The organism is Pseudomonas sp. BIC9C (assembly GCF_034541995.1).
GTDB lineage: Bacteria > Pseudomonadota > Gammaproteobacteria > Pseudomonadales > Pseudomonadaceae > Aquipseudomonas > Aquipseudomonas fluorescens_CC.
In genome coordinates, this window is sequence record NZ_JAWDGM010000007.1 from 57,672 (window position 1) to 115,342 (window position 57,671).

Here is a 57,671-nt window from a genome sequence, read left to right on the forward strand (position 1 = left end):
CGGTGAACTGACCCATCAGGATGTGGGGCAGATGGACATGTACGTGCGCATGTACGACGACCTGAAGCGCGGCGTGGAAGACGGCCCCACTGTCGGCATCATTCTCTGTGCGCAAAAGGATGAATCCGTGGTGCGTTACTCGGTGCTTGAAGGAAACGAACAACTGTTCGCCAGCAAGTACAAGCTTGTCCTGCCGACTGAGGAGGAATTCCGTAACGAGCTGGATCGGGAACGGGCGGCACTTGAAGAGCGGCTGCTCAATCAACCACTGCGTTGAGGCCAATGGATTGTTCATCAACGGCATCAAGACTATCGTTGGCAGCTACCCGCAAAGGTCTGACGACAATGAATTTGCAGGACACGCCTTCACTGGCCCCCACTCCCGTCGAGTTGCCGCGGCCGGCTACCACGCCCGGCAAACCGTTCAAGGAAACCGCCTCGGACGGTTTCATCCTCGGCGGCTTCACCTGGCGACACCCTGCTCAGGACGCCGCTCGTCCGGTCGTTATCATCAACGCCGCCACCTCGGTCCGTTGTCGCCATTACTCGCGCTTTGCCGACTACCTGTTCGCCCACGGCTTCGATGTCATCACCTATGACTACCGCGGCATCGGCGAGTCGCGGCCAGCATCGCTCAAGGGGCTTCAGGCCTCGTGGTCCGATTGGGGCGCGCTGGATTTCGAGGCGATGCTCAAGCGCGCTCAGCGCGAATTCCCCGAGCAGCCGATCAATGTGGTCGGCCACAGCTTTGGCGGCTGTGCAGCGGGCCTGGGAGCCTCCGGACAACTCATCCGGCGCCTGGTGACGGTAGGCGCACAATTCGCTTACTGGCGCGACTATGCGCCCGCTCATCGCTGGCGGATGTTCGGCAAGTGGCATGTGGTGATGCCGCTGGTGACGATGCTGTGCGGCTACTTTCCCGGCAAACGACTCGGCTGGCTGGAAGACACACCTGCCGGTGTAGTTCACGACTGGAGCACGCCCACCGCTCGCTACGAGAGGCGCCCCAGCGGCCAGGACATCCATATCAGAAACTTCGCCGCCGTCACCGCAAAAGCCCTGGCCATCAGCATCAGCGACGATCCCTATGGCACGATCCCGGCGATCGAACGCCTGCTCGCCTACTTCACCGGCAGCACAAACACCCACTTGCGCATAGCCCCGAAGACATCGGCGAAAAAGAAGTTGGGCATTTCGCCTTTTTCGCAGCGCATACCAAGCCACACTATGGCCCATTGCATTGTCCTGGCTGCAAAACGGCGAACTGGCCCCCGACACACCGGGACGGACAGTGCCACGCAACTGAGCCACTGCCCTTTCAACGAATTACGGAACGACGCCCATGGCCTCCGCCAACAAGCAGCACAAACGCGCTTCCCGCGCCAAGGCCAAGGCCAAGCAGAACCGCACCCAACGGGCTGCCGCGCCGGTCGAACTGGACCCGAACGATGATCGCATCGACTTCGAATCGGTGGACCTGACCGATATGTTCAAAGAAATGATCGACGCGCAGAAGATCAGCCAACAGGACATGTGCAAGGCGTTTCTGGAGCATCCGCTGCTAGCATTGGTGCTGGAGCAGGAAGGCGAAGAAACAGCGACGGACTTCATAATCGGCGCGCTGATCGAGTATCGCCAATGGTCCACTGAAACCGACGAAGCCGGTGCGATGGCGTGGATCGAATCCCCGGAATTCCAGGCGGACTACGTGGCTGCATCCAAAGTCATCCAAGACCAAAACCAACAGAAACCGAACTGAGTTCCCATGGCCTCCCTGAACAAGCAACAGAAACGCGCCAAACGCGCAAAAGCCAAAGCCAAGCAAATCCGCATGGTCGGTCGTAAATCCCTGGCACTGGACAGCGACCTGGATCTCCCGGAGCCGATCCCGGAATACACCCTGGCGATGTTCAGCAAAATGCGTGACGCGGAAGCCGTCAGCCGCAGCGAAATGCTCTCGGTGCTGCTGACGAATCTCGCCTTCATCATCATCGACCATCCAGAACTGCTGGACATGGAAAACGCCGAAGACGAAGGCATGGCCGCCACCCACCTGGCCGCCGACATGCTGATCGACTACCGCATGTGGGCCGACGGCATGGACCGCGACGCCGCCCAGGCATGGCTGAGCGAGCCGCAGTTCATTGCCGACTTCGGCGACGCACTGGACGTCTATCGCCAGTCGCTGGACGCGCCGGAAGAAAAAGCCGAGTAGGGGTTACGGCTCAAACAAAAACGGCCGCTTGTCATCACTGACAGCGGCCGTTTTGCGTTACGCGGTATGAATCAGTTCAACACCACCGCGCCACTTTTTTCCAGCTTGCGACGGCGAGCAACCAGCAAACCGGCGGTAACCACCAGCACGCTGAGCAAACCGGTCGCGAGGATTTCCACACGATGGGCTTCCTGGAACAGCATGATGGTCAGGGCACCGACGATGAATGCGATCACCGCGTAGGTCAGGCCCGGGAACAGCCACATGCTGAAGACGATTTTCTCGCCACGAGCCATACGCTGTTTGCGCATGCGCAGTTGCGAAATCGCGATCACCAGGTACACCAGCAGCGCGATGGCGCCGGAGCTGGCCAGCAGGAACTCGAACACCGCCGCCGGGGCCACGTAGTTGGCGAAGGTCGCCAGGAACGCTGCGCCAGTGGACAGCATCACCGCCCAGTATGGCGTGCCACTTTTGTTGGTGCGGGTGGACATCGCCGGCGCATCGCCGCGCTTGCCCAGGGAGAACAACATCCGCGACGAGGTGTAGAGCGCCGAGTTCAGGCAGCTGGTCACGGCGACCAGTACCACGATGTCGACGATCATCTTGGCGTTAGGGATGCCCATGCGCTCAAGCACAGTCTGGTAGGAACCCAGGCTTGCCAGTACCGGGTCGTTCCAAGGCACCAGGGCCACGACGATGAAGATCGATACGAGGTAGAACAAGCCGATCCGCCAGATCACCGAGTTGGTGGCCTTGGAGATTTGCTTGCCAGGGTTCTTCGATTCCGCGGCCGCGATGGTCACGATCTCGGTGCCCATGAAGGAGAACATGGTAGTCAGGATGGCACCCAACACCGCGCCCATGCCGTTTGGCAGGAAGCCCTGGGTGTCGAACAGATGGGAAACGCCGCTGACCTGGCTGCCCGGCAGGAAGCCGAAGATCGCCATGAGGCCCAGAACAATGAAACCGATGATGGCCAACACTTTGATCAGGGCGAACCAGAACTCGAATTCACCGTAGTTCTTCACGCTGAACAGGTTGGTCACGGTCAGCAGCATGGTGATGACCAGGGCGAAGGCCCAGATGTCCACGCCAGGGAACCAGGCATGCAGGATGGTCGCGGCGGCATTGGCCTCCAACGGGATCACCAGAACCCAGAACCACCAGTAGAGCCAGCCGATGGTGAAACCGGCCCAGTGACCGATCGCGCGATCGGCATAAGTCGAGAACGAGCCGGTGTCCGGAGAGGCAACCGCCATTTCACCGAGCATGCGCATCACCAACACCACCAGCATGCCGGCGGCAGCGTAGGCCAACAGCACAGCCGGGCCTGCGGCCGCGATGGCGTGACCCGAGCCGACGAACAGGCCGGCACCGATAACCCCGGCAATCGACAGCATGGTCACATGACGCGGTTTGAGCCCCTGTTCGAGGCCGTTAGAGCTTTGGGTACTGCTCATTGAAACTACCTTTGTAAGGAAAAGCGAATGCGTGCATCCCGTTTGGATGTCCTTTCTGTAAAAAGAAACCAACGGGCTGTTCCGGAATCTGCACGCAATAATTGCGCCAAAATGTTTCAAAAGCGTCTACCCCGGCGATTTCGACTCGACCGGACAGTCATCGCAAGCCATTGAAATCAATGGCACTTTGCCAGAACGTTACCCTGCGACCCACTTTGAGAACGAAATTGCGCACCGGAAACACATCTAAAAACGACACGGCGCACGATAAAAGTGTGGATCTGCCACGTTCGGCCGGATAGCGCTTCCAACCCCCCGCCAAAGCTGGCAACATCGCGCCCTTTTTTGCGACAGCCACCGCGCTTTTTATCGACAGGCAAGGTTCAAACGGCTGTTCGGTTGTTGATGGGGCGACAGTCTGCTGCGCCGATGCGACAACCTGCCACACGCCAGCCGTTTACCGTCCGTAGCGCTGTTGGCTGCCATTGAAACGCTATGCTAGGTTGGCCGCCTCGCCAGGAAGGCCGCCAACAGCAGGAGCGCAACATATATGAGGAACGCACATGGCTGAGGCCACGCCCGCGCTTGAAATCCGCAACTTGCACAAACGCTACGGTTCGCTGGAGGTGCTCAAGGGTATCTCGCTGACCGCCCGCGACGGCGACGTGATCTCGATCCTGGGTTCTTCCGGCTCCGGCAAGTCCACGTTCCTGCGTTGCATCAACCTGCTGGAAAACCCGCACCAGGGCCAGATCCTGGTCGCCGGCGAAGAACTCAAACTCAAGGCCGCGAAGAACGGTGAACTGGTGGCCGCCGACGGCAAACAGATCAATCGCCTGCGCAGCGAAATCGGTTTTGTGTTTCAAAACTTTAACCTGTGGCCGCACATGAGCGTGCTCGACAACATCATCGAAGCCCCGCGCCGCGTGCTCGGCCAGAGCAAGGCCGAAGCCATTGAAGTTGCCGAAGCCCTGCTGGCCAAGGTCGGCATCGCCGACAAGCGCCACGCCTACCCCGCGCAACTGTCCGGTGGTCAGCAACAACGGGCGGCGATTGCCCGCACCCTGGCCATGCAGCCCAAAGTCATCCTGTTCGATGAGCCGACCTCCGCGCTTGACCCGGAAATGGTCCAGGAAGTACTTAATGTCATCCGCGCGCTGGCCGAAGAAGGCCGCACCATGCTGCTCGTGACCCACGAGATGGGCTTTGCCCGCCAGGTTTCCAGCGAAGTGGTGTTCCTCCACCAGGGCCTGGTAGAAGAGCAAGGATCGCCACAGCAGGTGTTTGAAAACCCGCTTTCGGCGCGCTGCAAACAATTCATGTCCAGCAACCGCTAACGGAGCTATCCACATGCAGAAGTACAAAAAGGTCTTCCTGGCTGCCGCCGTCACCCTGGCGTTCAGCGCCGGTGCCATGGCCGAAACCCTGAAGATGGGCATCGAAGCGGCTTACCCGCCGTTCAACAATAAAGATGCCAGTGGCAATGTCGTCGGCTTCGACAAAGAGATCGGCGACGCCCTGTGCGCCAAGATGAAAGTCGAGTGCACCGTGGTCACCTCCGACTGGGACGGCATCATCCCGGCCCTGAACGCCAAGAAGTTCGACTTCCTGATCTCCTCGATGTCGATCACCGACGAGCGCAAGCAAGCGGTGGACTTCACCGACCCGTACTACTCCAACAAGCTGCAGTTCATCGCCAAGAAAGACGTCGACTTCAAGACCGACAAGGATGCGCTGAAGGGCAAAGTGATCGGCGCCCAGCGCGCGACCCTGGCCGGCACCTGGCTGGAAGACAACATGCCGGGCGTTGAAACCAAACTCTATGACACCCAGGAAAACGCTTACCTCGACCTGACCTCGGGACGTCTGGACGGCATCCTGGCCGACAAGTACGTCAACTACGAGTGGCTGAAAAGCGACGCAGGCCGTGGCTACGAGTTCAAGGGCGATCCGGTGGAAGAAAGCGACAAGATCGGTATTGCCGTGCGCAAGAAGGACCCGATCCGCGAGAAGCTGAACGCCGCGCTCAAAGAAATCGTCGCTGACGGCACCTACAAGAAAATCAACGACAAGTACTTCCCGTTCAGCATCTATTGATTCTGACCTGCCGGACCGACGCCGCCGTTTGACGGCGCTGGTCCCCGGCCTTGCCTGCCGCGATTTGAAAAGAAATCCATGATTATCGACCTCTACGGATTCGGCCCGGCGCTCGCCGCTGGCGCGCTGATGACTGTGAAACTGGCGCTCTCGGCCCTGTGCCTGGGGCTGGTGCTCGGTCTGCTCGGCGCCTTGGCCAAGACTTCCCCGTACAAGCCGCTGCAATGGCTTGGCGGCACCTACTCGACCCTGGTTCGCGGCATCCCGGAATTGCTCTGGGTGCTGTTGATCTACTTCGGCACGGTCAATCTGATGCGTGCCCTGGGCGAGTTCTTCGGCAACCCCGACCTTGAGCTCAATGCCTTTGCCGCCGGCGTGATTGCGCTGGGCCTGTGCTTTGGCGCCTACGCCACGGAAGTGTTTCGGGGGGCGATCCTCGCCATCCCCAAAGGTCACCGTGAAGCAGGCGTGGCGTTGGGCTTGTCGAAATTGCGCATCTTCACCCGGCTGATCATGCCGCAGATGTGGCGCATCGCCCTGCCCGGCCTGGGCAACCTGTTCATGATCCTGATGAAAGACACGGCGCTGGTGTCGGTGATCGGCCTGGAAGAAATCATGCGTCACGCGCAAATCGGCGTGACTGTGTCCAAGCAACCGTTCACCTTTTATATGGTGGCCGCGTTCATGTACCTGGGCCTGACGATTCTTGCCATGACCGGCATGCACTTCATGGAAAAACGCGCCGCTCGCGGCTTCGCGAGGAGCGCCCAATGAACTGGGAAGTCATCATCAAGTGGCTGCCGAAGCTGGCCCAGGGCGCAACGCTGACCCTGGAACTGGTGGCCATCGCCGTGATCGCCGGTTTGCTGCTGGCCATTCCGCTGGGCATCGCCCGTTCGTCGCGCCTGTGGTGGGTGCGGGCATTTCCCTACGGCTACATCTTCTTTTTCCGGGGCACGCCGCTGCTGGTTCAACTGTTCCTGGTCTACTACGGCCTGGCGCAGTTCGATGTGATCCGTAACAGCTCGATGTGGCCGTACCTGCGCGATCCGTTCTGGTGCGCCACGGCAACCATGACCCTGCACACTGCGGCCTACATTGCGGAAATCCTGCGCGGCGCCATTCAGGCGATTCCACCGGGCGAGATCGAAGCGGCACGGGCGCTGGGCATGTCCAGACCCAAAGCGCTGTTCTACATCATGCTGCCGCGCGCCGCACGCATCGGCCTGCCGGCCTACAGCAACGAAGTGATCCTGATGCTCAAGGCCAGTGCCCTGGCCAGCACCGTGACCTTGCTGGAACTGACCGGCATGGCCCGCACCATCATTGCCCGGACCTACCTGCCGGTGGAGATCTTCTTCGCCGCGGGCATGTTCTACCTGTTGATGGCCTATGTGCTGGTGCGTGGCTTCAAGTTGCTGGAGCGCTGGTTGCGCGTCGATGCCTGCCAAGGGCGTTGATAGCTGCGTGTTGACGGGCGAGGCGCTACTCGCCCGCTTCACTGCGCTGGATGCTTTTCTCACAGAGCATCAGGCGTTGTGGAAACCTCGCCCGTTCACTTATCTGCAACTACCCTGGGAAGCGTCCTACCCGGCGTTAGCCTCATGGCTACGCGGGCGAACACTGGAAGACGCGGAAAACGCTCACAACCAGCCGGCTCTTCTGCACGCCCCTGAACCTTTTGTATCGCTGGCATCGATGTCCGTTGTTTTGAGTGCAGTGGATGAGTTGCCCACCCGCGTTCTCGAAACGGCAGGCCATCGACTGAACGTCGATGTGCCGGGGCGCAAATGGCAACAGATCGAAGCGTTCGCCAGCCGGTTGCAGTTTTCCGAGGCACCGCAGCATTGGCTGGACTGGTGCTCGGGCAAGGGACACCTGGGGCGCCGCCTGCTGCAACCAGGACAGCAACTGACATGCCTGGAATACGACCCGGCCCTGGTAACCAGCGGCCAGGCACTCAGCCAACGTCATCACCTGCACGCGCTGCATATAGAACAGGATGTGCTCGCGGCAAACGCAGCTTCCTTACTGGGTGCGTATCACACCCCCGTCGCGCTTCACGCCTGCGGTGATTTGCATGTGCGGCTGATTCAACTCGCCAGCGCGAAAGGCTGCAAACAACTCGCCATTGCGCCGTGCTGCTACAACCGGACCAGTCTTGTCGAATACTCGCCGATTTCCTCGGCTGCCCAAGGCTCCGGCTTACGGCTTTCCCTCGACGACCTCGCGTTGCCCATGAGCGAAACCGTTACCGCCGGTGCCCGCGTGCGACGTCAACGCGACACCTCCATGGCCCGGCGCCTGGGCTTCGACTTGCTGCAACGGCAACTGCGCGGCATTGACGAGTATCTGCCAACCCCTTCCCTGCCCAGTGCCTGGCTGGACAAACCCTTCGCCGATTACTGCCATCACCTGGCCGCACTCAAAGAGTTATCCACAATCGGCCCGCAAGATTGGCCAGCCCTCGAAGCCGCTGGTTGGCAGCGACTGGCCGAGGTCCGCAACCTTGAGCTACTACGCGGGCTTTTCCGACGTCCGCTGGAGCTTTGGCTGGTCCTTGACCGGGCACTTTTCCTCGTCGAACAGGGCTACAGCGTCCGCGTCGGCACCTTCTGCAAAACCCCGCTCACGCCGCGTAATTTTCTGCTCCTGGCCGAACGTGCTTAAACACGCCCAGCCTGTGGATAACTCTGTTGATGGAATTTTCGTGGATCCAAGATTCATGCCAGTTTCAGGGTAAAAACAATACTGTTCATTTTTTGTACACACGTATAAAAAATCGAAAAAACAGGTATTTGCAGACAAATGAGAACGGATCCACAAATTCGGCCTAAACCCAGTGCGCTTCCAACGGCATTGTGCATAAGCATTTAATGAAAACGACATAAACGCCTAATCCCGGACCGCGGACAGGGGAATTTGCACCCTTTCATGACTCTTGTTATACACACACGCAAGGGCGCCAGCAGCGCGGCCACGAACAAGAACATTCTTCCGACAGGATGCGCCAGTGACCTTCATTTCCTACGCACAGAATTTCGAAGACATACGCCTGTGGCGCGCCCTCAAAACCGTCGAGAACGGCTTCTACATCGACGTCGGGGCAAACGACCCCACCCATGACTCGGTCACCAAGGCGTTCTATGACCATGGCTGGACCGGCATCAACGTCGAACCGATGCCCAACTACTACGAAGCCCTGTGCCAGCAACGACCCAAAGACACCAACCTGCAATGCGTGGCCGGCGAAAGCGCCGACAGCCTGACCTTCTACGGCATCGCCGGCACCGGCCTCTCGACCGCCGACCCGGCCATGGCGCAGATGCACAAAGACGCCGGCATGGACGTGCGCAGCCAGACCGTCCAATCCCGCACCCTGACCTCCATCTGCGAAGAACACGCCCGGGGCCGTGACATTCACTTCCTGAAGATCGACGTAGAAGGCCACGAAGAGACCGTCCTGCGCGGCATGGACTTCACCCGGTGGCGGCCGTGGGTCATCCTCATCGAAACCCCGTGGGAGCGCGACCAGACCTGGGAAACCCTCGTCACCGGCGCCGGCTACCAGTCCATCCTGTTCGACGGCATCAACACCTACTACCTCGCCGAAGAACACCTGAACCTCAAACCCGCCTTCGACATCCCGCCGTGCAACCTGGACGAGTTCCAGTTCTGCAAAGGCCACAACTTCAGTCACCCCGTCGGCGACACCGAACACCAACTCGCCGCCGCCCTGCAACGCGCCGAACAGGCCGAAGCACAGCTGCGCGCAATGCAAAACAGTCGAGCCTGGAAAGCCATTCAGAAACTCAAGAAAACCCTGCTGCGCGCCTGACCTGAAGCCCGCGCAAAAATAGTCAAAATTCAGGGGTTTACAGAAGCCAGCCAATCGCTATAATCGTCGCCCTGACACGCCGGTATAGCTCAGATGGTAGAGCAACTGACTTGTAATCAGTAGGTCCCGGGTTCGATTCCTGGTGCCGGCACCATACAAGGTTCCAGAGAAGGCTTTCAAAATCTCTGGAACCCCCGAAAAACCCGCCTTCTGGCGGGTTTTTTCGTTTTGGCGTTCCGTCAGGTTACGTCAAAATCTGGTGGATTCCAGCCGTTTTAGGGGTAATGTTAGGGGTAAGGTAATTCGATAAAGGGGGAGTACCCTTATGTCGCGAACCACCGCTCCACTCTCCGATTCGGCTTGCCGCTCAGCCAAGCCCACCGACCGCGCCTACAAGCTTTTCGACGGCGATGGCCTCTACCTTCTAGTCCAACCCAATGGCCGTAAAGGCTGGCGTCTCAGGTATGTAAAACCTGATGGCCGCGAAGGACTGACCTCGTTCGGCAGCTACCCCGTGGTCGGCCTCGCCGATGCGCGCAACAAGCGCCTGGAGGTCAAGCGGATGCTGGCGAAAGGCATCGACCCCATAGAGACCAAACACCAAACCAAGACGCAGGCCGCAATCAAAGGCCGAACCTTTGAAAGCGCTGCACTGGAATGGCACAAAGCGATGTCTGCCAAATGGGCGCCGGGCCATGCAAAGACGGTTCTGAGCCGCCTCAAAACCCATGTCTTCCCGCTGATCGGCGCTCGCTCTATTGTCGATCTGGACACCCATGACCTGATGCAACCTCTGGAAGCGATCCAGAAGCGTGGCACGATTGACGTCGCTTTAAGGGTACAAAACTACCTGCAAAGCATCATGCGCGAGGCGAAGCGTTCTCGGCAGATCACGGCAAACCCTGCCTCCGACCTTGAAGGTTTGATCAAAGCCCCGAGGGTGATTCACCGCCCTGCTTTACCCTTATCGCATCTGCCTGAATTGCAGGAGCGTATCGACACCTACAGAGGCCGCGCACTTACCCGGCTGACGGTCATGCTCTCGCTGCATGTGTTCGTCCGCTCCAGCGAACTTCGCTTCGCCCGCTGGAGCGAGTTCGACCTCAAGCGCGGCACTTGGGAGATACCGGACACTCGACCCGCACTGGACGGCGTCCCCTTTTCAACAAGGGGTACGAAGATGGCCGGGGATATCCACCTTGTACCCTTATCGCCGCAAGCCGTGACCCTGCTTGAACAGATCCACGCCCTCACCGGCAAATTCGACCTGGTGTTTGCAGGCGACGCCAAGCCCTGGAAACCCATGTCTGAAAACACGGTGAACAGCGCACTCAGAAAAATGGGCTATGACACCAAAACCGAAATCTGCGGGCATGGGTTTCGTTCGATGGCCTGTAGCGCGCTGATTGAATCAGGACTGTGGTCCGAGACCGCCATTGAAAGGCAGATGAGCCACAAAGAGCGGAACAACGTCCGCGCCGCTTACATCCACAAGGCCGAGTTCATCGAGGAGCGCAGGCTGATCATGAACTGGTGGAGCCGGTACCTGGAGGCCAACCGGCAGGAGCATGTCACTCCACACGAATTCGCGAACCAAGCAGGTACAAACGTCACTCGAATAAAAGCGAAACTCGGAGTGGGCGAGTAAACCTACGGCTCAATCGAACAGTTAAGGAGTATCCATGGCTAAGAAAGCAAGGCAGGTAGGCATCCAGCAGCGTAAACAGCAGCTGGAAAAAGATCTAAAAAAGGCAGAGAAACGCCGAGAGCTTGAAAAAGAGCGTTCAGCCGCCAGACGTAAGAAGATGATCCAGTACCTCCGCAGCGAAGGAGCAGTAAAAAAGGTTAAGCAAAAGAAAAGCTCGGTCAACCTAGCTGCCACCTTTCCTAGCCCAGAAAAAATAAGACGGGAGGATGTGGTCATCGACAAACACACCGACTCTCGTAAAGCGCCTCAGCATTATCGCCTTGAAGGCGATAATGGCTGGGTTTGATGTAATTACATTCGATCTGATCGGCTGCATTAGACTTGGCGAGTCCGTGCTCTCACTGGCGCCTGACTAATTTGAGACAGGCAAGCTAGCTCACCGACGATTGAGAACCTCATCGATCGAGATCAACCCTGTGCCAGAAACCCCGCCCCAAATAGAACTTGATGATGAACCGGCCTCGGCTATCGTTTGGCAAAGGCGTCACGAGCGAATCCAAGCTGTGATTGCACCTGCTGAGTCAGACGAGGCGGATGATCCAGAAGTCGCGCTTGTTAAGGTGATCGCAGCGTCAGATGCTGGAAAAATTGAATACCATCGCGGCATGGAATGGTTGGAACGCAGCCCTGCTTTGGCGCATCGGCACTTGTACAACGCTTTCACATGGTTATACACGCCTGCAATATTTGAGCTGGACCGACTTTTCAGAAGCACCAACGCTAAGGAACTGTTCCTATCGCCACCGGAATTCGCTCGACAGGCTGAAAGTTGGGCAACTCAAGCCAGTCAACTCGCTTGGCTGGAGATTGAACAAGCACTTTTAACCGGCACGCGTCCGGTTTGCTTTCAGAAATCATACGGTACGCCTGACTGGGAAAATCCTCGCTGGGGTGGGGGGTCCCTATTTTTTGTTCAGCATGGAGCGCACCAGTTCGCTGTCACCGCCAAGCATGTGATCGACAATCTTGATGCTAATCCTGACCACTTTCGGTTGCTCCTGCCTGCGCAGCAGACATTGCCGATCGTGGACGGCCACTCGCCTCCCCAAAGCGCCGAACACTACGATCACGAAACGGACATTTTTGCATGGGAGATTGACCAGAAAGCGGAGCTTACTGAAGACACCGAGTGGTGGACCTGGAGAATGGATGAGTTGGTCAAGCCGGCAACTGACTTGGTTAGTGGCCAGCGACTTTACGCCGTTGGCTTTCCTGAACTCGAAGAGAGCTACGATCACGTAAATTTCGACATCAATGAGCATCCATTCATTGCATCAGGTCGGCTAGTCGACAACCAATCGGTGGAAGGGTTTTTCACGATTGACTGCGATGAGGATCTCCCCGATGTTGATTTCAATGGCATGAGCGGTGGACCTGTATTCGCGAGATTCGATGACATATTCCACTACGTCGGAATGATCGTTATGGGTTGTGGACGAGTTAAAAAACTGCACTTCATCGACTCCCGCTACGTCCTTGATTTGTTCGATCAGATCGTTCGTAGAACACCAACCCAAGGGGATAAGGCTGCCGCTTGTTCAGCTTGTAATGGTCAATAGATGCAAATACACATCACACGGCTAAAGATAAAAAGTGGCATCAAAGTGAGCGTGCATTCGCGAAATCTCAGCGATCCGCTTGTCCACGCGGGTCCATCCAAACAGGGCTGCAAAGCCGCCCTGCTAGGATGGACCTCACATAAAAAATCTAAAGCCCACACAACTGTCTGTGGAAAACCACTGATTTCCACCGGTGGATAATTTCATCCACAGCCGCAGAACTCCCGAAAATTGGAGTCTTGACCCGAATTATCCACAGGCGTAGAAAAGATCGGGCAAAGCGCTGTCGTCGACAGCAACCCAGGTAGCCAGAACCTTTAAGGCTACGCCACACGGTGGTGGTTCTCCCAAAGTGCGATTAGCGTCCGGCGGCTCGCACGGTCACAGCGATGTGATGGATGCCTACTTTTACCAGTGTGCCCACTGCGGCAACTCATCCCCTTTCATAGCTGCCCTGCAGCAACCTATCCACTTGGCCATTCCCGTGCGCCAACCTGCGCCCGTCTCTTTCTCCCGGAAAGAGACGGGCGCTCCTACCGCTGCTGCAGCCCAACTCGTACAAGGCTTTGCGGCATTCCCCCTCGTGACAATCGGCGTGACAAACACCGAAGTCACCAGCAACAGCGATGCAGATGATGGTGCCGCAGCCCAAGGAATGGACTGCACCTGACTGACAGTCTGGCATGTCCCGGTCATCGCATTATTGCCTTCACCCGACTCAGGATCTCGCGGTGCTGGTCTCGTCAGCTAGCGCAGCCTCCACCCGCCCACTTCTGCGGAAGTGTTCAGGAGGCCAGATCATGAGATGCCCAAACTCCCGGTCGTAAGGAGCCGCCAGTCCTGCGTTAGTGGACAACCCTCACAGGTCGCAGGGGCCTTGATCCCTGATAACACTCAACATTCGTGGCGGGATGACGTGGGGAAAGACTTCAAACGGTTTGGCTTCGAGAGGAGTTTGATCATGGCGTTGGTCGGTAGACGGGATGGGCGCAATTTTGGCTATGGTCGGCAGCTGAGCTATGCCGGGCCGCAAGCGCTAAAAGATCTGTTTGGCGGCGGGCATTACGGCACAGTCAAAGCGCACAGTGATCGTTGGCAGGTTTTTGTGCGCTGGTGTCGGTCGGAGGATGGCCCGGGGTTTAACGATGCGCGGCAGATTGATCGGCAGACCTTGCTGGACTACGCCGAGCATCTGCGTCAGCAAGTTGAACAAGGTGCCATAGGCATCGCTACTGCGCAAAACCGGTTATCCAGTGTGAGTCGGACCATGGCCGCGCTTCGCGGTGATTCGTATGTGAAAGTGCCGAGTCCGAGCAAGGCGTTGGGAATGCAGCGCACCAGTGTTCGTTGCTCGGTTCCGCAAGGCCAAGACCGCGAACAGGTGAAGCGAATCGTCGACGCGCTCTGCGAACAGCATCCCCGTGCCGCCGCCATCGCACAATTGGCACGCGTCACTGGCATGCGATTGCGCGAGGCGATTCTGGCCGACCTACCGCGACTCAAGCGAGAAGCCGAACACTACGACAAGATCAACATCCAGGACGGCACCAAAGGTGGCCGCGGCGGCGCAACCGCACCTCGTTGGATCACAGTGGATGACCATATTCGCGAAGCGCTCAGGTACGCCGAACAGGTCTCTCCCGACGGTAGCCGCAACCTGCTGGCGCCGAACGAGAGCTACCTCGATTTCCAACGGGAAATCGTCCGCCCCGCCCGCGATATCCTCCATACGCACAACCTCATAGGCTTCCACGAACTGCGCGCGGCTTATGCGTGCGAACGCTATGAGCAGATCACCCATCACCTAGCACCCATCAACGGTGGCAGGTGCAGGCGCCTCGATCCACGCCTTGATCGAGAGGCACGCTTACAAATCAGCTATGAGCTGGGACACGGTCGTATCGGCGTAGTATCGGCGTACATCGGTGGTCGGGTATGAATAAACAATTCGATATGGAGATCTTCTTGGCTGGCGTGCTGACTGGAGCACATGCCACACGCGAACGTCACATCCGCCAGGCCAAGACTATTCAAGCAGCCATTTCTGAACGCTGGAGCCGAGAGAGTCCATGGACATGGCAAAGAAAACATCTTGCCTGGTTTTTTGACCATCACCTATCCAAGCATAGTAAAGCAAGCCGCTACTACTATTGGTTGACTGGGTTGCTCGTCATCTCTCGCCTTAAAAAGCCTTGGTCGTTGCCGGAACCTTAAGCAACTGTACTCACCATGGGCCGCGCAAACGTCCCTGGACATTCGCTACATTGAAAAAACTCAGCCTCCTAAACTAATTGCTAAGCTCACTCAAGCATAGCAATATCCAGAGAAATAGGCGGCGTTTTGCCATGCACGAGACAAGACCTAGGGAAGGGACATGCCAGATATCAAATATCGTCACTTAAATGTGTTCATGATGAAACCAGATGCTTTGATCAATGGTTTCTCAGATCTGCTAGCTTTGGAGAGAGATGTAGTAGCATATGAACTCGATGAAAACTTTGGCCTGGAAGGAGTTCTCTATGTAAAGCGCACAGTTGAAAAAAGACCGAGCTGGAGTGAGTTGGTTGACACAATAACCGGAACTAACGTAATCCAGATCGGAAACAAATCAAGCTCTGCAGTATTATTTATAAAAACAAATACCGACATCTTCGCGATAACCTTCGGTTATGGCAGACATCTAGTAAATCTTGCACACTTCACCCAAGATTTCGGGCTAAAAACCGCCTTAAACACTCTTAACCATGAAAGTTTAAGAAGTGTAGACATTCACACATTAGAAGACCAACCGGTTCAAAAAAGATCACAGGCCGCACGTGACTCAGAAATAAGTGTATTTGGCATCGATATATCTAGAGACATATTGAGAGCTGTGACTGGAACACCTAAGCCAGGGATAGACTTCAAAAACATTTCTGGTGGTGACGCGATGTTTTCATTTGGGATTGAAATGGAAATCGGCGACTTAGCAACAATAACTGAAAATTTAAAAATCCAATATCTGAAAGATGATTATAAAACAGACTTTCTATGGGTAGATAATGTCAGAAAAATTAAGGAAAAATCGCACATAGACCAGTTAGATCAAGTTCTAGTTGACGCAATCAAGAACCGTGATCCGAGCATAGTTATAACACTACCTGAAATAGAAAAATGGGACTCGATAACCGGCTTCAGCTTTACTCGAGCCAAAAGTGATCGATCACCTACTGTATCATCGGAAAAATACCTATCTACGATTGACAATACAAAACTATCAATCGAGTCAGTCAAAAGAGATCATTTGTATGTTTTCGACATACATGAAAACGAATTCGACCATTCAATATACAAGTGTATATATTATGAAATAATCAACGCAAACAAAACGAACATAATATTTGGAGGAACCTGGTATGAAATTGACAACTCATTCATAGGGAGAATAAATGCTAGCTTAGCGAATATAGGTGTTTCTGAACTTCAATTTCCAGGGGTTTACGTGTGGCAAGAAGGTGAGAAGGCAAAGATAGAGGCTGAAGGTGATTACAATATTAGGGCCTCTCAGGAGCACGGATATCACCTATTAGACAAGAGACTGATCAAAAGTAACAAATCGACCAGCTCTATTGAACTGTGCGATTTGCTTTCAACTGAGAAGCAATTTATACACGTGAAACATCGCAAAGGGGGATCTGCTGGACTAAGCCATCTTTTCGCACAAGGAAGCGTCGCCGCAGAGATATTGCTCGGAGACCGCGAGTTTAGAAAGTCGGCCAGAAAGGTATTGGGTACTTTCAGTAACGTTGCACGCGAAATCATTCCACTCGACAACTTTCGAAGCGCAGAATATGAAGTGGTTTTTCTGATATTGGGCGATGATGCCTCAAACGTGAAAAGCAATCTTCCCTTCTTCAGTAAAGTAAACCTTGTTAGGGCATACGATAGTCTTTCCCAGCGAGGCTACTCCGTAAAAATATCAGCCGCAGCCAAAGTAGAAAGACCATGAAACGCTTTACGGAGATTGAACAATAATGCCCGCGCGGCTCACTGACGCTTTCTTAAAAGATTCAATATGGTTTTCATCCCATATTTCTTACCTAAACGTGATAAAAACAACGGCTCTACATCAGCAGCGAAACCGAGCAACCCCTGAAGCCTAAACACGTCTTTTTGCTCAAGCAGTCCCAGACCATACTTATGAACAAGAGCGCTAATTTCTCGCTTTCTATCGCGCCCAAGAGAAACTTTATCATCGTTTGTGATTACTAATCCGGTAACCCTGCGGCTCCCTCGCTTAGACAAATGTATTGTCTTATCGACATTCAAATTTAAGCGCGGGTATTTCAAGCTAGACAAAAAGTCTTTTATTACAGGGACGACTGAGTCAGAGGCGTGAGGTAACGCCGTGGAAAATGTTAAATCGTCAGCATAGCGAGTATAAACAAATTTGTTTTGAGATGCCCAATCAGCTACTACACTATCAAACTCATACATGATGGAATTCGACAGTATTGGCGAAGCTGGAGAGCCTATACTCAGAGCACCGCCATTCCCTTTATTAATACATGACAGTCTTGCAATATATCGAATTTCTAGTGCATCAAGGAAAGGCAAGCTTTGCTGAAAGTGCGTTATCAGGTCATCAATTTTAATAGACGGGAAGAAGTCTTTAAAATCCAGCTTAACCATGTACTCGTTTGTTCTGTGCGCCTCGGCATTCTTTTTAATGCTCGCGCCTTTTACATATGCTGACGCGGCCTCATGAATTGGCAATAGGTGAAAAACGTTCTGAATCAACCAATGTTGAACATACTTTGTTTCCCTGGCAGGTTGCGAGACTATCCGCAGACCGCCATTCTTTTTGGGAATACTATAAGTTTTATAAGAGTAAGGAGCCCTCGAAACCACACGCAATAATTGCTCGCTTGATAATGACAAGTCAGCTAACATTTTCTCCAACGTTTTATGGGCGATCACTTCCCACCCCCAAACAGCCGACGAATCACTCTAAGCCGATGATTATCTTTCCCCGAAGCATTATAGAACTCTTTACATTCTGTAGAAATACGTAACTTATCTATCGGCACAGAAGAGTTCGCAGAAAAATTGACTCTGTGGAACTCAGAGTTTCTAGCGACGTAAAACTGGGAGTCGCTATAAACCTCAAGGCTGATGAGCCTGAATCGCTGAAGCAGAAAAAGCTTACCCCTTAGTTGATCCCTGCCAGCGTCAACCCCTAGCTTGGAAAGGTAATCCAATAGCTCGCTCTCTTTAACGGCAACAAATAGTTTTATAAGCTCATACAAGAGAACAAAAACATGGGAGTTATTGGATGTTTTAAGAAGCTGCGATTTCGGCAGCTCGTCCAATTCACGCTGAACATCAGCCACAACATCCTCAATGATTTCAGCAGTTATAGTAAGTGGAAATCCAACTTCAAATGGATAACTTTTTACTGCAGTTCGCTTATCGTTTGAGATATGTCGAAAAATACCTAACTTTATGAATGAGTCATTCTGAAAGTGATCTTCCGAGCAAACAGCAACAATTTTGTCGTTGAATTCCTTCAACTGAGAAAACGCGCCAAGCTCAGCTATTGCTCCGGGACTCTCTAGTATGATAACCACCAAAGAGCACATTGCAGCCAACTCCACCTCGAGATCAATGAGATTTCTAAAGATAGCGTCAACTTGCCAATTAGTGACATCCTCAGGCTTGAAAAACTCAATTCTATTATTGAGATCTGTCTCAAGCGCGTGACGTAGCGACTGTACCGAAGGGGTGGGATCGTCCGGATGTCCCTTTTCAGGCGACCGGCCACCACACAGAAGGACGATGTGAGACTTACAATACTCGACCCTTGATGACTCTATTTTTATCGATGATAGAGCAGCAAGTCGAGGATCTGTCATTTAGAAGAAGTTCTTTACCAAGAAACAGCCGCAGAGAATATCTGTGGACCGTAATGAGCCCGCGATTGGAGGGCCGCAGATATTCTCTGCGGAATAAATCCAAGCAATTTTCTAGAGTCTGGCTAATCGCCCGACTAAGCATCGGCACTGAGACCGAGCTTGTACGCGTAAAGAACGGATCGAATATCCCAAACGGCATTGACACTGTCAATATGACATGCGCGAAATTTACTAATTTTTAGCTCATTCCTCTTTCAGATCACGAATAATCGCTCATATCAATAACGAACACCTCCATTGTTTGATCCGAGATCAGGGTATAAATAGAGGTAGCGCCTCAAAGGCCATTATGTTAAATCATTGATTTTTAAAAAAATAATAATGCGATTCGACTCTTGGTGCCACCATATAGAACAACGAATTAGGCTCACCGAAAGGTGGGCCTTTTTTGTTTCTGGGGTTTCATACCCGATTTGGTCATAGTTTCTCAGTTGATTGGAGCTGGCGGCAGCCTTTTTGACTGACACCTCGCTGCACTGCTGGGCGGGCTCCCGCGCTTGTTTTACGCCGATAGGACTCCCCCATCTGGCGCAATGAAGCCGAAACTCGCTTCAGACTCACCAGCCAACCTCCTGCTACCCTTTCCTCTTCGTGGAGGAAACACCATGCCAAACTCAGATCTGCCCCCTCCCTGCTGTTCAAACTGAACGAAAACCAACTGGCCCTCGAAGCCGCCATCATGGAGCTTTCGAACTGGGTCGAACAGCGCGGTTCGGCCGAGGTCGCCGACAACGTGCGCGGCGCCCTGGAAGCCGTCGACAAGAATGAGGAATTCATCAAGATGACGCTTGCGGTACTGATGACGCCGGAGTGACTGCAATTGGCTTTGGATTGCGGCCACTCGGGACCGGTTGAATCCACAGCTAGGTTCACGGGGTGATTTTCAAGTCACGACGTCCATTTTGGTATCGGCCAACGCCGGCGCGTATTGTGACTGGTGATCCAGGATCGAATGACCGTTTTAATGCTGTTAGGGCTATGCGCCATATTTCGTGGTGGCAGCAAGATGATCTTGCTTCGGCGGGGGGATGTTTCAAACGTCAGCACGGGGGGACTGATTGGGGGCGGCCCGTTCAGCAGCCTGCTTACCTAGTCGAGGTGGCTTGGTCCACCGATGTTTGAACTCTTGGGCGATCGAACTATGTAGAGATTTGTGTAGTCCCCCCCATATTTCTACCCGGCAGACCTGGAAAGCGCTCGCTTTCGGTGGATACGATTGTGATTTGATCTACCTGAAATGGCCACTCGTGGCACAAATTCAGCAGGAAGTCGGTCGTATCGCTGGCCTGTCCTTCAGTCAAACGATGCACCAACATGCCCGAGGCGGTTTCCCACGGGACAAGCACGCACGCTGGCGGAGTGCTTGGCCTTCTTGGGCTACAAAGAACGCGCCGAGCCGAAAGCTGCTGCGATAAAACTCGGACTCGGGATCGTGCCGAACTCCGGCAAGAGTGCTTGTCGAATCAGCGACACAGTTCGTCCCGCAAGACTTCCACCACACGTTCCTGCTGCTCGACCGACATACCTATCCACAGCGGCAGTCGCAGCAAGCGTTCCGAGAGGCTCACCGTGTTGTCCATGGCGCCATGGACACGGCCGTAACGCTGGCCAGCCGGCGAGGAGTGCAGGGGCACGTAATGGAAGACCGAATTGATTCCCTCTCGCTTGAGACCATCGAGCACCGGTTGTCGCGGCACGTCTGCGGGCAGCAGCACGTAGTACATGTGCGCGTTGTGCTGGCAGTCGGCCGGCACGATAGGGCGGCGCAATGCCCCGCTGGTTTCCAGCGGCGCCAGCAATTCGTGATACCGCTGCCAGATGGCAAGCCGCGCCTGCGTGATGTGTTCGGCCTCTTCCAACTGCGCCCAGAGAAACGCGGCAGTCACGTCCCCTGGAAGGAATGACGACCCGACTTCCTGCCAAGTGTATTTGTCGACCTCGCCGCGGAAGAAACGGCTACGGTCAGTGCCTTTTTCGCGGATGATTTCTGCGCGCAACACATACGCAGGATCATTGACGAGCAATGCGCCGCCCTCGCCCGAAATGACGTTCTTGGTCTCATGAAAGCTGAAGGCGCCGAAGTCCCCGATACTGCCCAGAGCCCGGCCCTTGTAAGCGGCCATGACCCCCTGCGCCGCATCCTCGACCACCTTCAGGTTGTGACGCCGGGCGATCTCCATGATCGTATCCATCTCGCAACTCACGCCCGCATAATGAACCGGCACGATTGCCTTGGTGCGCGGCGTGATGGCCGCCTCGATCAGCGTCTCATCCAGGTTCAGGGTATCCGGACGGATATCGACGAACACGGGAACGCCGCCGCGCAAAACGAAGGCATTGGCCGTGGAAACGAACGTGAACGAGGGCATGATGACCTCGTCGCCCGACTGGATGTCCAACAACAACGCGGACATTTCCAGCGCCGCCGTGCACGAGTGGGTCAGCAAGGCCTTGCTCGAACCGGTACGTTCGGTCATCCACTCATGGCACCGCTTGGTGAACGGGCCATCGCCGGCGAGGATGTTGCCGAACTTGGCCTCAGCGATGTAATAAAGTTCTTTCCCGTCATGTAGGGGCGATTGAACTGGATCGTTTTGTCTTCCATCATTTGAGCCTTCGCACGCAAATTATAATCGGGTCGAACTAGACTCACGTCGTCATGCAAAGTGGGGGGGCATCAACTCTTTTTCCGGGCGACAAGCAGCCTGGAAGCACCGACCGGAAAACCCACTCCCACCTTGATGAGCAAACACTCCAGCCACATCACGAAACCAAACAGCACATTGAGCGCCTTGGGTACCGCTAATTCGGCGGTCTCGCTCGTATCGCCCCGCTGTTGCTTCTTGGCACCGCGTGAAATCATCATCGCCGGCAGCAGTAACGAGACGAACGATGTGCTGCGCACGACGCAAAACCCCGCCTCTTCCACCTTGCGATGCAGGTCGGCGGCATCGTAGCGCCGCACGTGGCAGGAATATTCATCCACCTGACTCCACAGCCACTGATGCTGGGGCACGGTCAACAGCATGATTCCCCCGGGCTTCAGGGCACGGTGCATCTGCTGGAGCACTACGGTATCCGCCTCGATGTGCTCGATGACATCGAACGCGCCAATCGCTTCGAACTCGTCGATGTAAGGGATAGCGCGCGCATCCATCTGCACGAACTCCGCACCGGGCAAGCGAGAGGAGGCAAACTTCAGCCCGGTCGAGAACATCTCGCTGCCAAGCAACCTGGCCTTCGGAAACGCCGCGGCGACCCGACTTAGAATGAAGCCGGTACCGCACCCGATTTCCAAAAATGAACGCATGCGCGGCGCATATTTCGTCAGCGCCCATGTAATCAACCTGCCACGCGCCCGGAACCAGAAATGGTCGCTTTCAAGATGCGCATAGGTCTCGTAGAAGTCGGCCTTGAAACCCTCCTGCTTGTCCTCGAGTTCTGGCGCAAACGCGGCAAAACCGTTCTTTCGAGCCACCTGATGTCCACACTGGACGCATGCCCATTGCTCCGAGGCGTACGGCGTCTCGCATTCAGAACAGATCTTCACGCCTGGTTCCCATGCGGTTGGTCATGACGAAAGACGAATAGCTTGAAGAGGACGAACAAGAAACCTCCTACAACGAAAATGGCAGCGGCCTGGACCCACTGATGAGGATATCCCAGCTTGTCGACCAACACAGTCAGCAAGGCCAGGTTGAGCAAATAGCCGGCTGCGTGCGCCAGACCGAAGCGCCACGCCGTCCCCACGACGTTGCCGCGATGCTCGAACGCCCAGTTGCGGTTGCCCAGGAAGCTGATGCAGATGCCAAGCACGTACAGAAAGCTCATGGCCAGCTTGAATGGGATGCCCAGCCACGTCAATGCCAGGTAGGCCGTATAACCGATGGCATTGCAGGCGACGCCGACGACTGCGTAACGGAGAATGGGCCTGATCACGGGCCGCCAGCGCTGCATTAGAATCACTCATCTCCCCAGACGGCAATCCCGAAACCCGTCTTGCCATAGCCGTTGCCGTTATAAAGCATGTAGCGCCGACCGGCATGATCGAAGACGAACGGGTAACAGATCATCTCCGAGTCCCAACCCGATTCCGATACGTCGATTCCCACCTGCTCATCGTGTCGCGTCCATTGCACGCCATCGGACGAGGTCGCGTAGCGGATCCGGTAGGTGGGGCAGTCCTTCGTGGCCCTGGAGCAGAACCACATCCGGTACATGTCCGCATCCTTGAGCACGCGCGGCACACCCAGGGCGTACTCGTGTTCGTCACGGAACCCGATGGCAACGGTGCCGTTGCGCTCCCACTTGATCCCGTCGGCGGACTCAGCATACTCGAGATGATAGAAGTGCTTCGCTTCCGACGGGCCTTGCTCCCATCGCACACAGGAGGTGAACCAGGCCCTGAATCGTCCGGCCTCGAACTGCACCTCGGGAGTTGCGACGAAGTGAGGAAGATCGCGGGTGCGGTCGATGACGGGGCCGCGGAACAGCCTCTCGAAGCGCTGGGTGGCCTCGTTCCATTCGGCCAGGCCGATGGAATTGCGGATCTTCACCGTCACGCCCAGGTTGATCCCGGTGTAGTACAGCAGCTTGCGGCCACCAACGTTGACGATCGAATTGGGCAAGGCGCCACTGTCGTCGAAACATCCGAGGTCGCCCGGTTCGAGGACCGGATCCGGATGGACGCGCAAGACCTTGGTCGGGTCCCGCATGTCGATCTCGAGGAAGCCGCCGTGTCCGCGATTAGTCTTGTCACGCGATGAGAAATAGATGCGATACAGGTCGCCGTTCACCTGCTCGGCAATAGGAATCATCGCGTGAGAATACAACCAATCGCTCTGCCCTTCTGCGCAGAATATCTTTCCTAGTTTTTTCCACATGGGATTTCTTCAGGCCAATTATGAGGTTCTTCAGATGTTCCTGACGCGGGTACTCGGCACGCGCGACCGTTCGGTGGCTTGTCCGACGTACACGCCTTCGGCAGCAGCATCTCCAAGAATCAGGGCGCCGGCGCCGATGATGCATTTCTCGCCGATGGTGACGTGATCGCGAAGGGTCGCGTTGACGCCGAGAAAACAGCTTTCCCCGATCGTCACACGGCCGGATACGACGATGTGCGAGGCCAGGAAACAGTGGTCCTCGATACGCGAATGATGTCCGACATGATTGCCGCTCCACATGGTCACGTTGTTGCCGATGCGCACGAAGGGCTGAACGGTATTGTCTTCCAGGATGAAGCAGTTCTCGCCGATGTCCTCTGTCAGCACCGAGGCTCGCGAACTGATGTAGCTGACCATTTCGTAGCCCAGCGCCTTGACCGCAAGATATTTTTCCTTGCGGATCTGGTTGAGCTTGGAATAGCCGAGCGCGACGAAAAAGACATACCGGTCTGGTGGGTAGATCTGGGTGACTTCATCGAATGCCACCACCGGAAATCCCTTGAAGCTCTTGTTGGCCGGCATGTAGGCGGGATCGACGGCAAACGCCTCGACCTGATAGTCGGAGTCGTTGGAAAAATAATAAAGTGCGAGCTCGGCGGCGTCGGTGAGACCAAAAATAATGAGTTTTTTCATTCGATGCTCCGCGCCTCAGCCTGACGGTAGACGTTCCGGACGATAGTGTAGGGCCTCTGTTTGACTTCGGAGTAGATCTTGGCGAGATAAATCCCGACCACGCCGACGAATGCGATGATCAGGCCGCCGAGCAGCCAGATCGAAGCCATCAGCGACGTATAGCCGCTGGGTGGGTTCGCCAGGAGCAGCCAGTTGACGACGAGAAAGCTCGTGTAGGCGGCCGACAGCAGGAAGATCGCGCAGCCCACGCCGAAGATTCCCACCAGCGGTGCACTGCTGAAGGCAGTAATCGAATTGACCAGTTGCGCCACTTTCTTTCCCAGCGTGTAAGTCGTCTCGTCACGACTGCGCTTGACGATGGCCTGCGCACGCTGATCGAAGCCGGTGATGACCCACAGACCCGCCATGAACAACTCGCGTTCGTCGTGCTGAATCAGCGCGTCCACATAGCGGCGCGACATCAGCCTGGCGACGACGATATTGTCGGGCATATCCAGCCCGCTGAGGAAACGGAAGAGTTTGTAGAACACCTGCCCGGTCCAGCGCTCGAAGTGCTTGCCTTTTCGCTGCTGCTGGACACCGTAGACCACATCGGCCTTTTCGCGCTCCATCTGCTCGCTGAACGAGAGCAACCATGCCGGATCTTCCTCCAGGTCGCTATCGAGCAGGAAGACACGTTCACCGCAGGCATGTCGCAGGCCCGTCATCATGGCCTTGTGGTGGCCGAAGTTGCGCGAGAGATCGACGACCACCACGTGGTGATCGGCTTCGCTCAACTGGACGGCCAGTTCCAGGCTTGAATCCGGTGAGCCGTCGTTGACCAGTACGATCTCGTAATCGTCTCCGACCAGTTGTTGTGCCGCCTGGCTTGCACGGAGATGGAACTCCTCGACGAACTTGGCCGAGCGGAAAAGCGTGGCGACAATGGACAGCTTCATGCTTTGACATGCCTCATGTAACGGTGCGCGTCTTTGCCGCAATTGAACAGCAGATCCAGGACGGTGACGCCATGGGTGAATTCCCCCCAGAGTTGCGGATACTCGGGGAAGCCGGCGTAATCGAACCATTGCAGCGCAATGCCAGCGGCGTCGAACAGCGGCGCCTCGATGTAGTCCTTTGCCGCCGGCCCCGACAGGTAATGCGTCGCACCGGCCTGCTGACAAAGGTCCACCAGGCGGGCAGTCCGGGTTTTGTCGCCGGTAGACATATAGTCCCAGCAATTCGTAATGCGGGTTTCAATACCGATGTATCGGCAAATCGCTTCCATGAACTTCCGGTTCATCGGCGACAGGCCCGTGTGGGTCTCCACCAGATAGAGCGGCTCGAGCCACTGGGCGACCTCATCGAAGAAAGGCGCTCGCCGATAGTTGCTCTGCAACGTTTTCCAGTGCTTGGCTTGCCAGGCCGGCGCCAGTTCGACATCGCGAATGCGGCGACTGATGCCTTGCCCGACAGGCACGCTGAGCCACTGGACGCCTTGCGGTGTCTTGATCAGGTTGCGATTGCGCCAGTCATTCTTGGTGAACTGCATGTCGTCGTAGAGGATGAACTCATCGACGACAGCGATCATGTCGAAATAGCCCTTCCAGGGTATGTAGTTCGACTGGAGAATGGCGACGGTCTTCATGGCTGCTTGATACTCGCGTCCCAGGCGCCCGGGTAGTAACACCCCTGGCATTTTGCCTGCGCGACCTGCTGGAGATGGAAGGAAATGCAGAACAACAGCGCCAGTGCCCAGAAACGCAACGCAGCCGGTGAAGGTTTGTACGCAAAAGTCAGAACAATCGCGACGAAAACCGGTGCCATCAGCAGGTAGTCATACAGGTACGGATGAATGGCAACGGCCTGCGGCCACAGCAGGCTGGTCATCACGTATTGCGAAAAAAGCAGGAAGTAGAACATGCGGATGCCGGCCAACGGAGAGGTCCCCGCCGGTGCCGCGACGCCGGCAGGTTCACGCCGTTTGATCATGCGGAAACAGGCCAACTGGGCTACCAGGAACAGGATCGGCACGGCAATGGTCGGAAATGGCCGCGGGAACTGCGGAACAAGTACCGACTTCACGATGTTGGTGAAATAAGTGGTGTCGCCATCCAGGCCAGCGCGAAACAGCCAGCCGCTGTTGGACGAGGTGAAGCCCAGTGCCTTCGATATCAGTGGGGACGGCAGATAGAAGGCAACGGCCGCAACGAGGGCGACCAATGCCAGACGACACATCCGTCTGTCGAGACCGTCGCTGCGGCATGCCCAAACCAGCAAGGCGGCGCCCAGCAACGCCGCCGAGATCGGAGAAAACACGGCAAACAAAACGATCACTGTCATGACCGCTCCGGACCGTTCCCGATTTTTCCAGATCAAGAATGCAGCCAGCGCCTGGAACGCAAATATCAATGGGAACGTATTGTCGACGTTGAATCTGGCCGAAGAAATCCAGAATCCCGGCATCGACACCATGAATACGACCGATAACAGAATCAACAGTCCCTGACCGAATGCCAGGCGCTTTTCCACCAGACGGGACAGAAAAAAGAACGTAACGCCTGCCAGCGAAATGATGTTCAGGAAAGCCCCTGTCACTCTCATCGGTAATGCCGACACATACATTTCCACTTTATAGAGGGCGTACATGTAGAACAGATAAGCCGTGGCGTGGTTGGAATACGCGATCTTATTTGCGTAGTCCTCCATCGAATAGAAGACGAGGAAACCGTGCTGCGAAAAAGCGTGTTGCTCCCAGATGGGGAACGTGAAGTTTCTCAGGCGCTCGGGCTGGGTCGCAATCTGGCTTGCCGCTTCCCGGAAGCCCAGTGAGTACACCACGCCGATGGTTATGACGACTGCCAGCAAGTATAAGCAGGAGAAAAGCTTATTATTTCTTATAAAGATCATCTTTTCTATTATTCGCAATACGCTTGGGATAATTGGTGCCAGTGCGGGAGGCCCAACGCGGCATTTGCTGCCAAACGAGGTAGAATCGGGTAGCGATCGGGGGAATGGCCCGTTGTATAGAGGATTACGGTCAGGCGGCAGCGCGATCATAATCTAGATGTACGGTCTGGTGAAGCGCTCCTCGTAGAGGATGGCGAATTGATTCATCGTGCTTTTCCAGTCGTGGGCGGGTGTTGGCGAAGCTGCCAAGCACGCGCGCGCAGGCAGCAACGGTCTTGTAATCAGTAGGCCCCGGGGTCGATTCCTGATGCCGCACCATACAAAACAAAGCCCTCGTAGCAATACGAGGGCTTTGTTGTTTCCGGGGTTTGGCAAAGCGCTTTTAGTGACCCGCGCTCTGACCACCGTCCACGTGCAGGATTTCGCCAGTGACGAACTTGGCGCCGTCCAGATACACGACCGCTTGCGCAATATCATCGATCTCGCCCATGTGCCCGACCGGGTGCAGGTTGCCCAGCGCTGCGTGGGTTTCTTCGCCGTGCATCGGGGTCTTGATGATGCCTGGGCTGACCGCGTTCACCCGAATCCCGCGCTTGGCGTATTCGATGGCCAGGGATTTGGTTGCCGCGTTAAGGCCGCCCTTGGTCAGCGATGCCAATACCGATGGCACGCCGTCGATGGCGTGGTCCACCAGGCTGGTGGTGATATTGACGACGTGGCCGCTGCCCTGTTTTTCCATCTCGGCGATGGCGAGTTGGGTGATATAGAAGAAGCCATTGACGTTCACCGACAACACATTGGCGTAGTCTTCTGCGGTGTACGCGGTGAACGGCTTGGCGATGAAGATCCCGGCGTTGTTGACCAGGGTATCGATGCGACCGAAACGGGAAATCGCTTCACGGATCACACGCTGGGCGGTTTCCGGCTCGCCGATGTCGCCGGCTACGGTGAGAATGTCCGGATCGGTGGACGGCTTGATCGAGCGCGAAGTGGCGACGATGCGGTAGCCGAGTTCACGAAAGGCTTTGACCATACCGTCGCCAAGGCCCTGGGATGCGCCGGTGATTACGATGACTTTTTTCGAAATGCTCATGATGAAGACCTCTGACAATAAAAAGTGGGGTAGAAAATCTGTGATCAGGCTTCGGCCGGTGCCTTGGCCATTTGTCGCAACATCTGTTCGTAGTACTCGACCGATTGCGAACCGGACACCAAGTGGCGACCGTTCAGCACCATGGCCGGAACCGAATTGATGCCGCGCTGCCGGTAGTACGCTTCAAGTTCTCGCACCTCTTCTGCGAACGCGCCGGACGCCAGCACCTCTTGTGCACTTGCCCCATCCAGCCCCGCTTCAGTCGCCAGACGCACCAGTGTCGACTGATCGCTCGGGTTCTGGCCTTCGCTGAAGTAGGCCTGTAGCAGCACCTTCTTCAGCTCGACCTGCCGCCCTTCCTGCAACGCCCACAGCAACAAACGGTGTGCATCGAAGGTGTTGTAGAAGTGCGTGCGCTTCTCCAGATCGAATTTGAAGCCGATGGCCTCGCCGCGAGCGATCTGCATGGCCTTGCCGGCGGCGACGTCGGCGGCCGTTCTCCCGTACTTGCGCATCAAGTGCTCGACCGCTTGCTCACCTTCGGCCGGCATATCCGGGTTCAACTCGAACGGCTTGTAGGTCAGCTCGACCGAGATTTCCCGGCCACGTTCTCGATCGCTTGCTCCAGCGCCGTCGCCCCCAGTGCGCACCAGGGGCACACCACATCGGAGATGAAATCGATGGTGACGGAGGACGTCATGACTGCCCCTCCGCCTCGGCCAGGTTTGCGGTACTGGGTGGTGGTGATTCCGGCGTAACCCCAGTTATCGGTGTCGACTTCCTCGATCACGATGTGGGTCAGGTCAGGGCGTTTGTTGAGGACGCGTTCCAGTGTTTCAGTGATCTCGGCAATCACCTGAGCTTTCTGCTCAGTGGTAACGCCATCGCGGGTGATGCGTACGCTTACGAAAGGCATGAGGGAAACTCCAGTGACCTTCCGTCGGGATGATGGGACAGGCGTTGGAGTTCAATTTAGGGAGTTTGCTGGAAGGGATAAAGGTGGGGGCGGGAACTACATTCGTTACGTGGTGTAATGAGTTGGGCATACCTGGAGGGGTGTACTGAATTCTGTGTAAACGGGGTTGCTGTTAATCCTGCAAAAGCCTGTCTTCGAACTGGATACTGAACCTGTTCAAGGCCCCCGCCCAGTCCCTGATTGGCATTGTCCACTTCTTGCTGATGTTGTTCAGCGCCAGATAAAAGAGCTTCATTACCGCATCGTCAGTCGGGAATTAGGCTCTGCTTTTGGTGACCTTGCGCAAGCTCATGTTGATCGACTCGATGGCGTTGGTGGTGTAAATCACCCTGCGGATCTCCGGTGGATAATCGAACAGGGGATGACTCTCGCCCAGTTTTTGCGCCATGACTGGCTGATCAGAGGGTATCGATCATCCCACTTGGCCTCGAAGTCGGTCAGCTTTTGCTCGGCCATTTCAACGGTCGTCGAGCGGTAGATGAGTTTGAGGTCAGCGGCGGCCTCGCGCTGATACTTGTAGGACACGAACTTCAGACTGTTGCGCACCATGTGCACGATGCACAGTTGAACCGATGCTTGCGGATAGACCACTTCGATGGCTTCAGGGAAGCCCTTGAGCCCATCCACGCAGGCAATGAAAATGTCCTTTACCCCGCGGGTTTTAAGCTCTGTAACGACTTGCAGCCAGAACTTGGCGCCTTCCGTCTGGGCGATCCACAGCCCTAACACCTCTTTGCGACCGTCCATGTTGACGCCAATGGCCAGGTAAACCGCTTTGGTTCTGACTGCGCCACTGTCGCGCACTTTGACGTGAATGCAATCGAGGTAAAGGATCGGGTAGAGCTCGTCCAGAGGGCGCGACTGCCAGACCTTGACCTCTTCACTGACCGCGTCGGTGATCGCCGAGATGAGGCTGGGAGAGACCTCGGTTCCATACATTTCCTCCAGATGTCCCTGGATTTCCCGAACAGTCATTCCACGGGCGTAGAGTGAAATCACCTTGTCATCGAAGCCGGTCCAGCGTGTCTGGTGCTTGGAAATCAGCTGGGGCTCGAACATACCCTGACGGTCACGGGGAATCTCCAGCGGTAGCTCGCCAAAATCGCCCTTGAGCGTCTTGCCGCTATGGCCGTTGCGTGCATTTCCTTCTGCATTGGTCACCGCTGCGCTTTTGTCATGACCCAGGTGTTCGGTCATTTCAGCTTCCAGGGCGCGCTCGACAAGCATCTTGGTGAGCTGCTTAAGCAAGCCATTTTCGCCGATCAAATCCTCAGGCTTTCGGTAATTGGCCAACAGACTGTCGGCCAGCCTCACCAGCTCAGGGTCGGGTTTGACTCGTTTGGTGCGCTTTGGCTCGGTCATTGAAACTCCTTGGGAAAGGCAGTGTGCGCCTAATGACCGTTTACACAAACCTCAGTACACCCTCTACCTGGAAAGACAAGGCTGTAAGACTCATCTCGGAAACGTCCAGATCAATGCGGTCCGCCATCCAACAAAAAACGCAGCCTGAAGTAGCTGCGCTTTTTTGTGAAGGGGACAGAAAACGCTGAAATCGACTGATCAGCAGCCCAACGCTGCAAGTACATGCTCCGGGTCGTTATGAATCGCTCGCAACAGTGCACGGGCAGGTCCCTCAGGATCACGACGTCCCTGCTCCCAATTACGCAATGTTCCCACGGGAACATCAATTCGCTTGGCAAACGCTACCTGGGAAAGTCCCGTTGCGAGGCGAATTTTTTTGACCTGTGCAGCATCGACATGGAATTCACGCGATGGCTGCCGCTCACCACGGTCGATCTCATCCATCTGCGTCATGCTTTCAACAAGACGATCGAAGAGATTTTTCTCCATTATTTCCATCCTTTATTGATGGCACAAAGAACTGCTTTTTCTCTATCCGAAAGGGAATCTTGAATCCCTTTGCGGTAAATCAGTAGCAAACGTATCTGAAAAGCAGAGGTTACGTGATAGTAGATCACCCTTACGCCACCGCTTTTGCCCCTGCCATGCGCGGACCAGCGGATTTTTCTAAGCCCGCCGGTACCCTCTATCAAAGCACCAGCCTCGGGATGCTCGGCGAGATACTGCTGAAACTCTCCATATTCGTGATCGCCGAGATGACCTGGAAGGTCAGCGGTAAAAATCGGCGTCTCGATGAAGATCATGCAGTCCCTGCTATGCGTCATTGGCGTATAGCGTGAATTCTAGGTGTCAGAATGGATAAGGGCAATCAGTCTTTGGTTTCAGCGTTTTTTAAAAAAAGCCCCGAACCAGTCGGGGCTTTTTCTTTCTCAGCCTTTGATCAGGCCTAGATGCCGCAACCGATCATCAGAAGATGTTGATCGGGTAATCCACGAACACACGCACCTCGTTGCCGCTGACGTTGTACTCGCTCGACTTCTGCGACACGCGCAGGACCGAGCTGCGCAATTTGACGCTGAGGTCTTTGGCCGGGCCGCTTTGTACGACGTATTTGAACTGGTTGAAGATTTCGCGCTCGGTGCCGCCTTCGCTGGTGGAGGTGGTGATGTTGTCACCGCGCACGTAGGCCACGTTGTAGCTCAGGCCGGGTACACCGAAGGTGCTGAAGTCCAGGCCGTAGCCGACTTGCCAGCTGCGTTCGTCTTCGGCGTTGAAGTCGGACCAGTAGGAGTTCGCCAGGTAGATGGTGTTGCCACCGTCGCCGACGCGGCCTTGATCTTTCTGGTAGCCGCCATAGGCGTAGCCCAGGTTGCTGTCGCCGGTGCTGCGCTGGTGCGCGAGGGTGAACGAGTGCGGGCCGGTGATGAAGGTGGCGGCCAGGCTCCAGATCTTGTTGTCGTCGCCGGTGATACCGTTTTCGCGAACGTAGGAATCTTCCAGCTTGGTGCGGTAGCCGTTGAAGTCCAGGGTCAGGGACTGATCCTTGTCGATCGGGAACACGTAGTTGGCGTTCACGTATTGTTTCTTCAGCACGTCTTCGACGTCGGAAGCATACAGCGCAGCCTTGAATTGCTCGGTGAATTGGTAGCTACCGCCCAATACATTGATCGACTTCAAGCCACCGCTGTCACGACCTTCAGCACTTTTGCGCGATTCGGCGGTGAAGCGCCCGGCGTCCAGTTGCAGGCCTTTGATTTCCCTGGAGGTGATCAAGGTACCTGTGTAGCTTTCCGGCAGCAGGCGCGAGTTGTCGTAGTTCAGCACCGGCAGGGCCGGCATCTGGTCGCCGTAGGTCAGGGTGGTGCTGGACAGGCGGAATTTGATCGCCGCGCCGCCTTTGGACAGGTCGTCAGCCGGCTGACCGCTGTCGCCCTTTTTGAAAAAGTCGATGCCTTGCGCGCCGCTACGGTCTTCGCTGCGTTCCAGGTTCAGTGCGTACAGCCCGAAAGCGTCCACACCCACACCCACGGTGCCTTGGGTGAAGCCGGACGAGAACGTGCCGATGGCCGCCTGGCCCCACTCGGATTTATCCGGGTTGCCGTCTTTGAAGTCACGATTGATGTAGGCATTGCGCAGCAGCACTTTGAGGCTGCTGTCTTCAACAAAACCCTTGGATTCGGCCTGGTCGTTCGCCATGGCCTGTGTAGCGCTCAACATCCCCAGAGCGATCAGGCTGATTCGCTTGTTCAACATTTTGTTTTTTTCCTTGATTCGGTTGATACGCGCTGTGTCGAACGGCCGGAACGGCGCTATCGCGCTCTTGTTTCAATGCGAAAACAAAAAGGCCCGCCCACGATTGCTCGCGGCGGGCCTTTTATTGTTTTTGAGTCGTGGCGGTCGGCCACAGGCGTTGGGCCGAATCGTAGCCGCGCCCTCAATGATGTGTCAATTTCATGAAACATCTACAAATAGGTAAAAATCGTCTAAGAAACTGCTTTACGTGGCAGGAATATTCAATCGGTGCAACCTTCAAGGCCACAGGCTGCTACAGGAATGAATGCCCCCTGCTCGGGCAGCGACTGACTCAGCCACTGCGCAAATGCCTGGGGTTTTCCCAGCCATGGCCCGATATCGATCAGGGTGAATTGGTCATTGTCCTCAAGCACCAGGGTCGGAAAACCCTGCCCGCCCACCTTGGCCAGGAAAGCCCGGCTGTTCCTAATATGGCCTTCGGTGTCGACCGCCTTGAAGGCTCTTTCGAAGGCTTGACGGTCCAGTCCCATGCCGTGGGCCAGTTCAAACAGTACCGACTCGTCGGCGATGCGGCGCCCCTCCACGTAGTGAGCACTTTGCAAACACCCCAACAACTCCAGCCCGCGACCTTCCATTTGCTCGGCAGCCAGCACCGCAGCGATGGGTGGAGCCGAGTCGAACAACGCAGTGTGATCACGCAGCAATCCTTCGAAATAGGCCTCACCGAACGGCTGCCCGCTGTATTCGGCAATGCGCCGGTCATGGGGCATGACGTAACTGCGCAGTTGTGGCGATACCTTTTGCCGATTGGCCCCCGTCATCATGCCGCCGCCGCGGGCGATCACGGGCAGCACAGCCTGGGCGGCCTGCACCAGCGGTTTGGCGCCGTAGCACCAACCGCACAATGGGTCGTAGATGTAATGCAGGATCATGGAAAAGCTCCGACAGAAATTCAGGAAAATTCGATGTCGGCAGATTAGTGCCGCAGCGGCCTCGGAAAAACGCCGGATTGGCTTTCAGTCTGTTGCTTGAATCGGTCGAATGGTTGCGTAAATCCTCTGCATCAATTCAGACACAATTCGAAACAATCAAATGATAATATATCTCAATTACAACTAACAGCAGTAAATGGCAAGCATTACTATTCGCACCTCTTACACGCTTCAACCAAAAAATCCTACGGATGCGCTTTTCAATGCCTGCCCCTTTTCGCCTTGCGCCCTGCAGCCTTGGGCTTTCTGCCTTGTTGTCTGCCGGTTTTTCCTACGCTGCACCGACCACCTTACCCGCCACATCGATCAGCGCCGAAGCTGAAGCCGACGACCCGCGCGTGACCCAAACCAGCACGGCGACCCGGACCGCCACACCGGTGCGCTACGTGCCACAAGCCATCGACTCGATCAAAACCTCGAACGTGGTGGATTACGGCACCAACGATCTGGGCACGGCGCTCAGTGGCATCCCCAACGTCAGCAGCGGCGCCGACACACGCTTCGACAGCCTGCGCATCCGCGGTTTCGACGCCAGCAACGACTTCTATCTCGATGGCATCCGCGACGACAGCCAATACGTGCGCGACTTGCACAACATCGAACGCATCGACGTTTTGAAAGGCCCCGCCGCCGTGCTGTATGGCCGTGGCAGCCAGGGCGGCATCGTCAACCGGGTGAGCAAACTGCCTGAGTTCGGTCACCGCTCGACCATTGAAGCCCAGGGCGGCAGCGAGGACTTGCGCAGCCTGTATGCCGACCTCAGCACCGACCCTTCCGAGAACATCAGCCTGCGCCTGAACATGGGCAACATGGACGAGAACAGCTTCCGCGATGGCGTGAGTGGCAATCGCCAGTTGTTTGCGCCCTCGATGAGCTGGCAACTGACACCCGATCTGAACTGGTTGGTGCAGTACGAATACAGCCGCTACAACCGCACGCCGGATCGTGGCATCCCCGGTGTCAACGGTCGCCCGGCAGACGTGGGACGCGATACGACCTACGGCGGCGAAAACGATTTCATCGACGACAAGGCGCAGTCCCTGCGCTCGAAACTCACCTATGAACTGAGCGACAACTGGCAACTGCGCCAGACCCTGGGTGTGTTCAAGCTCGACAGCGATTTCGACAATACCTACCTGTCCGGCTATGTCCCGGCCACCAACAAGGTCACACGCCAGCACTGGCAGCAGGACCTGAACACCCGCAACGTCTACAACAACGTCGAGCTCGAAGGTGGTTTCGATACCTTCGGCCTGGAGCACCGCTTGCTCACCGGCATCGAAATCGGCAGCCAGCGCCGCGACCCGTTGCTGTACACCGCCGCCACTTCCGGGCCGGGCAGTTCACCGGTGCCGGCGCTGGACCTGTACAGCCCCGACCGCAATTTGCGTCATACCGGGCGCATGGTGGTGTCGAGCAACACCCACACCGAGGTTGAGAGCCGCGCGGTGTATGTACAGGATCAATTGCGCCTGAACGATCAATGGCAATTGCTCACCGGCCTGCGTTACGACACGTTCGATATCGAGTCGACCAACAAGGTGCGCAACATTTCCGAAGACAGTGACAGCCATAGCACCAGCCCTCGCGTTGGCGTGGTCTGGACGCCGCTGCAAAACCACTCCTTCTACGCCTCCTGGAGCAAGACGTTCTCGCCGGTCGGCGGTGGCCTGATCGGCATCACCCCGGGCGCGGCCGGTAACAGCAATGACCTGAGCCCGGAGCTGACCAAACAGAAGGAAATCGGGGTAAAGAGTGACTGGCTCGACGATCGCCTGAGCACCACGCTGGCCATCTATGAGCTGGAGCTCTACAACCGTCGTACCAGCGACCCGAACAACCCGACCATTACCCTGCTTTCCGGGCTGCAACGCTCTCGCGGGATCGAGCTGACCGCCGCCGGCAGGATTGCCGGCAACTGGTACATGCGCGGTGGCGTGGGTCTGCAGGACGCAACCATCGAAAAGGACAACAACGGCCTGGAAGGCAAGCGCATCAACAACGTGGCCAAGCACAACGGCAGCCTGTTCCTGACCTGGAAACCGGAAATGGGCTGGTACGCCGAAACCGGCTTGACCCTGGTTGGCGACCGCTATGCCGACAACCTCAACACCTCCGTGTTGCCGGGTTATGGCCGCTGGGATGCGTTGGCCGGTTTCCGTCAGAAGGATTGGGATTTGCGCGCAGCGCTGAACAATATCAGCGACAAGACGTATTACTCGTCGGCGACCAGCGCCTTTCAGATCCAGCCGGGGGCACCGCGTAGCCTGGTGGTGACAGGCACTTACAGTTTCTGACCACGACACAAAACCTGTGGGAGCGGCGGTGCGGCGATCCGACTTGCTCGCGATAGCGGTGGATCAGTCGATACTCATACTGACTGACACGGCGCCTTCGCGAGCAAGCCCGCTCCCACAAGGGATAGTGGTGATTGCATGAATCTGCGTGCAAAAAAAAAAGCGCCGCCATCCCGGCAGCGCTTTTTTTGATCAATCCGTTGTTGTTCTTCTTATCCTTCCATTACATCCCACAACGCATCCAGTTCCGCTTCGCTGAATAAACCAGCAGGGTAACGCTCGATCATCGTCCGGCGCGGATCAGTTTCGCTGATCTGACGCATTCCATTGGACTTGAACCAGTGCGCCAGAATCTGGAGCGATTCGCTATTGACTGCCAGGGGATGCAACGCCTTGTCGCTCACTACATTCACTTCGGCGTTCATTTCCGCGCTCTCTCCCGGTTTGTGAGCGGCTAACTTATCCAAGGTTTATGACAGAACATCGAAGTCCTCCCCCTCCCCGAGTTACAACAGTAGAGATACAAGAGCTGTGCCAAGGTTTCTGAAGTGTGGCCAAACGGATAAAAGCCCGCAGCCCTTAAGGGCTGCGGGCTCTGTGCAATGCCGCGGGCTAATCGACAGCCTGAGGAATTTCGCAATCAACTCAAGCTGTTACAACCTCACTCACTCCTTGTGCGGCGCGGGTTGTTGCTGGGTAAGGCAGTGAATATTGCCGCCCCCCAGTAACAGTTCGCGGCCAGGCACCATCACCACTTCATGCTGTGGGAACAGGTTCTGCAGGATTTCCTTGGCCGGGCCATCCTGCGGGTCGTCAAAGCTCGGCGCGATGATGCCGCCGTTGACGATCAGGAAGTTCACGTAGGAACCGGCCAGACGAACAGTCGGGTTACGTTCCTGGGTTCCATCGACCGGATCGACACCGGCACATTCTTCCTCGGTCGCAAACAGCGGCCCCGGAATCGGCATCTTGTGCACCGTAAATGGGCGACCCTTGGCGTCGGTGCTGTCTTGCAGCACTTTCATCGCCGCCTGGCAGCGCGGGTAGTTCGGGTCCTGTGGATCATCGGTCCAGGCCAGCAGCACTTCGCCCGGACGCACATAGCAGCAGAAGTTATCCACATGACCGTCGGTTTCGTCGTTGAACAAGCCATCCGGCAGCCAGATGATTTTATCCACAGCCAGGTTCGCACTCAGGACCGCTTCGATTTCCGCTCGATTCATGTGCGGGTTGCGATTGCGGTTGAGCAGGCATTCTTCGGTGGTGATCAGCGTGCCTTCGCCGTCGACGTGAATCGAGCCGCCCTCGAGCACGAAGCCTTCGGTGCAGTAGCGCGGGCTGCGCTCGATCTCCAGGATCTTGCCGCCGACCTGCGAGTCACGGTTCCACGGCGAATACAGGCCGCCGTCAAAACCGCCCCAGGCATTGAAGTCCCAGTTCACGCCACGGACTTCGCCACTGTTGTTGATGACGAAGGTCGGACCGGAGTCGCGAACCCAGGCGTCGTCGCTGGACATTTCCACCACACGAATATTCGGCACGTCCAGACGGGCACGGGCGTTTTCGTACTGGCCGGCGGAAACCGCCACGGTCACCGGTTCGAATCGGGCGATGGCCTTGGCCACTGCCACGTGCGCGGCTTGTGCCGGTTTGCCACCCAGGCGCCAGTTGTCCGGGCGCTCGGGCCAGATCATCCAGGTCTGGGTTTGGGGTGCCCATTCGGCTGGCATGTAGAAGCCGTCGGCGCGAGGGGTGCTGTTCAACGTGGTCATGGCTCAGGACTCCGGAGTGGCATTGATACCTGACAGAAATGGAAGCGTATGTGTAAACGCCGTGGGCTGTGGCGACTTTATATCCGATAAATATCGGCTTTTAAAGCACCATCAATCCACAGTTACAAAAATTGTCGATAAAAAGCCGATATCAATCGAATTAATAGCACCCTTCATGTGGGAGCGGGCTTGCTCGCGAAAACGATACCCCAGGCGCAAGAAATCCTTCGGATGTACCGCCCTCTTCGCGAGCAAGCCCGCTCCCACATTGGCTCGCATTCATTAGTGGATCGGTTTACAAGCCTTCCGCCAGCACCTTCGACAGCATGTCCACGAAGAAATCCACGCTCTGGCGCGAAGTGACCATCGGCGGCTTGATCTTGAGGATGTTCAGGTAATCGCCGGTCGGCTGCATGAAGATCCCCAGTTCACGCAAACGATCGCACAGCGCGGTGGTTTCTTCGGTGGCCGGCTCCAGGGTTTCGCGGTTGCGGATCAGCTCGACGCCCAGGTAGAAACCGGAACCATGCACCGCGCCCACTAACGGATGAATATCGATCAGCGCTTCGAGGCGCTTCTTGAAGTGCCCGCCAACGACCTGGGCGTTTTCCCAGAGTTTTTCCTCTTCCATCACATCCAGCACGGCCATGCCGACCTGGCAACTGACCGGGCTGCCACCGGCGGACGAGAAGAAGTAACCCTCGGCCTCCAGCGCCTCGGCGATTTCCCGGCGAGTGATGACCGCGCCCAGCGGCTGGCCGTTACCCATGCCCTTGGCCATGGTGATGATGTCCGGCACCACGCCCTGCTCTTCGAAGCCCCAGAAGAAATCGCCCATGCGCCCGTAGCCGACCTGCACTTCGTCGGCGATGCACACGCCGCCTTGGGCCCGAACCATTGCATAGACTTGCTGCAAATAGCCCGGTGGCAGCGAAATACCGCCGGCATTGCCGTACACCGGTTCGCAGATGAAGCCGGCCAGTTGGCGTTTCTGCCCGGCGATTTTCGCCAGGTTGTGCTCGACGCTTCGCACATAATCCGGCGCACTGTCGGGGCCACGGAATTCACCGCGATAGGTGTTTGGCGCGGTCACCGGGTGCACCCAGTCCGGGCGGCTGCTCAAGGCCTTGGGGTTGTCGGCGATCGAGGTCGACACCGAGTCGGCACCCACCGTCCAGCCGTGGTAGGCCTCCAGCACGCTGAGCATGTCGCGGCCGCCGCTGTAGGCCCACGCCAGGCGAATCGCCAGATCGTTGGCCTCGCTACCGCTGTTGACCAGGAACACACGGTCCATGCCGTCGGGGGACAGCTTCAGCAAACGTTCGGAGAACTCGGCCACGGCCGCGTAGTTGAAGCGCGAGTTGGTGTTGAGCAACGACCACTGGCGACTGGCAACCGCCGCCATGCGCGGGTGACCGTGGCCCAATACCGCAACGTTGTTGAGCATGTCGAGGTAGGAACGCCCCTGCATGTCGATCAAATGGTTGCGCCAGCCACGCTCGATGCGCGGCGGGTCGACGTAATAATGCTTTTGCGTACGGGCGAAACTGGCGTTGCGGCGGGCCAGCAAGGTCGCTCCGTCGAGTTCTGCTTCCGCGTCGCAAGCCAGCCCCAGCAGCGCCGCAGGCGATGGGCACAGCGCCTGCCAGGCGGCGGCGCGCGATGGCGTGCAGAACAACGGTGCATTGATCGACCCGCCACGGCACAACTGCACGATCAACGGCCCGCTGACCGAACCCAGCACCTGGCCTTTGACCAGTGCCGCGCCGCTGTGCAGCGACGGCGTGACACCCCAGAGCCGCACACTCAAATGCGGGCCGTCCAGTTGCAGCACGCCGGTGGACGGGTGATGTACCACCCCGGCAAACGGCGCTTCGACCGCCGTGCCCTGTGGCACACGCAACTCGACGTGCAGCGGGCATGTATCAGGCTCGATGGCGCTGTCCGGGCGCGTGTGGGACAGGCGGTATTGCCCGTAACGACTGGCCGCCAGGCCATGTGCCGAGGCCGCTTCATCCAGCAGGCGCTGGTCGACGCCTTCCTGCTCCCAGTTCCCGGCCTCGAAATGCGGGCTGAGCACACCCAGGTCGATCAAGGCGAATTCACGCCCCACCAGGTTCGGCAACAGCGGCGCAAAGCCTTCACTGCCGATGGCCGGAAGATTCTGGCCGACGGCCGTGAGGATCGCCGCCTCCATCAACGCCAACGGCACCGAGGTGGCCACACGGAAGATTTCCCATTCATGGACCAGGTTATCGCGGCTGTAGGCATTGCCCGGATCGATGCTGACCTGCTGTTCGCCACTGAGCACCAGCACCGCCGCGCGGGCAACGATCAGCGGCCACAGCGCCAGCAGCTCTTCGTGTTGCAACGGATTGACCGCGTGATACGCCTGTACCGCTGGCAAGATGCAGAACGGATCGCCCTCGCCATGATGCAGCAGCGCAGCGCAGGTCACCGACAGATCGGTTATGCGCCAGGTGCGCACCAGGTCGCCGAAGTCGATCACGCCTTGCAATTGCCAGTGGCGTTGCGCATCGCGCTGCCACACCACGTTGTCGTCGGTGATGTCCATGTGAATGGCCTGCACCGGCAGTTTGTCTTCCAGTGGCTGCAAATGCCGCTCGGCTTGCCCGGACGCTTCGACGATCAGTTTGCGCAGGTCTTCATCCTTGATCACCGGCAGCAAGTGCGCGATCAGGGCGTGAGCATGGCGGGCGTCCCACTGCAGGGTTCGCACCAGACCCGGATGGTCGAAGTCCGCCAGGGCCAAGTCCATTTCACCGCACAGACGACCGAAGCCGGACACCATCGTCGGGTTGAAATGGCTGAGGCTCGTCAACGGCTGGCCTTCGATGTAATCGAGCAGACGAACGTGCACTGCCTGGCCGCCAACGTCCAGAGACAGCAGGTCTGCACCGTTTTTCGCCGCAATGACACGCGGCACATGGACATCGGGGTGCTCGCCCAAGTGCTTGAGCCCGGCATGCTGCGCCTCAAGCTCAAGTACCGAGTAGTCACCACGGCAGATTTTCAGGACGAAACGTCCCCGCTCGCTGTCGACGCGGTAGTTCAGGTCTTGCTGGCTGCCAAGGGCCTGCAACCTGCCACTGAGCCCGTAATGTTCTTCCAGCAGCTCTAGCGCTTGCTCCGCAGACACCTGCGGGCTGGGCAGACTGGCGCGATGAATCAACGTGGCGAGCGACATACAACGACCCCTGAAATTTTATTAGGCGCCTATATCGCCACTGCTCAGAGTGATACGCAACCCCCCGGGGCCGGTACTCGTCGTTTACAGGGGCTGGAACAGGCCGGTAGATTTTTACTTGAACACTCGCCCCCGTCGGCGCTTTGCGCAAGAATGGCGGCCATCAAACGCACACCGCTGGAGAACCACCATGAATGTAGTGACCACCGACCTGCCCGGTGTTCTGATCCTCGAACCCAAGGTCTTTGGTGACGAACGTGGTTTCTTCTACGAGAGTTTCAACGCCCGGGCCTTCAAGGAGGCCACCGGACTGGACACTGAATTCGTTCAAGACAATCACTCCCGATCGCAGAAGGGCGTGCTGCGCGGCCTGCATTACCAACTGGAAAATACCCAGGGAAAACTGGTTCGCGTCACGGCCGGTGAAGTGCTGGACGTAGCCGTGGACATCCGCCGCAGCTCTGCGCACTTCGGTAAATGGGTCGCCGTGCGACTGTCTTCCGACAATCATCGTCAGCTCTGGGTCCCGGAAGGTTTCGCCCACGGGTTCGTGGTATTGAGCGAATTTGCCGAGTTCCTTTACAAAACCACCGACTACTACACGCCATCCGCCGAGCGCAGCATTCGCTGGGACGATCCGGACCTGGCCATCGACTGGCAACTGGAAGGCACGCCGCAGCTGTCGGCGAAAGATCAGGCCGGCGTATTTTTCAAGGACGCCGACGTCTTTGCCTGATAAGGCCGGCTGAAGCGCCCCGATCAAGATGCACCTGACCCAAGGTGCACAAGCCTAGGCATAATGCGCCTGTACCCACAGACGCATGCGGCTCATGAAACCGACTCTCCCCCCCAGACCCCGTTGGCGCAGTCTCGCCCTGCTGGCACTGTGCCTGGCGCCGCTGCTGTGGCCCCTGGAGCATCTCGCCGAGCGTTATTACCGCAGCGAGCTGGCCAGCCAGAATCGCCAGACCCTCGACCTCTACGTCGCCAACCTGCTGGGTACCCTGCACCGCTATGAAGTGTTGCCGCAGATCCTCGGCGACCTGCCGGCCCTGCGCGCCGTCCTCGGTGCACCGGACGATGGCGTCACCCAAGGCAATGCCAACCGCCTGCTGAAAAACATTGCGACCCAGACCGGCGCCGAAGTCATGTACCTGATGGACGCGACCGGCAAGACCCTGGCCGCCTCCAACTGGGACAAGCACGACAGTTTCGTCGGGCGCAATTTTTCCTTCCGGCCGTATTTCAGCGAAGCCATGGCCGGGAAGCTCGGGCGCTTTTTCGGCCTGGGCACGACCTCCGCCAAGCGCGGTTACTTCTTCGCCGCCGGTGTGCGCGAGGGCGAAAAAATCGTTGGTGTGCTGGTGGTCAAGGTCGATCTTGACCACACCGAAAGCCTCTGGGGCAAAACCCCGGAACAACTGCTGCTGACCGACCACAACGGCGTGGTGATTCTCACCTCGCGACCGGAGTGGCGATTCCGCTCCACCCGCCCGTTGAACGAGGAAGAAAGCAAAGCCATCACTGCGATCCAACCCTACCCAACCCGCGAGCCCAAACCGCTGAAGCTTAATCCCAATGCCTGGCTGACCCAGACCCAGCAGATCGCCGAAACCGGCTGGAATGTCAGCATCCTTGCCCCGCGTACCTTGATCGACCGCCCGGTGCGCACGGTGGTGGCCATCGGCGGCGCAACGCTGCTGGTATTGATGCTGTTGCTTGGCCTGATGATGCAGCGCCGTCGCCATTACCTCGAACGCATTGCTTTCGAAGCCAAGGCCCGCCGCGAACTGGAAGGTCGGGTCGCCGAACGCACCAGCGACCTCGAAGGCCTGAACCGGCGCCTGAAACAGGAAGTGCTGGAGCGCGAACAGGCCCAGCAGGATCTGGTACGCGCCCAGGATGACCTGGTGCAGGCCGGCAAATTGTCGGCACTGGGCACCATGTCGGCGAGCATCAGCCACGAACTCAATCAGCCGCTGGCAGCGATTCGCAGCTATGCGGAAAACGCCGAAGTACTGCTCGATCACCAGCGCACCGACGATGCCCGCGGCAACCTCAAGCTGATCAGCGAATTGACCGGTCGCATGGCCTCGATCATCGCCCACCTGCGCGCCTTCGCCCGGCGCGACCGCCATGCCCCGGAAAGTGTCGCCCTGCAACCGGCGCTGGATGATGCCCTGGCCTTGCTGGCCAAGCGCCGACGCAGCATGGAAGTCGAACTGATCCGCGACTTGCCCGCCGCCACCCTGTGGGTCGAGGCCGGGGAAACCCGCCTGCGCCAGGTACTCGGCAATCTGCTGGCCAACGCCCTGGATGCCCTGACGGAAAAAGGCCCGCCACGTAAACTCTGGCTGAGTGCCCAATCCACCGCCGATGGCGTCAACCTGTACATTCGCGACAACGGCCCCGGCTTTTGCATGGAAGCCCTTGGGCGCGCCAGCGAGCCGTTCTACACCACCAAGACCCGAACCCAGGGCCTGGGTCTGGGGCTGGCGATTTGCGAAACCCTGATGCGCGCCTTCGGCGGCGAACTGTCGTTCGCCAATCACAAGGAGGGCGGCGCCCTGATTACCCTGAAGCTGCGCGCAGGCGCACCGGGCGTGAGCCTGCAACCGTCCGAGGACCGAAGTGCATGACCATCGACAACCGCATTCAGGTCGTGTTGATCGACGACGATCCCCATTTGCGTCAGGCCTTGAGCCAAACGCTGGATCTGGCCGGCCTGAAAATCCTGCCGCTGGCCGAAGCCAAGGGCCTGGCCGCTCAACTGGAGCGCGACTGGCCCGGCGTGGTGGTCAGTGACATCCGCATGCCCGGTATGGACGGTCTGGAGCTGCTGACCGAACTGCACGCCCAGGACCCTGAGCTGCCGGTGCTGTTGATCACCGGCCACGGCGATGTGCCGCTGGCCGTGCAGGCCATGCGCGCCGGAGCCTATGACTTTCTGGAGAAACCCTTCGCCAGCGACGCCCTGCTCGACAGCGTGCGCCGCGCGCTGGCCCTGCGCCGGCTGGTGCTGGACAACCGCAGCCTGCGATTGGCCTTGAGCGACCGCAATGAGCTAAGCGCCCGTCTGGTTGGCCACTCACCTTCGATGCTGCGCCTGCGCGAGCAGATCGGCGCGCTGGCCGCGACCAGGGCCGATGTGCTGATCCTCGGCGAAACCGGCGCTGGCAAAGAAGTCGTGGCCCGGGCGCTGCACGATTTATCGAACCGTCGCAATGGACCGTTCGTGGCGATCAACGCCGGTGCCCTGGCCGAATCAGTGGTCGAAAGCGAGCTGTTCGGTCACGAGCCCGGCGCCTTCACCGGGGCGCAGAAACGCCGCATCGGCAAGTTCGAATTCGCCAATGGCGGCACCTTGTTCCTCGATGAAATCGAAAGCATGAGCCTGGATGTGCAGGTCAAATTACTGCGCTTGCTGCAAGAACGGGTGGTCGAACGCCTGGGCGGCAATCAACTGATCCCGCTGGACATCCGCATCATCGCCGCCACCAAGGAAGACCTGCGCCAGGCGGCGGATCAAGGGCGTTTCCGTGCCGACTTGTATTACCGCCTGAACGTCGCGCCATTGCGGATTCCACCGCTGCGCGAGCGGGGCGAAGATGCCCTGATGCTGTTCCAGCATTTTGCCGATGAAGCCAGTGCCCGCCACAGCTTGCCGCCCCATGAACTGCAACCGGGGCAACGAGCCTTGCTGCTGCGCCATACCTGGCCCGGCAACGTGCGCGAGCTGCAAAATGCGGCCGAGCGGTTTGCCCTCGGGCTGGAACTGGCCCTCGACAACAGCACGCCGGATGGCAGCGCTGGCAACAGGGTCGAAGTCGTCAGCGGCGGTTTGAGCGAGCAGGTGGAGAACTTCGAAAAAACCCTCATTGCCGCCGAGCTGGCGCGCCCACACAGCTCCGTGCGCAGCGTCGCCGAAGCCCTCGGCGTTCCGCGCAAGACCCTGCACGACAAACTGCGCAAACACGGTTTGAGCTTCTCGGACAGTGGCGCCCCGGCCCACCCTGACGACCTCGACTGAGCTACCGTCCAATCATCCACTTCAAGCAAGAGGCCCCTGAATGAGCCGCGACAGCCGACAACTGGAATCAGTCCTGCATCACGACATTCCCCTCACCCGGGACATGGGCCTCAAAGTGCTCGACTGGCATGACCAGCAACTGCGCCTGCACCTGCCGCTGGAAGCCAACGTCAATCACAAGAGCACCATGTTCGGCGGCAGCCTGTATTGCGGCGCGGTCCTGGCCGGCTGGGGCTGGCTGCATTTGCGCCTCAAGGAAGAAGGCATTACCGACGGGCACATCGTGATTCAGGAAGGACAGATCAGTTACCCGCTGCCGGTAACGGGCGATGCCAACGCCATTTGCCAGGCGCCGGATCCGGTGATCTGGAAGAAATTCCTGACCACGTTCCAGCGCTATAGCCGAGCGCGGTTGACGCTGCATACGCGGGTCGTCAATGAAGGTCGTGATGAGGATGCGGTGAGGTTTGTCGGGCAGTACGTGCTGCACCGTTGAACACCAATGCGCCTGTAAGAGCCGGCTTCCCGGCGAATGATGCAACGCGGTGTGCCTGACACACCGCTTCGCTGGCAAGCCAGCTCCTACAGGCTAGCCAGCTCCAGCAGTCTATCCCGCCACGCCGCCTTTGCCGGCAACGCCAGAAAAAACGGGTTCAACAGCGACTCTCGCGGCGGATAGCTGAACGGCTCGCCGCTCAACTCCAGCACCTCACCGCCGGCGCCTTCCAGCACACCTTGCGCTGCCGCCGTGTCCCACTGCGAAGTCGGTGCCAGGCGCGGATAGCAATCCGCGGCCCCTTCCGCCAGCAGGCAAAACTTCAGCGAACTGCCGATATTGGCCAGTTGCAGCTCGCCAAGGCTGGCACTCAGCCCGGCCAGCAAACGCTCCTGCTCCGGGCTCGAATGGCGACGACTGGCCACCACGGTGAACGACTCGCCTGGCGCTAACGCATCACGCACCTGAATCGCCACAGGCGTGCCACCTTTATCGCCGCGCCAGGCACCGAGGCCGGCGCCGCCGACATAAAAACGGCCGTTGGTCGGCATCGACACCACACCGAACACCACTCGACCGTTTTCGATCAGGGCGATGTTGACGGTGAACTCTTCGCTGCCGCTGATGAATTCCTTGGTGCCATCCAGCGGATCGACCAACCACCAACGCTGCCAGCCGGCACGAACGCCTTGGGGAATGTTGGCGTCCTCTTCGGAGAGCACCGGGATGCCCGGATCGAGCGCCGTCAGCCCGGCCAGAATCAGGTGGTGCGCGGCCAGGTCAGCAGCGGTCACCGGCGAATCATCGGCCTTCGCCGTGACGGCAGTGCCTGTGCGCCAAAATGGCAGGATCGCCTCACCAGCCTGCAAGGCCAGCTCGATGACCGGTGCCATCAACGGATGCGGGAAATTCATGGCTGGAACGCCCCGCGCTGAGTCAACAGGTCTCGGGCCAGGTACAGCGCCGCCAAGGCACGGCCTTCAGTAAATTGAGGGTTTTGCGCCAGCGCCGCGAGTTCACGCAGATTGACCTTGTCCACCCGCATCGGCTCGGGCTCGTCGCCTTCCAGGCGCTCTTCGTAGAGGTCGGTAGCCAGCACCACCTGAATCTTCTGGCTCATGTAACCGGGGGACAACGACAACTCGGTCAGGTGCTCCAGCTGCCGCGCGCCGAACCCGGCCTCTTCCTTGAGCTCACGCTCGGCTGCCGCCAACACGTCTTCACCCGGCTCGATCAAACCCTTGGGCAATGACATTTCATATTCATCCGTGCCGCCGCAATACTCCTCGACCAGCACCGCATGTTCGGCATCGAGCATCGCCACGATCATTACCGCGCCGTACCCGGCCCCTTTGCCAACCAGGCGCTCATACGTGCGCTCCACGCCATTGGCAAAGCGCAACTTCAGCTCCTCCACGCAGAACAATCGACTGGTGGCGACAATTTCGCGGGCGAGTATGGTGGGTTTCTGGCGCATGCAAAGCTCCTTGGCGTGAACGCGCTACTATAACGCGGCTTTCCCGATTGTTTACGCCAGAAATCTTTCTACTGCCCGAGACGTTGCCATGCCTTCATTACCCTGGTCCGACATCGATACCGTTCTGCTGGACATGGACGGCACGCTGCTGGATCTGCATTTCGACAATCATTTCTGGATGGAGCACCTGCCCCAGCGTTACGCCGAACTGCACGGGGTCAGTCGGGCCATGGCCGAGATGGAATTGCAGCCGTTATTCGAGCGCAATGCCGGCCAGTTGCAGTGGTACTGCCTCGACTTCTGGAGCGCCGAACTGAAGCTGTCGGTGCGCGACCTGAAACTGGAAACCGCGCATCTGATCGCCCTGCGCCCGGACGCCGACACCTTTCTGGCGGCGATCAAACGGGCCGGCAAGCGCGTGGTGCTGATCACCAATGCCCATCGGGATGCGCTGTCGTTGAAGCTGGAAAAAATCGAACTGGCACCCTACTTCGAACGCTTGATCAGTTCCCACGACTACGGCTTCCCCAAGGAAAACCCGCAGTTCTGGGATGCGCTGCAAGCCGACATCGATTTCGATCCGGCGCGCAGCCTGTTCATCGACGACACCTTGCCGATCCTGCGCAGCGCACGGGACTTTGGTGTGGCGCATTTGCTGGCCGTGCGCGAGCCAGACAGCCGCAAAGGGCCGAAGGATACGGCGGAGTTTGCAGCGGTGGGGGATTATCGGGATTTGATTGCAGGTCTCTAGACCGCGTTGCCTGCATCGCGGGCAAGCCCGCTCCCACAGGACCTGTGTCGTTCGCATCCGTCGTGAACGACGCAGGTCCTGTGGGAGCGTGGCTTGCCCGTGATGGCCATCACGCGGTTTGAAGTATCACTCGGGAATCCGCAACGTCTGCCCCGGATAGATCTTGTCCGGGTGCGACAGCATCGGTTTGTTGGCTTCGAAAATCTTGTTGTACTGGTTGGCACTGCCATACACGGCCAAAGATATGGCGCTGAGGGTATCGCCCTTCTTCACGACCACGAAACGTGCGGCAGCAACGACCGGCCCGGTCACAGCAATCTGATCATCCACGCTGCCAACCCCGGCAATATTGCCCACCGCCAGCAGGATCTTTTCCTTCTCTTCCTGGCTCGCCACTTCGCCAGTCACCGTCACCTTGTCACCATCGACCGTCGCTTGCACATTCGGATTACCCAGGCCGACTTTGCTGATGTGTTCTTTCAACTGCTCACTGGCATTGGCATTGCCTGGTGTCAGCAGATCCAGCAGTTTTTCGCCTGCTTCCTTCACAAAGCTCAAAAGACTCATGGTGCACTCTCCTTGGGTTTGAGGTTCCAGACGCAAAAGCCTAGAACACGGCCATCACTTGCGATTTCAACCCGACCAATGACCCCGCTTGCGATAGAATCCGCCCCTTCCCGCGCCCAGGAGCGAAGATGGACATCAAGCAGCTGAAATTCCTCATCGCGCTCGACGAAACCCGCCATTTCGGCCAGGCCGCCGCACGCTGCCACATCACCCAGCCAACCCTGTCCATGCGCCTGCGCAGTCTCGAAGAAGAACTCGATTTGCCGCTGGTCAATCGTGGCCAGCGCTTCGAGGGCTTCACCGCGCCGGGCGAGCGGGTGCTGGCCTGGGCGCGCACGGTGCTGGCAGCCTATGACGGTTTGTACGCCGAAGCGGCCGCCTGTCGTGGCAACCTGGTCGGCACCTTACGCCTGGGCATGGTGCCGCTGTCGAGTTTCGACCCGCTGCCGCTGCTGCAACGCCTGCACGGGGAGCATCCGAACCTGCGTTTCGAACTCTCGGCGCTGAGTTCGGAACAGATCCTCGAACAACTGGCGAACAATCGCCTGGACCTCGGTGTTTCCTATCTGGAACGCCTCGATGTCGAACATTTCGACTCCCTGGCCTTCAGCGAAACTCGCATGGGGTTGCTCTACGACCAACGTTTCTTCACCTTTGGCGAGGCGCCACTGAGCTGGGAATCATTGATCGAACTGCCACTGGGCATGCTCACCAGCGGCATGCACTTTCGCCAATCCATCGACCATAACTTCCACAGCCGCGGCCTCACCCCACAACCGTTGTTGCAGACCGACGCCGTTCATCAACTGCTGCAAGCGGTGCACGGCGGCCTGTGTTGCGCCGTGATGCCATTGGACGGTGGCCTCGAAGGGCTGACCGAACACCTGCGCCTGCAACCGATCGAGAACGCCCAGACCCTTGGCCGCCTGGGGCTGATCATGCGTCGCAGCGCGCCACGCTCGGCCCTGGCGGAGGCCTGTTTCGCGATCTATCGGCAATCGCAGACGAACTCTTGATCGACGGCATCTATCGGTAGATCAGTAATAGCGATTAGACGCGACAAGTTGCCGCGCCTAGTCTTAAAGCTGATCAATCCGTCGGTGATGCCATGAACGCCAAGCGCCCAGCCTGCGCGGCGCCTGCCCTCGAAACGCCCGCGCCCGCCGCAAGCCAGACGTACAGCTACAGCAACCTTGAATACTCGGAATCGGACAGCGCCGCGCTGGCCGAGGAAGTCGCGTTGGCGATTGCCTACAACGGCATCAGCCAGGCAGTCATGCTGGTGACGCCAACGGACCTCGAAGACTTCATCGTCGGTTTTAGCCTGGGCAGCGGCATCATCATCGATGCCACTGATATTTATGACCTGCAACTCAGCGGCTCAGGGTCAGCGCAATACGCGCAAGTGACCATCGCCAACCGCGCATTCTGGAACCTCAAGCAACAGCGTCGGCAACTGGCCGGCACCAGTGGTTGCGGGCTGTGCGGCGTGGAAGCGGTCGAGCAGGCATTGCCAGACCTTCAGGTATTGCCCGGCGCCCCGCTGCCGCCCGCCGAATGGCTCGATGGCCTGCGCCAGCGCATCGGCGCCTTCCAGCCGTTGGGCCAGCATTGCGGTGCGGTGCACGCGGCCGTGTTCATGAACGCTCAAGGCGAATTGCTGCTGGGGCGTGAAGACATCGGCCGGCACAATGCCCTCGACAAACTGATCGGCGGGCTGATCCGGCAAAAAATCCCGACCGCTGGCGGGCTGGTGATTGTCACCAGTCGTTGCAGCCTCGAATTGATCCAGAAGGTCTTGCGTGCCGGCATCCAGACCCTCGTCAGCCTGTCGTCGCCCACCGGCCTTGCCGTGCAATGGGCCCGCCGCCACAACCTCAACCTCATTCATTTGCCACAGAAGAATGCACCGCGGGTGTACAGCCCAACGTCGGAGAATCAAGCGTGAGTCAACACCGTCAAGCCGACCAGACACCTGTCCCTCGCTACAAACCCTACAAAGGCCCGGCCGGTGGCTGGGGCGCACTGATCAGCGTCGCCCAGGCCTGGTTGACCAGCGACAACGCGCTGAAAAACCTGCGCATAATGCTCAAGACCAACCAGAACGGTGGCTTCGACTGCCCGGGCTGCGCCTGGGGCGATTCTCCGGAAAAGGGCATGGTGATGTTCTGCGAGAACGGCGCCAAAGCGGTGAACTGGGAAGCGACCAAGCGCCGGGTTGATGCCAAATTCTTCGCCAGACACAGCGTCACCTCGCTGCTGGAGCAAAGCGACTACTGGCTCGAATATCAAGGCCGCCTGACCGAGCCGATGAGCTACGACGCCGAAACCGACCGCTATAAACCGATCAGTTGGGACGACGCCTTCGCGCTGATCGCCAAACACCTGAACGGCTTGTCGAGTCCGGATCAGGCCGAGTTCTACACCTCGGGCCGCGCCAGCAACGAAGCAGCCTATCTGTATCAGCTGTTCGTGCGTGCCTATGGCACCAACAACTTCCCTGACTGCTCGAACATGTGCCACGAGGCCAGCGGTGTTGCGTTGTCGCAAAGCGTCGGCGTCGGCAAAGGCACCGTGACCTTCGACGACTTCGAACACGCCGATGCGATTTTCGTCTGGGGCCAGAACCCCGGCACCAACCACCCGCGGATGCTCGAACCGCTACGCGAAGCGGTCAAGCGCGGCGCTCAGGTGGTGTGCATCAACCCGCTCAAGGAACGTGGCCTGGAACGTTTCCAGCATCCGCAGCACGCGTTCGAAATGCTCACCAACGGCGACAAGCCGACCAATACCGCGTTCTTCCGCCCGGCCCTTGGCGGTGACATGGCGATCATGCGCGGCATGGCGAAATTCCTCCTGCTGTGGGAGCGCGATGCGCAGCGCAGCGGCGCCCCGGCGGTGTTCGACCACGATTTTCTCAATGAGCACAGCGCCAATGTGCTGGAGTACCTGACGACCATCGACGAAACACCGTGGGAGCAGATCGTCGAGCAGTCGGGCCTGACGCTGGTAGAGATCGAACAAGCGGCGCGCATGTACGCCAAGGGCAAGAACGTCATCATGTGCTGGGCCATGGGCATCACCCAGCATCGCCATTCGGTGGCGACCATCCAGGAAATCGCCAACCTGATGATGCTGCGCGGCAACATTGGTCGGCCGGGAGCTGGTCTGTGCCCGGTACGTGGTCACAGCAACGTGCAGGGCGACCGGACCATGGGCATCAACGAACGGCCGCCGGTGGCGTTCCTCGAAGCCCTGGAGCGTCGCTTCCAGTTCAAGGTGCCACGCCACAACGGCCATAACGTGGTCGAGGCGATTCATGCGATGGCTGAAGGCCGGGCGAAAGTATTCATCGGTCTGGGGGGCAATTTCGCCCAGGCAACGCCAGACAGCCCGCGCACGTTCCAGGCCCTGCAAAACTGCGACCTGACCGTGCAGATCAGCACCAAGCTCAACCGCAGCCATTTGACCCATGGCAAGGACGCACTGATCCTGCCGTGCCTGGGTCGCACCGACATCGATATCCAGACCGAAGGCCCGCAAGCGGTGACCGTCGAAGATTCGTTCAGCATGGTCCACGCCTCCAATGGTCAGTTACAGCCACTGTCGAACCAGATGCGCTCGGAACCGGCGATCCTGGCCGGCATCGCTGCCGCGACTCTGGGCAAGCACCCGGTGGACTGGAACTGGCTGGTGGCAGACTACCGCCGCATCCGCGACCTGATCGCCGAGACCATTCCGGGCTTCCAGGACTTCAATGAGAAGGTCAGGAATCCGGGCGGTTTCTACCTGGGCAACAGTGCTGGCGCACGCAAGTGGAACACCGCTTCAGGCCGGGCCAATTTCCGTCCGAACGCGCTGCCCAAAGACCTGGTGCACGAACGCACCCGCGCCACCGGTGTGCTGCCGGATCTGATCATGCAATCGATGCGTTCCCACGATCAGTACAACACCACCATCTATGGTCTCAACGATCGTTATCGTGGAGTCAAAGGTCAGCGCGACGTGCTTTTCGTCAACGAAGCCGACATCATCCGCCTGGGCTTCAAGCCGGGGCAGAAGGCGGACATCGTTTCGCTCTGGGACGATGGCGTTGAACGTCGGGTAAAAGGCTTCACGCTGCTGGCGTTTGATATCCCGGCCGGGCAAGCGGCAGCCTACTACCCGGAAGTGAACCCGTTGGTGCCGCTGGAAAGCACCGGCAATGGCAGCCATACGCCAACATCGAAGTTTGTGGCGATCCGGTTGGAAGCGGCGAGCGAGACCGGGTTGATCATGGCCAGGTCTGCGTAAACTCTCAGCGTCTGGACTGGCCCCATCGTCGGAACGCCGCCCGGACCAAGCTCGCTCCCACATTGAATCTCCGTCGTACGCAAACATGTGTTCACCGAAGATCAAAATGTGGGAGCGGGCTTGCTCGCGAATACGGTAGATCGATCAACGGTTTTTCCGAATCAAACGCTTTCCTTTCGCCCACAAAAAAGGCCGTTTCCTCATGAAAACGGCCTTTGCGAAGTAGTAAAAGACCCGCAAAAAAACGTTAAGTTCCGCCCAAAAAACAGTAACTTGCAATATTGTATACAGGTCGTGTTATTCGTCGGATTTCGATTGTCACGCCCATTCCAGAGCCTCAGGATCGCGCCGTCATCCCCTTGAGGTTCCTCCATGAAGTTCTCCTCGATTCTCTTGTTGTCCCTTGGCCTGGTCAGCGGTATCGCGTCTGCTGGCGGCACCACCGAAGCCGGTGTAGGCGGCGCATTGGGCGGGGTTCTAGGCTCGGTCGTCGGCCAGTCGTTAGGCGGCAGTACAGGTTCCACCATCGGCGCGGCCCTGGGTGGCGCGGGTGGTAGCGCCGTCGGCGCAAACAAACACAGCCGTGGCGAAGCAGCCATTGGCGGTGCGTTGGGTGCTGCAGGCGGTAACGTGGTCGGCCGCAGCATGGGCGGCACCACCGGCAGCCTGATCGGCGCCGCAGCAGGCGGCGGTGCCGGTGGCGCACTGGGTAACTACATGGGCAAAGAGTACGATAATGAGGACGGCGATCGTCGTTACTATCGCGGCCATGACGATCGTCGTTACTACCGTGACGGCCACCGTCACCGCGGTCATGCCTATGGCCACCGCAAGCATCGCTGGCACGACGACGACTAAGGCATCCATCGCCTCGCTATAACGGGTCCATCAAAAATCGCAGCCCAAGGGCTGCGATTTTTTTGCCTTACTGAACCACCAGACGCTCCAGCGCACCGCGCAACCTTGAAGGAATCGCCACGGGCCGATTCGACCCACGATCGACAAACACATGCACGAAGCGCCCCGCCGCGCAGGCTTCATCTTCCCCTTGCTTGAACACCGCCAGTTCGTACTGCACCGAGCTGTTGCCCAACTTGCCCACCCGCAGACCGATCTCGATGCGGTCCGGGAAGGCAATGGACGCAAAGTAATCACAAGCCGAGCTCACCACGAACCCCACCACCTCACCGTCATGGATGTTCAGGCCACCGACTTCGATCAGGTAGGTGTTCACCGCCGTATCGAAGAAGCTGTAGTAGGTGACGTTGTTGACGTGACCGTAGGCGTCATTGTCGTGCCAGCGGGTGGTGATGGGCTGGAAGTGTGGGTAGTCGGTGCGTTGGGGCATCAGTGTTGATTCCTGAGTGGGTTCGCCAGTCTAAGGCGAAAACCGCGTTGTATTCATCGCGAGCAGGCTCGCTCCCACATTGAATTTGTGTCGTACACAAAATCTGTGGGCAACAACGATCATCTGTGGGAGCGAGCCTGCTCGCAAAAGCGCTCTCAAAGGCGCCACATCAATCACTTGTCAGCAAAGCCCTTACCCACCGCCTCCAACTCCCCAATCAACCGCGCCGGTTGCCAGTGATCGCCCTGACGCGTTTCAAGATCCATCAAGCGCCGATGAATATCCGCCAACCCTTGCTGGTCGGCCCAGGCCATCGGCCCGCCCTTGTCCGCCGGGAAGCCGTAGCCATTGAGGTAGACCAGATCAATGTCATGAGCTGACCCGGCAATGCCTTCCTGAAGGATCTTCGCGCCTTCATTGACCAGTGCCAGCAAGCAGCGCTCGAGAATTTCCTCCGGGGCGATCACGCGACGGTGGAACCCCAGTTCTTCACTGACTTGAAGCACCAGTGCGTCGACCTGCGGATCATGTTCGGCCTGGCGACTGCCCGGCTCATAGTGGTAATAGCCATTACCACTCTTCTGACCAAAGCGCCCCATCTCGCACAGTCGGTTATCCACCTGAACCTCTGGCGCGTCCTGCCCGATACCGGACAGTTGCCGGGCGCGCCACTGCAGGTCCACGCCCACCACGTCGAACATGCGGAACGGCCCCATGGCGAAACCGAACCCTTGCAGCGCTGCGTCCACCTGATAGGGATAAGCGCCTTCCAGCAGCATTTTTCGCGCTTCGAGCACATAGGTATTGAGCATGCGGTTGCCGATGAAACCGTCGCAATTGCCCGCCACCACACTGACCTTGCCCATGCGCTGGCCGAGCGCCAGTGCCGTGTCGAGCACTGCGGGCGCCGTCCGTGCACCGCGGACGATTTCCAGCAGCTTCATAATGTGCGCCGGGTTGAAGAAATGCAGGCCCAGCACTTGCTGCGGTCGGCGTGTGACCGCCGCGATAGCGTCGATGTCCAGCGCCGAAGTATTGCTCGCCAGGATCGCTTCAGGCTTGAGCAGGCCATCGAGCTCGCGGAAAATTTTCTGCTTGAGCTCAAGGTTTTCGTACACCGCTTCAATGACCAGGTCGACATCGCGGATGGCCACATAATCATCTGCCGCCGTTATGCGCGCGACACGGGCATCGGCTTCGCCCTGCTCAATCCGGCCCTGGCGCACGTTGTGGGCGTAGGTGTCCGCCACGGTGGCCAGCGCTTGCTCCAGCATTTGCGGATTGTTGTCGACCCACTGCACAGCCACTCCGGCGTTGGCCAGGCACATGACAATGCCACGGCCCATGGTGCCCGCGCCGATGACGGCGGCGCGCTGAATATTCGACGGTGTCTGGCTCATGTTTTGTTCTCTTGTTGGCGATCCGAAGACAGCCATCACCATAGTCAGCCACCGGGCTTTTTTGAAATTTATTCCTGTGATGAGCAACATTCAGCGGATGGATGTGCCCCGTTATGTACATCGCAAAATCCTGTGGGAGCGGGCTTGCTCGCGAAGGCGATCCATCAATTGGCATTGATGGTGACTGACCCACCGCTTTCGCGAGCAAGCCCGCTCCCACAAGGACCACAGTTCAGCCTGCCAGATGTTGCTCGGCCCACTCGCGCACCTCGGCATACGGGTAATCCTCCAGTACCGCAAACCCGGTAATCGCCCGCGCCTTGAGCCTGGTGAACAGCGGCACGCTGATCCCGCACAGAAACCGTGTCACGCGTTCAGCCGAGGGCAGGTTGCCCGTGTGCTGCTCGTGCCTGTGGATAAAACCGCCGCACAGCGTCTCGAAATTTTTATCCACAAGCGCCGGCAACGCCGGTGGTGCCGGTAGCCGCGCCACCTGCCCATGACACACCGAACAATGCCCGCATTGCTGCGGGGCATTGTGGTCACCGAAATACTCGGCCAGGCGATAACCCAGGCAATGGTCGGTGGCGAACAGATCCAGCATCGCGTGAATCCGCGCGATCTCGGTGCGCTCATGCCGAGTGAAACAGCCGTGCAGTTCCTCGCTCAATGCGACGCTGTCGAATCCGCTTTGCAGCACGCTGTAGACCTCCGTCATCTGCTTGCTTTCGAGCTCCACCCAGCCCTTCTCCTGGAAGTAATCCAGCGCCTTGACCACCCGACTGCGCTCGGCCTGATGCTGCTCGTACAACGCCTCGAAGTTCACCGTTGCCCAGGTCCGGGCACGGCTGGAGGTCTGGATGATTGCCGCGACAAAATCCCTGCGCTCGCCTTCGAAACGCGCCAATAGCGCCTCGGGCTCCTGCACATACTTGAAACGGTACTCGGCGTAGTACGCGTAGCGCGGGGCGATCAACCCGCGCAATTCGAGTTGCACCAGCAAAGTCTTGAGCGGCAACTGGCGAATATTGCTCTGGTCTGACAACGGCCCCAGCAGAAACTCCCACTGCCCTTCGGGGCTGCGACATGAATCTCGTCAAGCACGCAACGGATGCCATCCAGCTCGGGCGTGTCGCCGTAGACGAAGTTCTCCAGCACGTTGAGGCTGTCACGGTTGGCCAACACCAGGCAGTCCGACGGCTGCCCGTCACGCCCGGCGCGGCCGATTTCCTGACTGTAGTTTTCGATGGATTTGGGCAGGTCAAAATGCACCACGTTGCGGATGTCGCTTTTGTCGATGCCCATGCCAAAAGCGATGGTAGCGACGATGCAATTGGACTGCCCGCCCATGAAGCGACGCTGGATCGCTTCTCGTTGCTCATGGGGCAATCCGGCGTGATAGGCCTCGGCCTGAATGCCGTTGCGGTTCAGGTGTTCGGCGATGTGCTCGGCGGTTTTCTGCAGGGTGACGTAGACGATGCTCGGCTGGTCCGCACGCTGGCTCATCCACTCGACGAGGCGTCTGCGCTTGTCCGCTCCGCGAACCGGCTCCACCAGCAAATTCAGGTTCGGGCGATAGAAACCGGTAGTCACTACATCTTCGGCGGCGATGGCGAATTTCGCCTGCATGTCGGCGATGACCCTGGGCGTCGCCGTTGCGGTCAGCAGCAGCACCTGAGGGATATTGAACTGACGTTGATAGTCGGGAAGCTTGAGGTAGTCCGGGCGAAAGTTATGCCCCCATTCGGAGATGCAGTGCGCCTCGTCCACCACCAACAGCGAGATCGGTACTTGCTGCAGGAAATGGCGAAAACGCTCGTTCTTCAAGCGCTCCACCGAGATCATCAGAATCTTCAACTCGCCGGACCTGGCACGGCCCATGACATCGCTGGCGTCATCGCGGCTCTGGGCCGAATCGATACTGCCCGCCGAGATGCCGTGGCGTTGCAGGAACGCCAGTTGATCCTGCATCAGCGCCAGCAACGGTGAGACCACCAGCGTCAGGTGCGGCAGCAACAGCGCCGGCAATTGGTAGCAAAGGGATTTGCCGGAACCGG

The 57,671-nt window shown here is 57.9% G+C and carries 49 protein-coding genes, 1 tRNA gene and 7 pseudogenes (2 of these 57 cut by a window edge); 28 read left to right on the forward strand and 29 right to left on the reverse strand.

Annotated features, from left to right (window positions below; translation table 11 throughout):
* The 4 genes and pseudogenes from RS887_RS26105 to RS887_RS26120 form a co-directional block, all read left to right on the forward strand.
* Positions 1 to 277 carry the final stretch of a PDDEXK nuclease domain-containing protein gene (locus RS887_RS26105; protein ID WP_322617648.1) on the forward strand. Its footprint begins 782 nt before the window's first position, so 277 of the gene's 1,059 nt are visible here — the last part of the coding sequence; its start codon lies beyond the left edge, outside the window; it ends in the stop codon at positions 275 to 277.
* A gap of 68 nt (positions 278 to 345) precedes the next feature.
* Positions 346 to 1,306, forward strand: a pseudogene (locus tag RS887_RS26110) (alpha/beta fold hydrolase).
* A gap of 36 nt (positions 1,307 to 1,342) precedes the next feature.
* On the forward strand, positions 1,343 to 1,759 hold the full coding sequence (locus tag RS887_RS26115) for a hypothetical protein (RefSeq protein WP_322617649.1): 417 nt from the start codon (positions 1,343 to 1,345) through the stop codon (positions 1,757 to 1,759).
* A gap of 6 nt (positions 1,760 to 1,765) precedes the next feature.
* Positions 1,766 to 2,215, forward strand: coding sequence for a hypothetical protein (locus RS887_RS26120; RefSeq protein WP_322617650.1), 450 nt, complete (start codon positions 1,766 to 1,768; stop codon positions 2,213 to 2,215).
* 71 nt (positions 2,216 to 2,286) lie between these two features.
* On the opposite strand, the gene gabP is transcribed toward RS887_RS26120, so the two are convergent.
* Positions 2,287 to 3,678: a GABA permease gene (gabP, locus tag RS887_RS26125; RefSeq protein ID WP_322617651.1), complete on the reverse strand. Its 1,392-nt coding sequence runs from the start codon at positions 3,676 to 3,678 to the stop codon at positions 2,287 to 2,289.
* Between the two features lie 157 nt (positions 3,679 to 3,835).
* Entirely contained in the window at positions 3,836 to 4,126 is a 291-nt protein-coding gene (locus tag RS887_RS26130; RefSeq protein ID WP_322617652.1) for a hypothetical protein, read from the reverse strand.
* A 115-nt stretch (positions 4,127 to 4,241) separates the two neighbouring features.
* Here RS887_RS26130 and RS887_RS26135 point away from each other — a divergent pair, with 115 nt between their 5' ends.
* The 13 genes from RS887_RS26135 to RS887_RS26195 all read left to right on the forward strand — a co-directional run bounded on the left by RS887_RS26135 (position 4,242) and on the right by RS887_RS26195 (position 16,868).
* Complete coding sequence (locus RS887_RS26135) at positions 4,242 to 5,015, forward strand: ABC transporter ATP-binding protein (protein WP_007972784.1); 774 nt, start codon at positions 4,242 to 4,244, stop codon at positions 5,013 to 5,015.
* 13 nt (positions 5,016 to 5,028) lie between these two features.
* On the forward strand, positions 5,029 to 5,775 hold the full coding sequence (locus tag RS887_RS26140) for an ABC transporter substrate-binding protein (protein WP_008019007.1): 747 nt from the start codon (positions 5,029 to 5,031) through the stop codon (positions 5,773 to 5,775).
* A gap of 78 nt (positions 5,776 to 5,853) precedes the next feature.
* Positions 5,854 to 6,549, forward strand: a complete 696-nt coding sequence (locus tag RS887_RS26145) for an ABC transporter permease (protein ID WP_085717865.1) — start codon at positions 5,854 to 5,856, stop codon at positions 6,547 to 6,549.
* Positions 6,546 to 7,235 carry an ABC transporter permease gene (locus tag RS887_RS26150; RefSeq protein ID WP_085717864.1) on the forward strand — a complete coding sequence of 230 codons (690 nt, stop codon included), beginning with the start codon at positions 6,546 to 6,548 and terminating at the stop codon, positions 7,233 to 7,235. The genes RS887_RS26145 and RS887_RS26150 overlap by 4 nt, the downstream gene beginning before the upstream one ends.
* The gene (locus RS887_RS26155) at positions 7,216 to 8,445 is read left to right on the forward strand and encodes a methyltransferase (protein WP_322617653.1); all 1,230 of its coding nucleotides are present in this window, start codon (positions 7,216 to 7,218) and stop codon (positions 8,443 to 8,445) included. The genes RS887_RS26150 and RS887_RS26155 overlap by 20 nt, the downstream gene beginning before the upstream one ends.
* A gap of 343 nt (positions 8,446 to 8,788) precedes the next feature.
* On the forward strand, positions 8,789 to 9,613 hold the full coding sequence (locus RS887_RS26160) for an FkbM family methyltransferase (RefSeq protein ID WP_322617654.1): 825 nt from the start codon (positions 8,789 to 8,791) through the stop codon (positions 9,611 to 9,613).
* Between the two features lie 78 nt (positions 9,614 to 9,691).
* Positions 9,692 to 9,767 (forward strand) — tRNA-Thr (locus RS887_RS26165).
* Positions 9,768 to 9,938: 171 nt separating this feature from the next.
* A complete protein-coding gene (locus RS887_RS26170) occupies positions 9,939 to 11,261 on the forward strand; it encodes a tyrosine-type recombinase/integrase (protein ID WP_322617655.1) in 1,323 nt (440 codons plus the stop codon).
* Positions 11,262 to 11,295: 34 nt separating this feature from the next.
* The gene (locus RS887_RS26175; protein WP_322617656.1) at positions 11,296 to 11,607 is read left to right on the forward strand and encodes a hypothetical protein; all 312 of its coding nucleotides are present in this window, start codon (positions 11,296 to 11,298) and stop codon (positions 11,605 to 11,607) included.
* Positions 11,608 to 11,737: 130 nt separating this feature from the next.
* Positions 11,738 to 12,880 (forward strand): hypothetical protein, encoded by a 1,143-nt coding sequence (locus tag RS887_RS26180; protein ID WP_322617657.1) that lies wholly within the window; start codon positions 11,738 to 11,740, stop codon positions 12,878 to 12,880.
* Positions 12,881 to 13,841: 961 nt separating this feature from the next.
* The gene (locus RS887_RS26185) at positions 13,842 to 14,819 is read left to right on the forward strand and encodes an integrase domain-containing protein (RefSeq protein WP_322617658.1); all 978 of its coding nucleotides are present in this window, start codon (positions 13,842 to 13,844) and stop codon (positions 14,817 to 14,819) included.
* Entirely contained in the window at positions 14,816 to 15,094 is a 279-nt protein-coding gene (locus tag RS887_RS26190; RefSeq protein ID WP_322617659.1) for a hypothetical protein, read from the forward strand. The genes RS887_RS26185 and RS887_RS26190 overlap by 4 nt, the downstream gene beginning before the upstream one ends.
* A gap of 160 nt (positions 15,095 to 15,254) precedes the next feature.
* Positions 15,255 to 16,868 (forward strand): DUF6119 family protein, encoded by a 1,614-nt coding sequence (locus tag RS887_RS26195; protein ID WP_322617660.1) that lies wholly within the window; start codon positions 15,255 to 15,257, stop codon positions 16,866 to 16,868.
* 38 nt (positions 16,869 to 16,906) lie between these two features.
* Here the strand turns inward: RS887_RS26195 and RS887_RS26200 are convergent, their stop codons facing one another.
* On the reverse strand, positions 16,907 to 17,839 hold the full coding sequence (locus RS887_RS26200; RefSeq protein WP_322617661.1) for a retron St85 family RNA-directed DNA polymerase: 933 nt from the start codon (positions 17,837 to 17,839) through the stop codon (positions 16,907 to 16,909).
* On the reverse strand, positions 17,836 to 18,774 hold the full coding sequence (locus RS887_RS26205) for a retron St85 family effector protein (RefSeq protein ID WP_322617662.1): 939 nt from the start codon (positions 18,772 to 18,774) through the stop codon (positions 17,836 to 17,838). Before RS887_RS26205 ends, RS887_RS26200 begins: the two co-directional genes overlap by 4 nt.
* Positions 18,775 to 19,439: 665 nt before the next feature.
* Between RS887_RS26205 and RS887_RS26210 the strand changes: the two are divergent.
* Positions 19,440 to 19,648: pseudogene (locus RS887_RS26210) on the forward strand (hypothetical protein).
* A gap of 649 nt (positions 19,649 to 20,297) precedes the next feature.
* Here the strand turns inward: RS887_RS26210 and rffA are convergent.
* From rffA to RS887_RS26290, 16 genes and pseudogenes are all read right to left on the reverse strand, one after another.
* Positions 20,298 to 21,439, reverse strand: a pseudogene (gene rffA / locus RS887_RS26215) (dTDP-4-amino-4,6-dideoxygalactose transaminase).
* 72 nt (positions 21,440 to 21,511) lie between these two features.
* A complete protein-coding gene (locus RS887_RS26220; RefSeq protein ID WP_322617663.1) occupies positions 21,512 to 22,384 on the reverse strand; it encodes a class I SAM-dependent methyltransferase in 873 nt (290 codons plus the stop codon).
* Positions 22,381 to 22,791, reverse strand: coding sequence for a GtrA family protein (locus tag RS887_RS26225; RefSeq protein ID WP_322617664.1), 411 nt, complete (start codon positions 22,789 to 22,791; stop codon positions 22,381 to 22,383). The genes RS887_RS26220 and RS887_RS26225 overlap by 4 nt, the downstream gene beginning before the upstream one ends.
* A gap of 5 nt (positions 22,792 to 22,796) precedes the next feature.
* Positions 22,797 to 23,717, reverse strand: coding sequence for a hypothetical protein (locus RS887_RS26230; RefSeq protein WP_322617665.1), 921 nt, complete (start codon positions 23,715 to 23,717; stop codon positions 22,797 to 22,799).
* 30 nt (positions 23,718 to 23,747) lie between these two features.
* Positions 23,748 to 24,410, reverse strand: coding sequence for an acetyltransferase (locus tag RS887_RS26235; protein ID WP_322617666.1), 663 nt, complete (start codon positions 24,408 to 24,410; stop codon positions 23,748 to 23,750).
* Positions 24,407 to 25,348: a glycosyltransferase family 2 protein gene (locus tag RS887_RS26240; RefSeq protein ID WP_322617667.1), complete on the reverse strand. Its 942-nt coding sequence runs from the start codon at positions 25,346 to 25,348 to the stop codon at positions 24,407 to 24,409. The genes RS887_RS26235 and RS887_RS26240 overlap by 4 nt, the downstream gene beginning before the upstream one ends.
* Positions 25,345 to 26,037 (reverse strand): WbqC family protein, encoded by a 693-nt coding sequence (locus tag RS887_RS26245; protein ID WP_322617668.1) that lies wholly within the window; start codon positions 26,035 to 26,037, stop codon positions 25,345 to 25,347. Before RS887_RS26245 ends, RS887_RS26240 begins: the two co-directional genes overlap by 4 nt.
* On the reverse strand, positions 26,034 to 27,257 hold the full coding sequence (locus RS887_RS26250) for a hypothetical protein (RefSeq protein ID WP_322617669.1): 1,224 nt from the start codon (positions 27,255 to 27,257) through the stop codon (positions 26,034 to 26,036). The genes RS887_RS26245 and RS887_RS26250 overlap by 4 nt, the downstream gene beginning before the upstream one ends.
* A gap of 424 nt (positions 27,258 to 27,681) precedes the next feature.
* Positions 27,682 to 28,392, reverse strand: coding sequence for an SDR family NAD(P)-dependent oxidoreductase (locus RS887_RS26255; RefSeq protein WP_057712436.1), 711 nt, complete (start codon positions 28,390 to 28,392; stop codon positions 27,682 to 27,684).
* 44 nt (positions 28,393 to 28,436) lie between these two features.
* Positions 28,437 to 29,092: pseudogene (locus RS887_RS26260) on the reverse strand (DsbA family oxidoreductase).
* Positions 29,089 to 29,308, reverse strand: a pseudogene (locus RS887_RS26265) (tautomerase family protein). Before RS887_RS26265 ends, RS887_RS26260 begins: the two co-directional pseudogenes overlap by 4 nt.
* Before the next feature lie 172 nt (positions 29,309 to 29,480).
* A pseudogene (locus RS887_RS26270) lies at positions 29,481 to 30,730 on the reverse strand (IS256 family transposase).
* A 198-nt stretch (positions 30,731 to 30,928) separates the two neighbouring features.
* The gene (locus tag RS887_RS26275; RefSeq protein WP_111286691.1) at positions 30,929 to 31,219 is read right to left on the reverse strand and encodes a helix-turn-helix domain-containing protein; all 291 of its coding nucleotides are present in this window, start codon (positions 31,217 to 31,219) and stop codon (positions 30,929 to 30,931) included.
* Complete coding sequence (locus RS887_RS26280) at positions 31,219 to 31,533, reverse strand: hypothetical protein (protein ID WP_322617670.1); 315 nt, start codon at positions 31,531 to 31,533, stop codon at positions 31,219 to 31,221. Before RS887_RS26280 ends, RS887_RS26275 begins: the two co-directional genes overlap by 1 nt.
* 163 nt (positions 31,534 to 31,696) lie before the next feature.
* Positions 31,697 to 32,983: an OprD family porin gene (locus RS887_RS26285; protein ID WP_322617671.1), complete on the reverse strand. Its 1,287-nt coding sequence runs from the start codon at positions 32,981 to 32,983 to the stop codon at positions 31,697 to 31,699.
* Positions 32,984 to 33,243: 260 nt separating this feature from the next.
* Positions 33,244 to 33,915, reverse strand: coding sequence for a DsbA family protein (locus tag RS887_RS26290; protein ID WP_322617672.1), 672 nt, complete (start codon positions 33,913 to 33,915; stop codon positions 33,244 to 33,246).
* 263 nt (positions 33,916 to 34,178) lie between these two features.
* Here RS887_RS26290 and RS887_RS26295 point away from each other — a divergent pair, with 263 nt between their 5' ends.
* Positions 34,179 to 36,272 (forward strand): TonB-dependent siderophore receptor, encoded by a 2,094-nt coding sequence (locus tag RS887_RS26295; RefSeq protein ID WP_322617673.1) that lies wholly within the window; start codon positions 34,179 to 34,181, stop codon positions 36,270 to 36,272.
* 212 nt (positions 36,273 to 36,484) lie between these two features.
* Here RS887_RS26295 and RS887_RS26300 read toward each other — a convergent pair whose 3' ends face one another.
* The 3 genes from RS887_RS26300 to RS887_RS26310 all read right to left on the reverse strand — a co-directional run bounded on the left by RS887_RS26300 (position 36,485) and on the right by RS887_RS26310 (position 41,252).
* Positions 36,485 to 36,697: a hypothetical protein gene (locus RS887_RS26300; RefSeq protein WP_007972820.1), complete on the reverse strand. Its 213-nt coding sequence runs from the start codon at positions 36,695 to 36,697 to the stop codon at positions 36,485 to 36,487.
* 240 nt (positions 36,698 to 36,937) lie between these two features.
* Positions 36,938 to 38,044, reverse strand: a complete 1,107-nt coding sequence (gene aguA, locus RS887_RS26305; RefSeq protein ID WP_322617674.1) for an agmatine deiminase — start codon at positions 38,042 to 38,044, stop codon at positions 36,938 to 36,940.
* 295 nt (positions 38,045 to 38,339) lie between these two features.
* Positions 38,340 to 41,252 carry an aminotransferase gene (locus RS887_RS26310; protein WP_322617675.1) on the reverse strand — a complete coding sequence of 971 codons (2,913 nt, stop codon included), beginning with the start codon at positions 41,250 to 41,252 and terminating at the stop codon, positions 38,340 to 38,342.
* Positions 41,253 to 41,442: 190 nt separating this feature from the next.
* Here RS887_RS26310 and rfbC point away from each other — a divergent pair, with 190 nt between their 5' ends.
* The 4 genes from rfbC to RS887_RS26330 all read left to right on the forward strand — a co-directional run bounded on the left by rfbC (position 41,443) and on the right by RS887_RS26330 (position 45,778).
* Positions 41,443 to 41,988, forward strand: a complete 546-nt coding sequence (gene rfbC, locus RS887_RS26315) for a dTDP-4-dehydrorhamnose 3,5-epimerase (RefSeq protein ID WP_008019030.1) — start codon at positions 41,443 to 41,445, stop codon at positions 41,986 to 41,988.
* 94 nt (positions 41,989 to 42,082) lie between these two features.
* The gene (locus RS887_RS26320) at positions 42,083 to 43,891 is read left to right on the forward strand and encodes a sensor histidine kinase (RefSeq protein ID WP_322617676.1); all 1,809 of its coding nucleotides are present in this window, start codon (positions 42,083 to 42,085) and stop codon (positions 43,889 to 43,891) included.
* Positions 43,888 to 45,282, forward strand: coding sequence for a sigma-54 dependent transcriptional regulator (locus RS887_RS26325; RefSeq protein ID WP_322617677.1), 1,395 nt, complete (start codon positions 43,888 to 43,890; stop codon positions 45,280 to 45,282). Before RS887_RS26320 ends, RS887_RS26325 begins: the two co-directional genes overlap by 4 nt.
* A 40-nt stretch (positions 45,283 to 45,322) precedes the next feature.
* The gene (locus tag RS887_RS26330) at positions 45,323 to 45,778 is read left to right on the forward strand and encodes a YiiD C-terminal domain-containing protein (protein ID WP_008003181.1); all 456 of its coding nucleotides are present in this window, start codon (positions 45,323 to 45,325) and stop codon (positions 45,776 to 45,778) included.
* 86 nt (positions 45,779 to 45,864) lie between these two features.
* On the opposite strand, the gene cysQ is transcribed toward RS887_RS26330, so the two are convergent.
* Together cysQ and nudE are read right to left on the reverse strand one after the other, a co-directional pair.
* Positions 45,865 to 46,692: a 3'(2'),5'-bisphosphate nucleotidase CysQ gene (gene cysQ, locus RS887_RS26335; RefSeq protein ID WP_322617678.1), complete on the reverse strand. Its 828-nt coding sequence runs from the start codon at positions 46,690 to 46,692 to the stop codon at positions 45,865 to 45,867.
* Positions 46,689 to 47,255 (reverse strand): ADP compounds hydrolase NudE, encoded by a 567-nt coding sequence (gene nudE, locus RS887_RS26340; RefSeq protein WP_322617679.1) that lies wholly within the window; start codon positions 47,253 to 47,255, stop codon positions 46,689 to 46,691. Before nudE ends, cysQ begins: the two co-directional genes overlap by 4 nt.
* 88 nt (positions 47,256 to 47,343) lie before the next feature.
* Between nudE and yrfG the strand changes: the two genes are divergently transcribed.
* Complete coding sequence (gene yrfG / locus RS887_RS26345) at positions 47,344 to 48,006, forward strand: GMP/IMP nucleotidase (protein WP_150755608.1); 663 nt, start codon at positions 47,344 to 47,346, stop codon at positions 48,004 to 48,006.
* Between the two features lie 126 nt (positions 48,007 to 48,132).
* On the opposite strand, the gene lysM is transcribed toward yrfG, so the two are convergent.
* Positions 48,133 to 48,573, reverse strand: coding sequence for a peptidoglycan-binding protein LysM (lysM, locus tag RS887_RS26350; protein ID WP_322617680.1), 441 nt, complete (start codon positions 48,571 to 48,573; stop codon positions 48,133 to 48,135).
* A 128-nt stretch (positions 48,574 to 48,701) separates the two neighbouring features.
* On the opposite strand from lysM, the gene RS887_RS26355 reads away from it, so the two are divergent.
* The 4 genes from RS887_RS26355 to RS887_RS26370 all read left to right on the forward strand — a co-directional run bounded on the left by RS887_RS26355 (position 48,702) and on the right by RS887_RS26370 (position 53,724).
* A complete protein-coding gene (locus tag RS887_RS26355) occupies positions 48,702 to 49,589 on the forward strand; it encodes a LysR family transcriptional regulator (protein ID WP_322617681.1) in 888 nt (295 codons plus the stop codon).
* A gap of 92 nt (positions 49,590 to 49,681) precedes the next feature.
* Positions 49,682 to 50,521: a formate dehydrogenase accessory sulfurtransferase FdhD gene (gene fdhD / locus RS887_RS26360; protein WP_111286667.1), complete on the forward strand. Its 840-nt coding sequence runs from the start codon at positions 49,682 to 49,684 to the stop codon at positions 50,519 to 50,521.
* A complete protein-coding gene (locus RS887_RS26365; RefSeq protein WP_322617682.1) occupies positions 50,518 to 52,866 on the forward strand; it encodes an FdhF/YdeP family oxidoreductase in 2,349 nt (782 codons plus the stop codon). The genes fdhD and RS887_RS26365 overlap by 4 nt, the downstream gene beginning before the upstream one ends.
* A 372-nt stretch (positions 52,867 to 53,238) precedes the next feature.
* A complete protein-coding gene (locus RS887_RS26370; protein WP_322617683.1) occupies positions 53,239 to 53,724 on the forward strand; it encodes a glycine zipper domain-containing protein in 486 nt (161 codons plus the stop codon).
* A gap of 67 nt (positions 53,725 to 53,791) precedes the next feature.
* Here the strand turns inward: RS887_RS26370 and RS887_RS26375 are convergent, their stop codons facing one another.
* The 3 genes and pseudogenes from RS887_RS26375 to RS887_RS26385 form a co-directional block, all read right to left on the reverse strand.
* Positions 53,792 to 54,214: a thioesterase family protein gene (locus tag RS887_RS26375; RefSeq protein WP_322617684.1), complete on the reverse strand. Its 423-nt coding sequence runs from the start codon at positions 54,212 to 54,214 to the stop codon at positions 53,792 to 53,794.
* A 173-nt stretch (positions 54,215 to 54,387) separates the two neighbouring features.
* Positions 54,388 to 55,614 (reverse strand): 3-hydroxyacyl-CoA dehydrogenase, encoded by a 1,227-nt coding sequence (locus RS887_RS26380; protein ID WP_322617685.1) that lies wholly within the window; start codon positions 55,612 to 55,614, stop codon positions 54,388 to 54,390.
* Positions 55,615 to 55,846: 232 nt separating this feature from the next.
* Positions 55,847 to 57,671: pseudogene (locus RS887_RS26385) on the reverse strand (ATP-dependent DNA helicase RecQ); it runs 109 nt beyond the window's last position.

Coding starts and splice junctions, on each gene's coding strand:
- RS887_RS26280 (WP_322617670.1), bottom strand. CDS start 31,533: ATGATCTTCATCGAGACGCCGATTTTTACCGCTGACCTTCCAGGTCAT.
- RS887_RS26175 (WP_322617656.1), top strand. CDS start 11,296: ATGGCTAAGAAAGCAAGGCAGGTAGGCATCCAGCAGCGTAAACAGCAG.
- RS887_RS26115 (WP_322617649.1), top strand. CDS start 1,343: ATGGCCTCCGCCAACAAGCAGCACAAACGCGCTTCCCGCGCCAAGGCC.
- RS887_RS26310 (WP_322617675.1), bottom strand. CDS start 41,252: ATGTCGCTCGCCACGTTGATTCATCGCGCCAGTCTGCCCAGCCCGCAG.
- RS887_RS26330 (WP_008003181.1), top strand. CDS start 45,323: ATGAGCCGCGACAGCCGACAACTGGAATCAGTCCTGCATCACGACATT.
- RS887_RS26205 (WP_322617662.1), bottom strand. CDS start 18,774: ATGACAGATCCTCGACTTGCTGCTCTATCATCGATAAAAATAGAGTCA.
- yrfG (WP_150755608.1), top strand. CDS start 47,344: ATGCCTTCATTACCCTGGTCCGACATCGATACCGTTCTGCTGGACATG.
- fdhD (WP_111286667.1), top strand. CDS start 49,682: ATGAACGCCAAGCGCCCAGCCTGCGCGGCGCCTGCCCTCGAAACGCCC.
- RS887_RS26185 (WP_322617658.1), top strand. CDS start 13,842: ATGGCGTTGGTCGGTAGACGGGATGGGCGCAATTTTGGCTATGGTCGG.
- RS887_RS26155 (WP_322617653.1), top strand. CDS start 7,216: ATGCCTGCCAAGGGCGTTGATAGCTGCGTGTTGACGGGCGAGGCGCTA.
- RS887_RS26235 (WP_322617666.1), bottom strand. CDS start 24,410: ATGAAAAAACTCATTATTTTTGGTCTCACCGACGCCGCCGAGCTCGCA.
- RS887_RS26170 (WP_322617655.1), top strand. CDS start 9,939: ATGTCGCGAACCACCGCTCCACTCTCCGATTCGGCTTGCCGCTCAGCC.
- RS887_RS26230 (WP_322617665.1), bottom strand. CDS start 23,717: ATGTGGAAAAAACTAGGAAAGATATTCTGCGCAGAAGGGCAGAGCGAT.
- RS887_RS26135 (WP_007972784.1), top strand. CDS start 4,242: ATGGCTGAGGCCACGCCCGCGCTTGAAATCCGCAACTTGCACAAACGC.
- RS887_RS26290 (WP_322617672.1), bottom strand. CDS start 33,915: ATGATCCTGCATTACATCTACGACCCATTGTGCGGTTGGTGCTACGGC.
- RS887_RS26285 (WP_322617671.1), bottom strand. CDS start 32,983: ATGTTGAACAAGCGAATCAGCCTGATCGCTCTGGGGATGTTGAGCGCT.
- RS887_RS26190 (WP_322617659.1), top strand. CDS start 14,816: ATGAATAAACAATTCGATATGGAGATCTTCTTGGCTGGCGTGCTGACT.
- RS887_RS26145 (WP_085717865.1), top strand. CDS start 5,854: ATGATTATCGACCTCTACGGATTCGGCCCGGCGCTCGCCGCTGGCGCG.
- RS887_RS26150 (WP_085717864.1), top strand. CDS start 6,546: ATGAACTGGGAAGTCATCATCAAGTGGCTGCCGAAGCTGGCCCAGGGC.
- nudE (WP_322617679.1), bottom strand. CDS start 47,255: ATGCGCCAGAAACCCACCATACTCGCCCGCGAAATTGTCGCCACCAGT.
- RS887_RS26295 (WP_322617673.1), top strand. CDS start 34,179: ATGCCTGCCCCTTTTCGCCTTGCGCCCTGCAGCCTTGGGCTTTCTGCC.
- RS887_RS26325 (WP_322617677.1), top strand. CDS start 43,888: ATGACCATCGACAACCGCATTCAGGTCGTGTTGATCGACGACGATCCC.
- lysM (WP_322617680.1), bottom strand. CDS start 48,573: ATGAGTCTTTTGAGCTTTGTGAAGGAAGCAGGCGAAAAACTGCTGGAT.
- RS887_RS26255 (WP_057712436.1), bottom strand. CDS start 28,392: ATGAGCATTTCGAAAAAAGTCATCGTAATCACCGGCGCATCCCAGGGC.
- RS887_RS26355 (WP_322617681.1), top strand. CDS start 48,702: ATGGACATCAAGCAGCTGAAATTCCTCATCGCGCTCGACGAAACCCGC.
- RS887_RS26380 (WP_322617685.1), bottom strand. CDS start 55,614: ATGAGCCAGACACCGTCGAATATTCAGCGCGCCGCCGTCATCGGCGCG.
- RS887_RS26225 (WP_322617664.1), bottom strand. CDS start 22,791: ATGCAGCGCTGGCGGCCCGTGATCAGGCCCATTCTCCGTTACGCAGTC.
- RS887_RS26320 (WP_322617676.1), top strand. CDS start 42,083: ATGAAACCGACTCTCCCCCCCAGACCCCGTTGGCGCAGTCTCGCCCTG.
- aguA (WP_322617674.1), bottom strand. CDS start 38,044: ATGACCACGTTGAACAGCACCCCTCGCGCCGACGGCTTCTACATGCCA.
- RS887_RS26245 (WP_322617668.1), bottom strand. CDS start 26,037: ATGAAGACCGTCGCCATTCTCCAGTCGAACTACATACCCTGGAAGGGC.
- gabP (WP_322617651.1), bottom strand. CDS start 3,678: ATGAGCAGTACCCAAAGCTCTAACGGCCTCGAACAGGGGCTCAAACCG.
- cysQ (WP_322617678.1), bottom strand. CDS start 46,692: ATGAATTTCCCGCATCCGTTGATGGCACCGGTCATCGAGCTGGCCTTG.
- RS887_RS26195 (WP_322617660.1), top strand. CDS start 15,255: ATGCCAGATATCAAATATCGTCACTTAAATGTGTTCATGATGAAACCA.
- RS887_RS26275 (WP_111286691.1), bottom strand. CDS start 31,219: ATGGAGAAAAATCTCTTCGATCGTCTTGTTGAAAGCATGACGCAGATG.
- RS887_RS26370 (WP_322617683.1), top strand. CDS start 53,239: ATGAAGTTCTCCTCGATTCTCTTGTTGTCCCTTGGCCTGGTCAGCGGT.
- RS887_RS26375 (WP_322617684.1), bottom strand. CDS start 54,214: ATGCCCCAACGCACCGACTACCCACACTTCCAGCCCATCACCACCCGC.
- RS887_RS26240 (WP_322617667.1), bottom strand. CDS start 25,348: ATGAAGCTGTCCATTGTCGCCACGCTTTTCCGCTCGGCCAAGTTCGTC.
- RS887_RS26300 (WP_007972820.1), bottom strand. CDS start 36,697: ATGAACGCCGAAGTGAATGTAGTGAGCGACAAGGCGTTGCATCCCCTG.
- RS887_RS26140 (WP_008019007.1), top strand. CDS start 5,029: ATGCAGAAGTACAAAAAGGTCTTCCTGGCTGCCGCCGTCACCCTGGCG.
- rfbC (WP_008019030.1), top strand. CDS start 41,443: ATGAATGTAGTGACCACCGACCTGCCCGGTGTTCTGATCCTCGAACCC.
- RS887_RS26120 (WP_322617650.1), top strand. CDS start 1,766: ATGGCCTCCCTGAACAAGCAACAGAAACGCGCCAAACGCGCAAAAGCC.